Source organism: Streptomyces sp. NPDC057428 (assembly GCF_042803195.1).
GTDB lineage: Bacteria > Actinomycetota > Actinomycetes > Streptomycetales > Streptomycetaceae > Streptomyces.
On record NZ_JBHVCT010000003.1, the window covers coordinates 57672 to 115342 of the forward strand.

Below are 57671 nucleotides of genomic sequence, written 5' to 3' on the forward strand. Positions count from 1 at the left end.
GGCGGATCCGCCCTTCAGCTCGGAGGCGAAGGTGGCCTCGCCACCGGCCTCCAGGCCGGTCACGGCGTCGTCGATGCCGTCGAGGAGCTCGCCGGAACCGATGGTGTACGAGACACCCGCGGCCACGCCGTCCTCGAGGACCTCTCCGTCGACCTTGGCCTCCAGGTCGATCGTCACGACGTCACCCTCGGCGGCGGCGCGCTCGACCGGGTTGGTGGAGGCGAAGCGCTCACGGAGCTGCTCCACGGCCTTGTCGACGTCCTCGTCGGTGACCTCGAGTGCGTCCACGGTGACCTCGATGCCGGAGTAGTCCGGGATCTCGATCTCGGGACGGACGTCCACCTCGGCGGTGAAGGCCAGCAGCTCGCCGTCCTTGAGCTCGGTGATGTCAACCTCGGGCTGGCCCAGAACGTTGAGCTCACCCTCGTTGACAGCCTCGGTGTAGAACATCGGGAGGGCGTCGTTGACGGCCTCCTCGAGCACGGCACCGCGGCCGAACCGCTGGTCGATGACCCGGTTGGGGATCTTGCCCTTACGGAAGCCCTTCACCGTGACCTGCTGGTTGATCTTCTTGTACGCCGCGTCGAGGCTGTCCTTGAGCTCCTCGAAGGGCACCTCGATGCTGAGCCGAACCCGGGTCGGGTTCAGGGTCTCCACGGCGCTCTTCACGGTTCGGTCTCCTTGGTGGCTGACTTCTTGGGGTTCTGCTGGGCCGCCGAGAGGCGGCTTCGCGGACCGAGCCCGGTACATCAGACACACGGGCACGCATTTTGCATAGTAACGGCAAGGGGGACGACTCCCACAATGCGATCTTGCCGGTGGTCGGGGTGGCCGGATTCGAACCGACGACCTTCCGCTCCCAAAGCGGACGCGCTACCAAGCTGCGCCACACCCCGTCGGTGCGACACGAAGGGTACATGCAGATGAGCGATGCGTCGGCCTCTTTGCGCGAACCGCCCCCGGGGATGTCACGAGGGCACGCCGGTACGGGTGTGCGCGCACCTTCCCGGACCCGCTACGATGCTTCCCGTACCGCAGTCCGGACGGACCCGCGGTGCGGCGCTTGCGGGCGTAGCTCAATGGTAGAGCCCTAGTCTTCCAAACTAGCTACGCGGGTTCGATTCCCGTCGCCCGCTCCACACGGAGAACCCGGTCCGGCAGTCACCTGCCGGACCGGGTTCTTTCGTATGCCGTCAAAAACTGATCTGGTTGATCGTGTCGGCTATCGAGTTCATGAATCTGTTGATCGACGGCGCCATGCCCGTCGAGGCGAGGAAGAAGCCGAACAGAACGGCGACGACCGCCGGCCCGCCCTTGATGGACCCTCCGCGGATGAACACCACCAGGACGACTCCCAGCAGAAGCACCACAGACAGTGAAATGGCCACGACTGATCACACCCTTGGTCGGTCCGCCTTGCCGGCCCGGTGGCATGCGGCCCGGCACACCTCCGTCGCGCCCATCGTGCCACCAACTCCCCTGTGACTGCTGCTGGGTGACGGAGTGGACTGACCGGATCGCGCCATCCTCGCGCCCGCGCGCGCCCGGGTGCGCTCCGGCGCGGACCGCACCCCGCAAGGGCTGCGCGGCGCGTGGTCGGCAATCTGTGCATCTGCTGTGCGCAAGGCGGTTCGAATATCGATCGGAGTGATCGTTTCCATATCCCCACACTTCATCCACAGTGATTTGGCAGGCGTTCGCGCGACGTAATTCACTCTCGCCAACCGCGCGCCGATATGCGCCATTTAAGACGGATGAATCAGTACAGATCGGGCAAGATTCGTTGGTTTCGTTTTCGGGCGCCCGGGAACACGCCAATTCTCTTGAGAGTTTTACGCATACCGATCAACGGGTCTAAGGTGCATGAGATGTCCAAAGCTCCGAGCGAAATCCAACGGTCCCCGATCACTCCGGAGAGCCGGGAGCCGGAGCCCAGATACCCGCGGACGCTGACGGCCGCGGGGACCCCCTCCCCCGCCCCCGGAATCTCTCCCGCACGCACTGCCACGCCCGTACCGGCCAAACGGCGCGACGCGTACTTCGACAACGTGAAGTACCTCGCCATCGTGCTCGTCGCCGTGGCCCACGCGTGGGAACCGGTGATGGACGGCAGCCGTACCACTCGGGCGCTGTACATGGTCGTCTACACCTTCCACATGCCCGCGTTCATCCTCGTCTCCGGCTACTTCTCACGCTCGTTCGACATGAGCGCTCCCAAGGTGAAGCGCCTGGTCACCGGGGTCCTCGTGCCGTACGTGCTCTTCGAGACGGCGTACTCGCTCTTCAAGCGCTTCGCCGGCGGCGTGGACGACACCCCGATCACCCTGCTCGACCCGCTGTTCCTCACCTGGTTCCTGATCGCGCTGTTCATCTGGCGGGTCACCACCCCGATGTGGCAGTCCCTGCGCCACCCGCTGCCCGTCGCGCTCGTCATCGCGATGCTCGCCTCGGTGACTCCGGGCATCGGTGACGACCTGGACCTGCAACGCGTCTGCCAGCTCCTGCCGTTCTTCGTGCTCGGTCTGCTGATGAAGCCCGAGCACTTCCAGCTGGTGCGGCGGCGTGAGGTGCGGCTGATGGCCCTCCCGCTGTTCGCCGGAGCCCTGCTCTTCGCCTACTGGGCGGCGCCGCGCATGCAGCTGGGCTGGTTCTACCGCAGCAGCGCCGCGCAGGAACTGGACGCCCCGTGGTGGTCGGGGGCCGTGATGACCCTCGCCATGTTCGGGTGCGCGTTGCTCCTCACCATCGGCTTCCTGGCCTGGGTCCCGCGCCGGCACATGTGGTTCACCGTGCTGGGCGCCGGGACGATCTGCGGCTACCTGCTGCACGGCTTCCTGGTGAAGGGCGCCGGCTACTACGGGCTGTTCGACCGCTACGAGTGGCTCAAGAGCCCTGCCGGACTGACCGTCGTCTCCCTCGTCGCGGCCGTCGCGGTCACCCTGCTGTGCACCCCGCCGGTCCGTCGCGCGCTGCGCTTCGCCACCGAGCCGGACATGAACTGGGCGTTCCGCCGGAGCCCCGCCAAACGCTGAACTGTCCGGATCGACCCCGTCAGGACGGGGCCGATCCGGTCCGTGCGTCAGCCCGCTTCGGGGTTGGCTTGTTCCCACCGTTCGCCGGGCCTTCCGCCTGTCCCGAGCCCCAGCAGCCCACGTACCTGCGCATACTTCTCGGCCAGCCGGGTACGGGTCGCCGGCTCCAGGACTGCGAGCCGGCCCGGATCCGCGTTGTGGGCGAGATCCGACTCCTTGATCATCAGCGCTCCGGGCGTGGCGAGAATCCGCCCGGTGTACGCGTAGAGGTCCTCGTCGTCCCGCTTGGTGACGGCGAGGACCATTTCCTTGACCTCCCGGGGCAGCGCGGCGTCGTCCAGCCACTGCCGGGAGAGTGCCCCGTCCTCCAGCGCGTCGTGCAGCCAGGCGGCCGCGATCTGCTCCTCACTGCCGCCCCGGATCCGCACGCCCTCCGCGACCGCGGCCAGGTGCTCGACGTACGGCCTTCCCGCCTTGTCGGTCTGAAGGCGGTGGGCCTCGCGGGCGACGGACTCCACCTCGGACAGGGTCAGATACGCGGTCGGCATGGGCCGACTGTACGCCGGGCCCCGACGTCCTCCACCGGCTCCGGAGAGCCGAGGTGCGCGGGCTCGGGGTGCGCGTTCCCGGGACAGCCTCACGTTCGGGTGGCGGATCAGGCGCCCCATTGACGCCTGTACCGTTTCAACCGGTTGCGTACGTTTCAGGCACGGCGGGACAGCAGCAGCAGCGCGCGATCGTCGTTGACGTCCTTCGCGCAGGCCTCGATCAGATGCCAGGCCGCGCCCTCGAAGCCCGTAGCCACGTAGCGGTCGGCCTCGCCGGTCAGCCGGTCGATGCCCTCGGAGAGTTCCCGGTCGGAGGCCTCCACCAGTCCGTCCGTGAACAGCATCAGGACGTCACCGGGGGCCAGCGAACCCTTCGCCGCATCGAACTGGGCCCCGTCGTAGACCCCGAGCAGGGGCCCCTCGGCCGCCTTCTCCTCCCACCGGCCGCTCCCCGCGTGCAACTGGAGCGCGGGGGGATGGCCGGCCGAGAGGATCTCGTAGTCGCCGGACTCCAGGTCCAGGACGAGGTGGATGGATGTGGCGAAGCCCTCGTCCCAGTCCTGACGCAGGAGGTAGCCGTTGGCCGCGGGGAGGAAGCCGTGCGGCGGCAGGGAGCCCAGGAGCCCGCCGAACGCCCCGGACAGCAGAAGGGCGCGCGAACCGGCGTCCATGCCCTTGCCGGAGACGTCGGTGAGTACGACCTCCAGGGTGCGCCCGCCGTTCGTGCGGGCGGCGACGACGAAGTCGCCGGAGAAGGACTGCCCGCCCGCCGGGCGGAGTGCCATCTCACGGTGCCAGCCCTGGGGCAGTCCAGGCAGGGCGCTCTGGACCCTGATCCGCTCGCGCAGGTCGAAGAGCATCGTGCCGCCACGCCGCCACGGCACCCCCACCCTGGCCCTGAACTGCGCCAGGACCAGGCCGAAGAAACCGCAGGCCGCGACGACCAGGACCGTGCCCGGCGTGACCCGGGCGGGCCCCTCCGCGTAGGGGCCGAGGCCTATGGACTCCACGATCAGGGCCGCGGCGGCAGTGGCGTAGAGGGTCAGCAGGCTGGCCGGGCGCAGCAGCAGGCCGCCCGCGACGATCGGCAGCGCCAGAGCCGTCGGCGAGCACCAGACCGGGTTGAGCAGGGTGCAGACCGCGATCACCGGAACGATGACCAGGAGGCCGGCCAGGGCTATCCAGTCGCTCCCGTCACCACGGAAGTAGTCGACTCCGGACCTGCGCAGCGTGATGCGCGCCCGGTGCATGGATCTTCGCCACCGGGCGGTGTACGTGTCTGCTCCTCTGCGACGGGCCATTGCCGGGACCTTATCCACCCGGAGGCCTCCGGTGCAGGGGTACCCCCGTGACAATGCGTTCGAAAGTGGGTCGCCAGGAACTTGCGGCCCTGGTAGGCAAGGGCCATGACCACAGAATTGCGTGTGCTGTCCGACTCGGACTGGGATGCCTGGCTCGACTGTCTCGAAGTCGCGTTCGGCGGCGTCCCCATCTCCGTGAAGGGCCGCGAGATGTACGCCGAGCTCGCGGAGCCGGACCGGGCGCTCGGCCACTGGGACGGCCCGGACTGCGTGGGAACGGCCGGGGCGTACAGCTTCCGGGTGACCGTGCCGGGCGGCAGGGCGGTGCCGGCCGCGGGAGTCACGATGGTCAGCGTCGCCTCGACGCACCGCAGGCATGGACTGCTCACGGCATTGATGCGGCGTCAGCTCGACGACGTCCGCTCCTGGGGCGAGCCGCTCGCGGTTCTCACGGCCTCGGAGCCGGGCATCTACGGGCGGTTCGGCTACGGCGCCGCCACGACGGAGACGAGTCTGCGGATCGACAGTTCCCGGGTCCTGCTCTCCGCACCCGCGGGCACGGACGGGGTGCGGCTGCGCCGGACCTCCCCCGCGGCAGGACTCGACGCCTGCGAGGCCGTGTACGCGCGGCTGGCGGCGTCCCGGCCCGGCACCCCCGTGCGGCAGCCGGGCTGGGAGCGGCTGCCGGTCAACGACCCGGAAAGTGACCGGCGAGGCGGCTCGCCCCTGCAATGCGTACTCGCGGAGCGCGACGGCGAGGTGACGGGATACGTCACCTACCACATCCGTCCGGCCTGGGATGATTCCGGGCCGAAGGGCACGGTGGCGGTGCGCGACCTGATGGCGCTGGATCCCGCCTCGTACGCGGCGCTGTGGCGTTTCCTGCTCGGGATCGACCTGACGTCGGTGGTCGAGTGCCGCAACCGGCCCGCGGACGACGCGGTGCTCCGGCTGGTCTCGGACGTACGCCGGTGCGAGGTGCGGCTGCGGGACGGGTTGTACGTCCGGCTGGTCGAGCTGGACGCGGCACTGGAGGCGCGGAGCTACCGCACGCCGGTGGACGTGGTGCTGGAGGTGGAGGACCCCTTCTGCCCCTGGAACGCCGGGCGTTGGCGGCTCACGGCGGACGCGGAGGGCGCCGCCACCTGCCGCCGCACCCAGGAGGAACCCGAACTCGCCCTCTCGGTTACTGAGTTGGGGGCCGCGTATCTGGGCGGGGTGTCACTGACGGCGCTGGCGCGCGCCGGACTCGTCCGGGAACTGCGGGCGGGCGCACTGGCCTCGGCGGCCCTCGCCTTCTCCTCGGACACGCAGCCCTGGTGCCCGCACGGTTTCTGAGCGTCCCGGGGCGAACCGGGCGGAACTACCGTCCGCCCGTGGCCGGCTGGCAGGACGGGCACCAGAAGAGATTACGGGCGGCGAGTTCGGCCGTGCGGATGCCGGTACCGCAGATGTGGCATGCCTGCCGGGCCCGCCGGTAGACGTAGACCTCTCCGCCGTGGTCGTCGACCCGCGGCGGCCGGCCCATCGCCTCGGGCAGGTGCTCGGGCCGGACGGTGTCGATGCGGTTGTTCCGCACGCCTTCGCGCATCAGGACGCGGAGATCCGCCCAGAGCGCGTCCCACTGACCGCGCGTCAGGTCCCTGCCCGGGAGGTAGGGGTCGATGCCGTGCCGGAAGAGGACCTCGGCCCGGTAGACGTTGCCGACACCCGCGACGACCTTCTGGTCCATCAGCAGGGCGGCCACCGTGACGCGGCTGCGAGAGACGCGCTGCCAGGCCCGCTCGCCGTCCTCGTCGGTGCGCAGCGGGTCCGGGCCCAGCCGGTCGTGTATCGCGCGCTTCTCCGGTCCGGTGATCAGGGCGCAGGTGGTGGGGCCGCGCAGGTCCGCGTGGTGGGCGTCGTTGAGCAGACGCAGCCGGACGGTGCCGGCGGGCGGCGGGGCCGGGGCCGCACCGAAGCCGAGCTTGCCGAACAGGCCCAGGTGGATGTGGACCCACACCGATCCCTCGAAGCCCAGGAAGAGGTGCTTGCCGTGGGCGTCGACGCCGGTGAACGTGCGGTCGTCCAGCAGCGCGGCGCTCGACGCGAACGTGCCCTGGGGGCTGCTGACGCGCACCGGCCCGCCGGCGAACCGCTCCTGGTGGTCGGCCGCGAGGCGGTGGATCGTATGCCCCTCGGGCACGGCTGGTCTCCTGGGAACGCGTGTGTGCCGCCGGGCGGGGGCCCGACGGCACACGGGAAGCGGATGCGGGCCGGTCAGCCCTGCTGCGGGTGGTGGGCCGGGACCGGGGGGAGCTCGCCGGTGTTCTCGTACGCCGAGAGCATGTCGATGCGGCGGGTGTGGCGCTCCTCACCCGAGTACGGGGTGGCCAGGAAGATCTCGACGAACTTCGTGGACTCCTCGGCCGTGTGCATGCGGCTGCCGATGGCCACGACGTTGGCGTCGTTGTGCTCACGGCCGAGCGCGGCGGTCTGCTCGTTCCAGGCGAGCGCGGCACGCACGCCCTTGACCTTGTTCGCGGCGATCTGCTCGCCGTTGCCGGAGCCGCCGATGACGATGCCGAGGCTGCCCTCGTCGGCGACCGTCCGCTCGGCGGCACGGAGGCAGAACGGCGGATAGTCGTCCTGGGCGTCGTAGATGTGGGGACCGCAGTCGACGGCCTCGTGGCCGTGGGCCGTGAGCCACTCGACGAGGTGGTTCTTCAGTTCGAAGCCGGCATGGTCGGAGCCGAGGTACACGCGCATGGTGCGAAGTGTGACACGGACCGGGCGGGGTAATCGTCAGCGGGGTCGGGACCCACCGGGCCGTTCCTGGAGTCACTTCCGGACCTGGACCTGTGCGCCATGCCACTCCGGCAGCAGTCAGGTCAAGGAACCGGATGAGCGGCCGGCGTACGGACGGCGAGCCTTCCCGCGACGGCGACCGCATCGCGCTTCCACGGCCCCGGGACGCGAGAGGCTCGCCGGTCTGGTGTCGCGTCACGACCCGGCGAGCCTCTTCGGTGGTGCGTACGGCGTCAGCCGCGACGCCCGATGAGCTTCCACGACGCGGGGAGGGCGCCCATGGCCAGCGCGGCCTTGAGGGCGTCGCCGATCAGGAAGGGCACCAGGCCCGCGGCGACGGCGGCACCGAACGACATGCCGGTGGAGAGCGCCAGGTAGGGCACGCCGACCGCGTAGATGATCAGGGAGCCGACCGCCATGGTGCCCGCGGTGCGCAGGACCGAGCGGTCGCCGCCGCGGCGGGCGAGGCCGCCGACGACCGTGGCGGCGAGGAGCATGCCGAGGACGTAGCCGAAGGACGCGCCGCCGGCCCCGGAGCTGCCCTCGGAGAACCACGGCATGCCGGCCATGCCGACGAGCGTGTACAGGGCGAGCGAGAGGAAGCCGCGGCGGGCACCGAGGGCGGTGCCGATGAGCAGCGCGGCGAAGGTCTGGCCGGTGACGGGGACCGGGGAACCCGGGACGGGCACGGCGATCTGGGCGGCGATGCCGGTGAGCGCGGCGCCGCCGAAGACCAGTGCCGTGTCCACGGCGTAACGGTTCCGGGCCGCGGGCAGCAGGTCGGCGAGGACCGCTCCGGAGCGGACGGGGGCGGCAGCAGTGCTCATCAGGACTCCGCGGGTGAGATCGGCAGGGCAGGACTGATGGTGACGTTAGCCGACTGAATATCGCTCGATCACCATCAGCCGCCCACAAAGCGGTGGTTGAGGGCTTAGTCGGGTTCGCACAAACGGTGTTGTGCAATCTCCCCTCGACGTGATGCTGGTCACGGAGGTGCGGGAGCCCCCGGGTCTCGGCCCGGGAAGGGGTACTCAGCCGTGAGACTGTAGGTTCCCCATAAATGATCCGAGAAGGACCCGCAGCTCAGGCTCTGAGCCCGCAGGAGTACCGCGCCGGCCTCCGTGCGGAAGTAGAGGACGGAGCGGCCGGACCTGCGGCGCCCGACGAGGCCGGCGTTCAGCAGCACTCTCAGGTGTCTGCCCACCGATCCGAGCCCCTGCCCGGTCAGTGCCACCAGTTCCGTGGTGCTCCTCGGCCGGTCGAGGAGCACGAGGACACCGGCCCGCGCGGGTCCGAGCAGATGGCCGAGGCTGTCGGGCACGACGGGCCGGCCGGCGTCGGAGAGCACCCCCGAGCAGGCGTACACGATCGCGTACCGTTGCGCCGCCGCGTCCCAGGAGACCCAGCCCTTGCGGGGCGTGACCGGGATGAACACCAGGGTCACGTCGGCGAGTTCACGTGGCGGGTAGTCGCGCGGGTTGACCTGCAGTCTGCTGCCGCCCAGCCAGCGCATGCCGGGGTTCAGCGTCTGGAGCACCTCGGCCCAGCCGCCCCGGCTCACCTGACCGGCGCGCGCCACGATGTCCGCCTCGACGATCCGGCTGCGACGCGGCCAGTCCGGGCGCACGAGGTGTACCCACACCCATTCCAGCAGGTCGGCGGCGCACCGCGGCAGGTCGGCGTCACGCAGGGCGGCAGGCAACGGCCCCCCTCGCGCGACCTCCAGATCGGCGCGGGCGCCTTCCGGAGACGTCGCCCGCACCCGGTCCAGTTCCTGTGCGAACGTGGTGCGGGCGACGGGCGTGGGGGTGAGGAAGTCCGCGTTCCAGTGGCCCCCGAGGCCGATCCTGACGAGCTGCCCGGCTACCGGATCGCGGGCGATGCGCTCGCGGTAGGCGGGTCCGTGCGTGTCCAGCCATGAGCGCTCGGCGGGGTTCGCCGCCGTCCCGCGCTGCAGGAACTGGAGCGTCGCGGTGACCTCGGCCAGTTCGGACACGACGAATCTGCCTGCGGCCAGCGTGTCCGCGTTGAGCTGCCACCACCCCAAGTTTCGCCTCCCCGCGAAACATTAACGGCCGCGCGGGACGCAACCCGAGACTCCCCGGCATGCTCACCTACCGGGAAGTCTTCCGCGTGCCGCAGTTCGGCGCCCTCTTCACGACCGGCGCACTGCAGGGCGCGGCCTCGACCACAGGCCAACTGGCCCTGGGCGTACTCGTGTTCTCCGCAACGGGGTCCCCGTTGCTCTCGGCCCTCTCCATGTTCGGCTCCTCGCTGGCCCAGTTGGCCGGCGCGACCCTGCTGATGTCGGCGGCCGACCGGCTCCCGCCGCGCGCCGCACTGAGCTGTGCCGCGCTCGCCTTCGGGGTCGGTACGGCCGTCCTGGCCCTGCCCGGGCTGCCTCTCGCACTGGTATTCGCCGTGGTCCTGGGCGAGGGGGTCGTCGCCGCGGTGATCGGCGGGGTGCGGTACGGGCTGCTCGACGAGATCCTCCCCAAGGACGCGTTCCTGCTGGGGCGTTCGGTGCTCAACATGTGCTCCGGCACCACGCAGGTATGCGGTTACGCGGCGGGCGGCGTCCTGGTGGCCGTCCTCTCCCCGCGCGGCACGCTGCTCGTCGCCGCGGCGCTGTACGCCGCCGGCGCCGCCGCGGCCCGGTTCGGCCTCGCCCGACGGCCGGCAAGGGTCGCGGGGAGGCCGTCGGTCCGCGAGACATGGCGGACGAACGCGTTCCTGTGGTCCTCGGCGCCCCGCAGACGCGTCTACCTCCTGCTCTGGCTGCCCAACGGCCTCGTCGTCGGCTGCGAGTCCCTGTTCGTCCCCTACATGCCGGACCGCGCGGGGCTGCTGTTCGCCTGCGCCGCGTTCGGCATGCTGATCGGGGACACGGTCACGGGACGCTTCCTCCCGGCGCGGTGGCGGGGGCGGCTCGGCATCCCGATGCTCCTGCTCCTCGCCGCGCCCTATCTGCTGTTCGCGCTGCGGCCGGGGCTGCCGTGGGCGCTCGCTCTCGCCGCCCTGGCATCGACGGGCTTCTCCGCGAGCCTGCTGTTCCAGGAACGGCTGATGGCCCTGACCCCGGACGCGGCCGCCGGCCAGGCCCTCGGTCTGCACGCGTCCGGGATGCTCGCGCTGCAGGGCGTCGCGGCGACTCTCGCGGGCACCGTCGCCCAGTGGACCTCGCCCGCGACGGCGGTGACGGTGATGGCCGCCGCTTCCGCCGTGGTGACCCTCGCCCTGGCGGCAGGGCCCCGGCGCGACGGCGCGCGGAGCGCCGCCCCGCGCGTACGTAGGTCAGCGTCTCCCCCGCCGCCCGCGCCGTCCCCACGAGGCTGTCCCCGGCCCAGGACCAAGGGCTGATCACTTCCAGCCCTTCCTCCTGCTAGCCTGCAATTACGAAGAGCTTGCAATAACTAACAGGTAGCAGCTGGAGGGTTCGAACCCATGGCCACGTACACGCTTCCGGAACTCCCGTACGACTACGCGGCGCTCGAACCGGTCATCAACCCGCAGATCATCGAGCTCCACCACGACAAGCACCACGCCGCGTACGTCAAGGGCGCCAACGACACCCTCGAGCAGTTGGAGGAGGCCCGCGACAAGGAGGCCTGGGGCGCGATCAACGGCCTGCAGAAGAACCTCGCCTTCCACCTCTCGGGCCACATCCTGCACTCGATCTACTGGCGCAACATGGCCGGCGACGGCGGCGGCGAGCCCCTCGCGGCGGACGGTGTCGGCGACCTGGCGGACGCGATCACGGAGTCCTTCGGTTCGTACGCCGGCTTCAAGTCCCAGCTGACCAAGGCCGCGGCGACCACGCAGGGCTCCGGCTGGGGCGTCCTCGCCTACGAGCCCCTCAGCGGCAGGCTGATCGTCGAGCAGGTCTACGACCACCAGGGCAACGTGGGCCAGGGCTCGGTCCCGGTCCTGGTCTTCGACGCCTGGGAGCACGCCTTCTACCTGCAGTACAAGAACCAGAAGGTGGACTTCATCGAGGCGATGTGGCGCGTCGTCAACTGGCAGGACGTGGCCAGGCGCTACGCCGCCGCCAAGGAGCGCGCGGACGTACTGCTGCCGGCCCCCTGACGCACCCGATGCGTCCTGCCTCGTGATCGTCTTCTCAACCTTCACCTGGCAGGCGGATGAAAGGAGAGCCCCCGCGAGGACATGACTCGCGGGGGCTCTCCCATGCCGTGCACCGGCAGCGTCAGATCCGGAAGACGGAACCGATGAACTCGGCGAGCAGCCGCTCCTTGAGCGCCCGGGGCAGTGCGTCCAGCAGGACCAGTACGGGCGCCATCCGGCCCGGCAGTCCACCGCTGCCGCCGAGGCCGGCGAAGGCGAGGACGGCGGCGATCTCGTCCGGTCCGAGTGTCCGCGGGTCCAGTCCGGCCGCGAACGAGGCGAGACCGGGGTCCACCGCCACCGGGTCCAGGGTGCGGGCCTTCGCCAGCGCGGCGGTCAGGTCGTCGAGGAGCGGGCCGACCTGGCCGACGGTGGCGGGCGTCAGGGTGAGGTGGAGGTTGGGCGGCAGCCCGTCGAAGGAGAGCTGCGGCTGGAGGTACCAGCCCAGCTCGCGCATCTCGTCGGCCAGGTGGAGCAGCAGGCTGAGGTCCGGGGCCCCGCTCTCCTCCCCCGCGACGGTGAACGCGACGAGTCCGGCCGCGGGAGCGCCCAGGACGTGTACGCCGTCGATGGAGCGCAGCCCGGCGAGCAGCCGGTCCGACGACTCCCCGACCCGGTCGGCCAGCGCGGTGTAGCCCTCCTCTCCGACGTGCTGGAGGACCGCCCACGCCTGGGCCAGCAGACCGCCGGACTTGGTGCCCTGCACCGTCGGGTTGACGACGGGGTAGCCGGGCCAGCCCGCGTGCGCGAAGTACTGGTGGCGGCGGAGCCCGGCGTCGCGGTAGAGGACCACGGAGGCGCCCTTGTCCGCGTAGCCGTACTTGTGCAGGTCCACGGAGAGGGAGGTGACGCCCGGCACGGACAGGTCGAAGGGTTCCACCTCGCGGCCCGAGCGCCGCAGGTACGGCAGGATCCAGCCTCCGATGCAGGCGTCCACATGGCAGAGCACCCCGCGTCCGGCGGCCGCCGCCGCTATCTCGGCGACGGGGTCGATCACTCCGTGCGCGTACGAGGGTGCCGAGGCGACCACCAGCACGGTGCGGTCGTCGAGTGCGGCGGCCATGGCGTCGGCGTCTGCGCGGAAGGTGACGGGGTCGACCGGTACGACGACGGGTTCGACACCCAGGTAGGCGGCGGCCTTGTGGAAAGCCGCGTGGGCGGTGGACGGCAGCACCATGCGGGGCTCGGTGATCCCTCGCTCGGAGCGGGCGTGGTCGCGGGCGGCCTTGACCGCGAGCAGGATGCTCTCCGTGCCGCCGCTGGTGAACGTCCCCTGGGCGCCCGGGGCGCCGAGCAGGGCGGCGACGGCCGCCACCAGGTCGTTCTCCAGCCGCGCGACGCTCGGGAAGACCGTGGGGTCGAGCGCGTTGACCGTCGCGAAGGCGGTGTACGCCTCGGCGGCCAGCTCGTCCAGACCCTCCAGTCCGGCGTCGTAGACGTAGGCGAAGGTTCGGCCCCCGCGCGTGGGTGCGTCCGCCTCGCGCAGGGCGCGCAGTTCGGCGAGCACCTCGGAGGCGGGGCGGCCGTCGGGCAGGGCGGGTTCACTCGGCACGGGCTGGCTCTTCCTGGAGAGGGTGGGGCACGGCAGGGGTCACGCGGTAGCGGCTCAGCAGCAGGAGGCTCGCGGCGGCGAGTACGGCGGGCAGCACGCTCATCCCCGTGGTTATCCCGGTGAGCGCCGCGTCCGGCTGCTCCACCTGGTGCGCGGCGTCGGACGAACGGAAGCCGGTCACGGCCAGGACGAGGGCGAACACGCCCGCGCCCAGAGCGAAGGCCAGGGTCTCGGCAGCCGTCCACAGCCCGGTGAAGGTGGCGGCCCTGCGCCTGCCGGTGGCGACGGCGTCGGCGGCCAGGGTCTCGGCGAGCATCGTGAGGGGCAGCAGCTGCAGCCCGGCGTAGGCGATGCCGACGACGGCCACCGCCGCGTACCCGACGGCCGGTCCGACAGCTCCGGTGAGACCGAGGAGCACGGCGCCGGCGGTGTAGAGCAGCGACGCGCACCACTGGGCGTACGTCACGCCCTTGCGCCTGGCCAGCCTGTTCCACAGCGGCATGAAGAGGACCAGCGGGCCGATCAGGCAGACGAACAGCGGGGTGACGGCGGTCGCCGAGCCGAGGGTGTACGTCGCGAAGTACTGGACACCGGCGAGCATCACACCGACGGCGAGGGCCTGGAGCGTCCACATCCCGGCCAGGTGGAGGAACGGCCTGCTGGACCGGGCCGCGGCGAGCTGGGCGCGGAGGGAGGGTTCGGCCTCGCTGCGCGCGACGGCCGGGGCCCGGCGGGTGGCACCCCATGCCCCGAACATTCCGGCGGCCAGGAGCAGTGCGACGACGACGCCCATCGCCCGGTAACTCTGCGGTGTGTCGCCGTCCGCGTGGGCGATCGCGGGGGCGAGCGCGCCGGACAGCAGGATCGCGACGCCGAGGAATCCCACCCGCCAGCCGAGGACGCGGCCGCGTTCGTGCGGGTCCTCGGTCATCTCCGCGGGCATGGTCACGTACGGCACCTGGAAGACGGCGTACGCGGTGGCGGCGAGGAGGAACAGGACGCTGACGTAGCCGGCGGCCGCGGCACCGCGCAGCGGCGGCGCTGCGAAGATCAGCGCGAAGAGCGGTGGCAGGGTGCAGGCGCCGATCAGCAGGAACGGCCTCCGGGGCCCGCCGCGCAGCCGGCTGCGGTCGGAGAGCGCGCCGACCAGCGGGTTGACGAGGACGTCCCAGGCCTTGGGCAGGAAGACGGCGGCGCCCGCGACGGCGGCGGGCACGGCGAGGACGTTGGTGAGGTAATAGAGCAGGATCAGGCCGGGCACGGTCGCGAAGGTGCCCGTGCACAGGGAGCCGAGCCCGTATCCGATCCGCACGGTGCGCGGCAGGGGCGGGGCCGCGGGACGGTCCGGACCGGCAGCTGGCATGGCCAGATCATGAACGACGGTTCATCCCGTCGGCAATACCCGGGGACGCCCGCGACACGTGACCCACATGCCGTGGGCCGGACCGGGCGCACCGGTCCGGCCCACGGCGCGGCATGAGGTCAGTCGAAGACGGGGCCCTGGGTCCGGGTCCTCTTGAGCTCGTAGAAGCCGGGGATGGACGCCACCAGCAGCGTGCCGTCCCAGAGCTTCGCCGCGTCCTCGCCCTTCGGGGCGGGGGTGACGACGGGACCGAAGAAGGCGACCTGCTTGCCGTCCGCGCCGGGGACGGCGATGACCGGGGTACCGACGTCCTGGCCCACCTTGTCGATGCCCTCCTGGTGGGAGGCGCGCAGTTCCTTGTCGTACGCGTCGGAGTCGGCGTAGTCCAGCAGGTCGGCCGGCAGGCCGACGTCCGCCAGGGCGCCCGCGTACGCCTCGCGGGTGAGGCCCTCGCCCTTGTTGTGGATGCGGGTGCCGAGCGCGTTGTAGAGCGGGCCGACGACCTCGTCCCCGTGCTTCTGCTGCGCGGCGACCACGATACGGACGGCCTCCCAGGCCGTCTCGCGCATCATCTCCGAGTATTGCTCGGGCAGCTCGTCCAGCCTGTTCTCGTTGAGTACCGCCAGGCTCATCACGTGCCAGCGGACCTCGACGTCGCGGACCTTCTCCACCTCCAGCATCCAGCGGGAGGTCATCCACGCCCAGGGACAGAGCGGGTCGAACCAGAAGTCGACCGGAACCTTACCGCCGGCCGTGCCGTTCTCGGGCATGTCTCTCCTCATGAGGTTGTCTGCACCTGTTCGCAGAACACCACGGGGCACTCCGGCCATTCCCGTGCGCGGGCGTGCGCGGCCGCATGCGAGGATCAAAGGTGTTCGAATGAGACACGAAGGAGTGTTCCGTGCCCGGTGAAAACCTGTCCCGCGACGAGGCCCGAGAGAGGGCCGAGCTGCTGACCGTCGACGGATACGAGGTCGCCCTCGACCTCCGTTCCGCCGTCGGCGAGCCCGGCGGGGGCGACGGCGAGGCCGGTCCGCGCACCTTCCGCTCGCGGACGACGATCCGCTTCCGCGCCGCCCGTGCCGGGGCCTCGACCTTCGCCGATCTGCTGGCCCCGGCCGTGACCGCCGTGACGCTGAACGGCGAGGACCTGGACCCGGCGGCCGTCTTCGACGGCACCCGGATCGCGCTGGAGGGTCTCGCCGGGGGCGACAACGTCCTGGTGGTCGACGCGCAGTGCGCGTACAGCCGGACCGGCGAGGGCATGCACCGCTTCGTCGACCCGGAGGACGGCGAGGTCTACCTCTACACGCAGTACGAGCCGGCGGACGCCCGGCGCGTCTACGCCAACTTCGAACAGCCCGACCTCAAGGCGCCCTACCGCTTCGAGGTGACCGCGCCCGAGGGCTGGCGGGTGTGGAGCAACGGCGCGGAGGAGTCGCAGGACGGCGAGGTCCACCGGTTCGCGGAGACTCTGCCGATCTCGACGTACATCACGGCGGTCGTCGCGGGCCCGTACCACTACGTGAGCGACACCTACACGCGCACGTCCGACGACGGCGAGAAGCTGGAGATCCCCCTGGGCGCGATGTGCCGCAAGGGGCTCGCGCGGCACTTCGACGCGGACGACATCTTCCTGATCACGAAGCAGGGGCTGGACTTCTTCCACGACCACTTCGACTACCCGTACCCGTTCGGGAAGTACGACCAGGCGTTCGTGCCGGAGTACAACCTCGGCGCGATGGAGAATCCGGGCCTCGTCACCTTCCGCGAGGAGTACATCTACCGCGGCAAGGTCACCTCGGCGTCCTACGAGCGCCGCGCCAACGTCATCCTGCACGAGATGGCGCACATGTGGTTCGGCGACCTGGTCACCATGCAGTGGTGGGACGACCTGTGGCTCAAGGAGTCCTTCGCCGACTTCATGGGGACGTTCTCGATGGTCGAGGCGACGCGTTTCACCAACGGCTGGATCACCTTCGCCAACAACCGCAAGGCCTGGGCCTACCGCGCCGACCAGCTGCCGTCCACCCATCCGGTCACGGCCGACATCCGTGACCTGGAGGACGCCAAGCTGAACTTCGACGGCATCACGTACGCCAAGGGCGCCTCCGTGCTGAAGCAACTGGTGGCCTACGTGGGCCGGGACGCGTTCCTGGAGGGCGCGCGCCGCTACTTCAAGAAGCACGCCTACGGCAACACCCGGCTGGGCGACCTGCTGTCGGTGCTGGCCGAGACGTCCGGGCGCGACATGACGGCCTGGTCGCGCGCGTGGCTGCAGACGGCGGGCGTCAACGTCCTCACGCCGGTCGTGACCTACGACGGCGAGGGCCGGGTCGCGGAGCTCGCCGTGACCCAGGAGGCCGCCGCCTCGCACCCCGAGCTTCGGCCGCACCGGGTCGCGGTGGGCCTGTACCGGCTCACCCCGGAGGGCGCTCTGGAGCGGTACGCCCGCGCCGAGACCGATGTCGCGGGGCAGCGCACCGTGGTCGAGGAGCTGGCCGGGGCCGAGAAGCCCGATCTGGTCCTGGTGAACGACGACGACCTGACCTTCTGCAAGATCCGCTTCGACGAGGGTTCCCTGGCCACCCTGCGCGAGCACCTCGGTGACATCAGCGACCCGCTGGCCCGGGCCCTGTGCTGGTCGGCGCTGTGGAACCTGACACGTGACGCGCTGCTGCCGGCCCGGGACTTCGTGTCCCTCGTGCTGTCGTTCGCCGGCCGAGAGTCGGACATCGGGGTCCTGCAGATGCTGCACACGTGGGCCCTGTCGGCCCTGGACCACTACTCCGCACCGGCCTGGCGCGAGGAGGGCGGCCGGGCACTGGCCGAGGGTGCGCTGCGTGAACTGCGGCGCGCGGAGCCGGGCAGCCAGCACCAGTTGACGTGGGCCCGGTTCTTCGCCTCGGTGGCCACCTCGGACGCGGACCTCCGGCTGCTGGGCGGGCTGCTCGACGGTTCGGCCGTGATCGAGGGCCTGGACGTCGACCAGGAGCTGCGGTGGGCCTTCCTGTCCCCGCTGGTCTCGCACGGCGCGGCGGACGAGGCGGCCGTGGACGCCGAACTCGCCCGCGACGACACCGCGTCCGGCAAGCGTCACCACGTGCGGTGCCTCGCCTCCCGCCCCTCCGCGACGGTCAAGGCCCAGGCGTGGGCGGCGGTCGTCGAGTCGGACAAGCTGTCCAACGCCCTCGTCGGGGCGACGATCGCCGGTTTCGAGCAGGCCTCGCAGCGTGAGCTGCTGGCGCCTTACACGGCCTCGTACTTCGAGGCCATCGAGCGGGTGTGGGCCGAGCGTTCCATCCAGATCGGCATCGACGTGGTCAAGGGTCTGTTCCCGGGTCTGCAGGACGACCCGGCGACCCTCACCGCGACGGACGCCTGGCTGACCTCCCACCCGGACGCGGCACCGGCGCTGCGGCGACTGGTCCTGGAGGCGCGGGACGACCTGGCGCGGACGCTGAGGGGCCAGGAGCGCGACGCGGCGGCGTGAGGAACCCGGCGCGCGCCCCGCACACGTGTGCAGGGCGCGCGCCGTACATTCCCCGTCGCGACCACTCTTTTCGTCAGTCGAACTGCTGTGCTTTAGGACGGCGTTGTCCTGGAATGTCGACGGGCGTGTAACACGGGTCATCGCGACGCGGGCCTGGGGAAACCTGCCGGGCATGACCCAGAACACCCCGCCCTCCCCCCGCACCGTCTACGAAGTGCGCGACCGCGTGCTGTCCGCCGCCCAACTGCGCGCCCGGGGCGTGACCGCCGCGCAGACCGCCGCGCAGTGCCTGCCCGGCGGCCCCTGGCAGCAGTTGCTCCCCGGCGTCTACCTCCTCCACTCGGGCACGCCGACGGACGAGGACCGGGTGCACGGCGCGCTGCTGTACGGCGGCAGGCAACCGGCCGCCGTCCGCCGGACCGTCCCGGCCCAGACCGGACCCGGTTACGGCGACGCGATGGTCACGGGTCTCGCGGCTCTGGCGCTGTACGGCTTCGCGTCCGCCCCGCCCACGATCGCGCTGCACCGCATCGACGTCCTGGTGCCGAGGACCAGGCGACTGCGGTCCACCCGGTTCGTCCAGGTGACCAGGGCTGCCGTGCTGCCCAGGCCGCAGCGGCGGCTCGGGGTGCCGCTGGCGCCGGTGGAGCGGGCCCTCGCCGACACGGTGTCCGCGCTCACGGACGCGCCGACCGTGCGCCGGATCCTTGACGAGGCGGTACGCGGCGGGCACTGCGAACCCGTCTCGGTCGTGCGGGAGCTGAACGAAGCCAAGCTGCTGGGCCGCCCGCACGTGGCGGACGCCGTGGACGCGCTGCTCGTCGAGGGCCGCGCGGTCGCGGAGGGCCGGCTCTATGAGATGGTGCGCACCCACGGGCTGCCGGAGCCGCTGTGGAACGTGGAACTGTCGCTGCCGGGAGGACGCTTGCTGGGCGGGGTGGACGCCTACTGGCCGGAGCAGGCCGTCGCGCTCGAACTGGGCACCCGCTCACCCCGGGAGGACCGCGTCGCCTTCGCAGCGGAGCGGGAACACCTGGAGCGCCTCGGGGTCACGGTGGTACGGGTGACCCCGAGGCAGCTGCGCGAGGTCATGCCGCAGCAGGCGGTGGTGCTGCGCACGGCGATGATGGCGGCCGAGGACCGCGAGCCCGCCACGTACGTGGTGGTTCTGCCGCGCTGACTGGCGCAACCGGACCAGTGGCGGATCTACGCCATGTCCCGTTTCGGTCCCCGTCAACTCTCCACAAACCCCTGTCATCTACGAAAGGCTGAGCGGTCATCGGGTACCGAATTCCGGACTCTCTCTTTCTTTCACAAAACAGGGATGCTCATGACCAAGGAATCCCCCAGCTCCATACCCGGGGCGAGACGCGCGGCGCGCATCGCTGCCGCGGCCGGCCTGGCGGCCGCTCTGGCCGCCTCCGGCGCCGCCCCGGTCTTCGCCGCCGACGACCCGGCCCCCTCCCCGGTGAAGCCCGCCGCCGCGAGCGCCAAGGGCGACAAGCTGGGCAAGGCCGACGCCGATGTACTGGCGAAGGCAGAGGCCGAGGGCGAGAAGACCGTCACGATGATGGTCGCCACCAAGCCGGGTGCCACCGAGCAGGTGCGCGACCAACTGGACGCCGTCAAGGGGTCCGTACTGGGGCGGACGTACGACAAGCTCGGATACGTCCGGGCGACCGTGCCGACCGCGACCGCCGAGGCCACCATCAAGGCGGCGCAGAAGCTCTCCTCCGTCCAGGGCATCGATCTCAAGCAGGAGGTCAAGCTGGACGACCCGACGCCCGCGGGCGACCGGGCAGCCGGGGCGAAGCAGCAGAAGGCGACCGGCAGTTACCCGGCCCCGGGCAAGAACACCCCGGCGAAGAACCCGTACAACCCGTCCTTCGAGACGGGCGCCGTCGACTTCGTGAAGCAGCACCCGAAGGCGGACGGCCGCGGGATCACCATCGGTGTCCTGGACTCCGGTGTCGACCTCGGCCACCCCGCGCTGCAGAGGACCACCACCGGCGAGCGCAAGATCGTCGACTGGGTGACGGCGACCGACCCGGTCAACGACGGCGACAAGACCTGGCTGCCGATGACCGCCTCCGTGGCCGGCCCGACGTTCACCATCGGGGGCCGCACCTACTCGGCGCCGGCGGGGTCCTACAAGATCCAGCTCTTCTCCGAGGCCGCCACCAAGGGTGGCGACATGGCCGGGGACCTGAACCGGGACGGCGACACCACGGACCAGTGGGCCGTGCTCTACGACCCGGTCACCGGCACCGTCCGCGTCGACCTGAACGACGACGCGGACTTCGGCAACGACGCCGTGCTGAGGCCGTACAAGGACAAGCACCAGGTCTCCTACTTCGGTACGGACGACCCGCGGACCGACGTCGTCGAGCGCATCCCGTTCGTCGTCGAGACCCGCAAGAACGTCGTCTACAACCCGGCCGGCGCCAAGGCCGACTTCGTCAACATCGGCGTCATCGAGAGCGAGCACGGCACCCACGTCGCGGGCATCACCGCGGCCAACGGCCTGTTCGGCGGCAAGATGAACGGCGCGGCGCCCGGCGCCAAGGTCGTCTCCTCGCGTGCCTGCACCTGGTCCGGCGGCTGCACCAACATCGCCCTGACCGAAGGCATGATCGACCTCGTCGTCAACCGCGGTGTCGACGTCGTCAACATGTCGATCGGCGGCCTGCCGCCGCTCAACGACGGCAACAACGCGCGCGCCGAGCTCTACAAGCGCCTCATCGACATCTACGGCGTCCAGCTGGTCATCTCGGCCGGCAACGAGGGCCCGGGTGTCAACACCATCGGTGACCCCGGTCTCGCCGACCACGTCATCTCGGTGGGCGCGTCGATCTCCAAGGAGACCTGGGCCGCCAACTACGGCTCGAACGTCACCAAGAAGTACGACATGCTCCCCTTCTCCTCGCGCGGTCCGCGTGAGGACGGCGGCTTCACGCCGACTCTGACGGCACCGGGCGCGTCGATCAACACCACGCAGACCTGGTTCCCCGGCGGTCCGGTCAAGGAGTCGGGCTACACGCTCCCCGCCGGCTACTCCATGCTGCAGGGCACCTCGATGTCCTCGCCGCAGGCCGCCGGCGCCACGGCACTGCTGCTGTCCGCCGCGAGGCAGAAGCACATCGAGCTGCCTCCGGCCGACCTGCGTACCGCGCTGACCAGCACCGCCACCCACATCTCCGGTGTGCCCGCGCACGCCCAGGGTGCCGGCCTGATCAACATCGTCGGCGCCTGGAAGCAGATCGAGAAGCAGGGCGCCCCGGCGCACGAGTACTCGGTGAAGGCCCCGGTCGACACCGCGATCGACTTCGCGCTCAAGGACCCGGGCTTCGGCACCGGCCTGTATGACCGTGAGGGCGGCCTGAAGGCCGGCCAGAAGAAGTCGTACGACGTCACGATCACCCGCACCACGGGTCCGGACCGCAACGTCAAGCACAAGCTGTCCTGGAAGAACGACGACGGCACCTTCTCCCTGACCGGTTCGAGCACGCTCTCGCTGCCGCTCGGCACGCCGGTGACCGTCAAGGTGCAGGCGAAGCCGCGCACGGCGGGCGTCCACAGCGCGATCCTGCAGGTGGACGACAGCAAGACGTCGGGCATCGACCAGCAGATCCTCTCGACGGTGGTCGTCGCCAAGGACCTCGTGAAGCCGGGTTACGCGTTCTCGACGACCGGCTCGGTGCAGCGCAACGGCACCACGTCGTACTTCGTGAACGTGCCCGAGGGCTCGAAGACGCTCGAAGTCGCTCTGAGCGCGCTCCGCTCGGGCAGCCAGACGCGGTTCATCTCCATCCACCCCTACGGGGTCGCGGTGGAGGACAGCTCCACGATCTTCTGCTACCCGAACTACGAGAACCCGGCAAACACCTGCCGTCCGGACACGCGCTCGTACAAGGACCCGCAGCCGGGCGTCTGGGAGATCGAGGTCGAGTCCCGCCGCACGTCGCCGCTGCTGGACAACCCGTACAAGCTGGACGTCTCGCTGCTCGGCGCCACCTTCGACCCGGCGGTGCAGACGATCCCCGAGGCGAAGATCGGCACCCCGGCCGCGGTGGACTGGACGGTCACCAACAACGCCGGTGACCTGAAGGGCTCGCTGAAGGGCGGCTCGCTGGGTTCGGCGGACGTCGAGCGTCCGTCGATCTCCACGGGCGACGAGTACACCAAGACGGTCACCATCGGTGAGGGCGTCGAGAAGCTCGACGTCGCCATCGGCAACACGTCGGACGCCAACGCCGACATCGACCTGTACGTCTACAAGGGCGACACCGAGGTCGGTGCCTCGACGACTGCGGGCTCCGAGGAGTCCGTCAGCCTGGTGAAGCCGGCGGCCGGCACGTACACCGTCGTCATCGACGGCTACTCGGTCCCGGCCGGGACCACCGAGTACGACTACCGGGACGTGTACTACGCCCCGTCGCTCGGCGAGATCAAGGTCGACGAGTCGAAGGCCGTGAACCTGGCCAACGGCGCGTCCGCCCAGGTCGGCGCCGAGGTCGTCGTCGCCGGAGCGGCTCCCGAGGGCCGTCAGTTCTTCGGCGAGGTCCACCTGGTGAACGCACGCGGCACCGCGGCGGGCACCGGCAGCGTCGTGATCGAGAAGGTCACGCCGTAGCCGTCATGGCGGTGTGATCCCTGCGACATGTGAAAACCGTGGGGCGGGTGCTCTCAAGGGCTCCCGCCCCACAGCTGTGTCCGCACCCGGTCCGCCGGACGGACAATGGATTGGACAAGGGGGCGGTGGACATAAGCATCATGGACCGGCAACCGAGCCCGTTCGCACATCCGTGAGGGAGTCCCAGTGAAGGTCGGAATCGTCGGCGCCACCGGTCAGGTCGGCACAGTCATGCTCAGGATTCTGGCCGAGCGGAAGTTCCCCGTCACCGGACTGCGGCTCTTCGCCTCCGCGCGCTCCGCGGGATCCACCCTCGCGTACGAAGGCACGGACATCACCGTGGAGGACGCCTCGACGGCGGACTACTCCGGGCTCGACATCGTGCTGTTCTCCGCGGGCGGCGCCACCTCGAAGGCGCTGGCCGAGAAGGTCGCCTCGCAGGGTGCCGTGGTGATCGACAACTCCTCCGCATGGCGCAAGGACCCCGAGGTACCGCTGGTCGTCTCCGAGGTCAACGCGCACGCGATCGCGAACCGCCCCAAGGGCATCATCGCCAACCCGAACTGCACCACGATGGCCGCCATGCCCGTGCTGCGCCCCCTGCACGACGAGGCACGGCTCGAAGCGCTGACGGTGGCCACCTACCAGGCGGTGTCCGGCTCCGGGCTCGCCGGTGTGGCGGAGCTGCACGGCCAGGCGTCCAAGGTCGTCGCCGACGCGGACAAGCTGACGCACGACGGCGAGGCGGTGGACTTCCCCGAGCCGGCCGTCTACAAGCGCCCGATCGCCTTCAACGTGCTGCCGCTCGCCGGCTCGATCGTCGACGACGGTTCCTTCGAGACGGACGAGGAGCAGAAGCTCCGCAACGAGTCCCGCAAGATCCTGGAGATCCCGGAGCTCAAGGTGTCCGGCACCTGCGTCCGGGTCCCGGTCTTCTCCGGTCACTCCCTCCAGATCAACGCCCGCTTCGCCCGCCCGATCAGCGTCGAGCGCGCCTACGAGCTGCTGAAGGACGCCGAGGGCGTGGAGCTCTCCGAGATCCCGACCCCGCTCCAGGCGGCAGGCAAGGACGCCTCGTACGTGGGCCGCATCCGCGTCGACGAGACCGTCGAGCACGGCCTGGCGCTGTTCGTCTCCAACGACAACCTCCGCAAGGGAGCCGCGCTGAACGCGGTCCAGATCGCGGAGCTGGTGGCGGCGGAGCTCAAGGGCTGACACCCGTACCCAGGAAAAGGGCGGCCCCCGGTATCCGGGGGCCGCCCTTTCTCACGTGTCAGAGGGCGAGGTGCCGGCGCAGAGCGGCGTCGATGTCGGTCATGCGCTGACGGGGGACGGCGCCGACGCGCCGGAGGAACCGCTCGTGCGCCATGGCGCGCACCTGCTCACACTGCACCTTGGAGTCCCTGGGCAGACCGGACTCGTCCGCGTGCAGCAGTACCTGGAAGGGATAGACCCGGGCGGTGTTCGAGGTCAGCGGCACCACGGTCACCACTCCCCGCCCCGTCCGGTCCACCACGGCGTTGGCGCCGTCGTTCGAGATGATCACGGAGGGGCGTGCCTTGTTCGCCTCGCTGCCCCGCACAGGCTCGTAGTCGACCAGGTAAATGTCACCGCGCTTCATCGGTCAACCCGTCCCCCGAGAAGCGGTCCCAGAACACGGCGTCCTCGCTCGCGTCCCACTCCGCGAAGGCCGCCTCGTAGTCGGCCTCCAGGTTGGACGCTCGCAGAGCCTCGATCGCCGCGTGTATCACGGCCGACCGGGAGTCCGCGTCGGTCTTCGCGGCGTACTCGTCGACGAAGGCGACATCCTCCGGCGGCAGGCTCACGCTGATCTTCATACCTTTGATGCTACCGCGAGTAGGAACAAGAAGCCACCCGCAAGCGGAAAAACGCGGTACGGAGGTCCGCCTGAAACGGACATCGCGCTGCGCCCGTTCCACGTGGAAGGATGGCCAAAAACGTCGTATAGCAAGGAGATGACCGCGTGCCTGGCACGAATCTGACCCGCGAAGAGGCACAGGAGCGGGCGCGCCTGCTGACCGTGGACGCGTACGAGGTCGATCTCGACCTCTCCGGAGCGCAGGAGGGCGGCACCTACAGGTCCGTCACCACCGTGCGCTTCGACTCCGCCGAGGCCGGCGCGGAGACCTTCATCGACCTGGTCGCCCCGGCCGTGCACGACGTCGTGCTGAACGGCAAGGCGCTGGACGTGGCCGCGGTCTTCCGCGACTCCCGGATCGCTCTGCCGCACCTGCTCTCCGGTGCCAACGAGCTCAAGGTCGTCGCCGACTGCTCGTACACGAACACCGGCGAGGGCCTGCACCGCTTCGTCGACCCGGTCGACGAACAGGCCTACCTCTACACGCAGTTCGAGGTCCCGGATGCCCGCCGGGTGTTCGCCAGCTTCGAGCAGCCCGACCTGAAGGCGACCTTCCGGTTCACCGTGAAGGCGCCGTCGGGCTGGACCGTGATCTCCAACTCGCCGACGCCGGAGCCCAAGGACGACGTCTGGTCCTTCGAGCCGACGCCGCGTATCTCCACCTACATCACGGCACTGATCGCGGGCCCGTACCACGCGGTGCACAGCAGCTACGAGAAGGACGGCCAGTCCGTCCCGCTCGGCATCTACTGCCGGCCCTCCCTCGCCGAGTACCTCGACGCGGACGAGATCTTCGAGGTCACGCGGCTGGGCTTCGAGTGGTTCCAGGAGAAGTTCGACTACGCGTACCCGTTCGCCAAGTACGACCAGCTCTTCGTCCCGGAGTTCAACGCGGGCGCGATGGAGAACGCGGGCGCGGTCACGATCCGCGACCAGTACGTCTTCCGCTCGAAGGTGACGGACGCCGCGTACGAGACGCGGGCCGAGACCATCCTCCACGAGCTGGCCCACATGTGGTTCGGCGACCTGGTCACCATGGAGTGGTGGAACGACCTCTGGCTCAACGAGTCGTTCGCGACGTACACCTCCATCGCCTGCCTGGCGGACGCACAGGGCTCGAAGTGGCCGCATTCCTGGACCACCTTCGCCAACTCGATGAAGACGTGGGCCTACCGCCAGGACCAGCTGCCCTCGACGCACCCGATCATGGCGGACATCCAGGACCTCGACGACGTCCTGGTGAATTTCGACGGGATCACGTACGCGAAGGGCGCATCGGTCCTCAAGCAGCTCGTGGCGTACGTCGGCAGGGACGAGTTCTTCAAGGGCGTCCAGGCCTACTTCAAGGCGCACGCCTTCGGCAACACGCGCCTGACGGACCTGCTGGGCGCGCTGGAGGAGACCTCCGGCCGTGACCTGAAGACCTGGTCGAAGGCGTGGCTGGAGACAGCCGGGATCAACATCCTGCGCCCGGAGATCGAGACCGACGAGAACAGTCACGTCACCTCCTTCACCGTCCTCCAGGAGGCCCCGGCCCTGCCCGCGGGCGCCAAGGGCGAGCCGACGCTGCGCCCGCACCGGATCGCGATCGGCTGCTACGACCTCGACGAGGCCGGGAAGCTGGTCCGCACGGACCGGATCGAGCTGGACGTCGACGGCGAGCGCACCACCGTGCCGTTCCCCGCGGGCAAGGCCCGTCCGGCGGTCGTCCTGCTCAACGACGACGACCTGTCGTACGCGAAGGTCCGCCTCGACGAGGAGTCCCTGCGGGTCGTCACCGCGCACCTGGGCGACTTCGCCGAGTCCCTCCCCCGCGCCCTGAGCTGGGCCTCGGCCTGGGACATGACGCGCGACGGCGAACTGGCGACACGCGACTACCTGGCGCTGGTCCTCTCCGGCATCTCCAAGGAGTCGGACATCGGCGTCGTGCAGTCGCTGCACCGCCAGGTGAAGATGGCCCTCGACATGTACGCGGCACCCCAGTGGCGCGAGACGGGTCTGAACCAGTGGACCGAGGCGACGCTGGCGCACCTGCGCGCGGCCGAGCCGGGCGGTGACCACCAGCTGGCCTGGGCCCGCGCCTTCGCGGCGACGGCCCGCAGCCCGCTGCACCTGGACGTGCTGCAGTCGCTGCTGGACGGCACACAGGTGATCGAGGGTCTGACCGTCGACACCGAGCTGCGCTGGGCGTTCGTGCAGCGTCTGGCCGCCACCGGCCTCCTGGACGAGGAGGAGATCACGGCGGAGTACGAGCGCGACAGGACCGCCGCGGGTGAGCGCCACGCGGCGTCCGCGCGTGCGGCGCAGCCCTCCGAGGGGGCGAAGGCCGAGGCGTGGGCCTCGGTCGTCGAGTCGGACAAGCTGCCGAACTCCCTCCAGGAGGCCGTCATCGGCGGGTTCGTGCAGAGCGACCAGCGTGATCTGCTGGCTCCTTACACGGAGAAGTTCTTCTCGGCGGTGAAGGGGGTCTGGGACTCGCGGAGCCACGAGATGGCCCAGCAGGTCGCGGTGGGCCTGTACCCGGCCCTCCAGGTCTCACAGGAGACCCTGGACGCCACGGACGCCTGGCTGGAGTCGGCGCAGCCGAGCGCCGCGCTGCGCAGGCTGATGTCGGAGTCCAGGGCGGGCGTGGAGCGTGCGCTGAGGGCCCAGGCGGCGGACGCGGCTGCGGGCGCGGCCTGACGGACGCGATGGGGAACCGCCCGGCGGGCAGGCGCTCGCAGCGCTGCCGTCGCCGGGCGGTTCCCCATGTTCTCCATGCGCCGGCCCGGCGGCGGCTGCCCCGGGCCGGGAGGACCGGCCGTGCGCGTCAGCGGGCGAGGAAGCCGGGGTCCCCCATGACTGCCACCGGGTGCAGTCTGGGGTCAAGGGTGCGCAGAAGCTCTTTCATGTGCCCGCGTTTCAGGGCTACGCAGCCGTGTGTCGGCCCGTCGTGGTCGACGTGCAGCCAGATGCCGCCACCCTTCGCCTGGCCGAGGGGGCGAGTCCAGTCGAGGGGAGACGTTCCGGGTTCGCGGTTGTAGTTGATCGCGACGACGTAGTCGAACGAGCCGGCGACCGACTCGCCCTCCAGGCCCTTGCCCTTGATGGTGAAGCCCTGCGTCGACTGGTCGTACGGAAGCTCGGTGCCGGGATCTGCGAGCAGCCCGCCGGCGTCGGTGAGGGTGAACACGCCGCTGGGCGAGCGGAGGTCACCGGCGTGGTGATCGTCAGTCCAGCCCTTGAGGGCGTTCCGTGCCTGCCAGGTCGCTCCCGGCTCCCAGCCCGCGCTCGTGCGCTGGTAGAGCACTACCTGCGATCTGGAAGAGTCCTTGCCCTGACCGGTGACGAGAACGACCTGCCGGGCGTTCGCGGGTATGTCGGCCAGGGTCCGGGGGCCCAGGCCGGGCAGCTGCGCGGGGGCGGACGCGGCGGACGCTTCGTTGCCCGTGGTCGTCTCCGGGGGCGTGGTCCCCGTCGCGCCGGGGGATGCGGACGCGTTGGCCGACGCGCCGCCCGCGGGGGCGAGGACCGACCCGGCGCCGGGGACCGCATCCGTGCTCCCGCATGCGGCGAGCGTGACGGTCAGAGTCAGGACGGCGGCGGAGAACCCCAGGCGTGTCGGGGCCGGAGCTGTGAGGGGGGTCGCTTGACGGTTTCCGGGCGGGGTGCCGAAGGGCCGCCGGAACGAACGACTGATCGATGAAGCCATGACCTGATCCTGGACGAGACTTGTAAGGAACCGGTCAGCACGCTCGCGCGAAAGTCGCACGACGGGGCCGTACGACGTCACACCGGAGGCTGCGCGGGGCCACCCCGGTGCGGCTCGCAGGCGGGCGCCGGGAGCGGAAGGGGCTTCCGGCGGCACTCCCGGGGACACCCGGAGCCCGGTCCACCCTCGGGTGGCTCAGCCTGCTCGGCGGGCTCAGCGTGCGGATCCCGCCTTCCACTCCTTCCACGGCATGTTCCAGCCGTTGAGGCCGTTGTCGGGGGCGATCGTCGCGTCGCCGGAGTTCCGCACCACGACCACGTCGCCGACGAGGGACTGGTCGTAGAACCAGGCGGCGTCCTGACCAGCGTCCCCACCGCCCTGGGCGTCGTTCAGCCCGACGCAGCCGTGGCTGATGTTGGACTGGCCGAACACCGAGTCCTCGCCCCAGTAGTTGCCGTGGATGAACGTCCCCGAGGTGGACAGCCGCATGGCGTGGGGCACGTCGGGGATGTCGTACTGCCCGGCGAAGCCCACGGTGGCACCGTCCATCCGCGTAGTGATCAACTTCTCCGATATGACCATCTGACCGTTCCAGGTGGGCGAGCGCTTGGCGCCCGCCGTGACGGGCAGGGTCTTCAGTGCCTCGCCGTCCCGTTCGACCTTCATCTGGTGCGCGGCGGCATCGACGGTGGAGACCTGGCTGCGGCCGATGGCGAACCGGACGGTCCTGTCCTGCTCGCCGTAGGCACCCTCCGCCCCCTTGACTCCGTCGAGGCGAATTCTGGCGGTGACGGTGGAGTGCGCCCTCCAGTACTGCTCCGGCCGGAAGTCGAGGCGCCGCGCGCCGAACCAGTGCCCGACGACGGGCTGTCCGCTGCTGGAGCTGATCTCGATGGCGGACTCGACAGCCCTCCTGTCAGTGATCGCTTTGTCGAACGTGAACGAGACCGGCATGCCCACACCGACCGTGGACCCGCTGTCCGGAGTCACCGTGCTGGTGAACCGGTCGGTCCTGGCGAGGGTCGTGAAGGCCACCGTTTTCGTCGTCTCCTGTCCGTCGCCGTTGGCAGCCACCGCGCTCAGCCGGTACGCGGTGCCGTGGTCGAGGGGCGATTCGGGTGTCCAGGTCCGCTTGTCCGGGGAGGCGACGCCGCGCACGGCCTGGCCGTTCGCAATCACGAGGGTCACCTTGGTGATCGTGCCCGATCTGACCGTGACGCGGCCACCGCGTCCGACGGACACGTGCTTCTGCCCATCGACCACGTTCAGGTCGATGCGGGGCACGACGGCGGCCCGGACGGCTGCGGGTGATCCCTTCTCGGGGTGCTCCACGTCTCCTGGCCCTGTGCCGCAGCCGGCCAGGAGACATACCGAAGCCGACAGGACGGCGAGGGCCGGGGTGGAGCGGTTGCGGTGCATGAGGGTCTCCGTTGTGCGCGTCGGGTGGTGGCTTGCCGTGCGAAAGGGGCCCGCGTCGAAGAGGCACGCGGCGTCGGCGCTCTCACGTGGCGCCGAGCCGGGCAGCGGACGTCCTTGTGCCAAATGACCGGGGCCCAGAGTGATGGCGGCGCGGAGCGCGACCATGGGCGGCGCCCAGCCTGGCGCACGGATATCAGGAAGTTGTCAGGGCGTGGGACAGCTCACGCAGCGGTTCGGGCGGGGGACCGCGCTTGTAGGGTCAGCGGAGTGTGCGCACATATTCTGGTGGCGGAAGACGACGAAATGCAGGCCGAGCTCATACGCCGGCTCCTGCTGCGGGAGGGCCACACCGCGGTAGTGGTACACGACGGCCCGGCGGCACTCCGTGAGGCCAGGAGCCGAACACCCGACCTGGTCGTCCTCGACCTGATGCTTCCGGAGGTCGACGGCTACGCGGTGTGCCGCGCGCTGCACCAGGACGGGGACGTACCCGTCCTCATGCTCACCGCCCGCTCCACCGAGGACGACGTGCTGCTCGGCCTGGAGCTGGGCGCCGACGACTACATGACCAAGCCGTACAGCCCACGGGAGCTGACGGCTCGCATCCGTACGGTACTGCGCCGCGTCGCCCGCCCTGGCGGGCCCTCCCCCCTGCTCCGCGCGGGACCCATCACCGTCGACCCCGTCCGGCACGTGGTGACCTGTGACGGCGTCCCCGTGCCCTGCACCCCCGGCGAGTTCGCCATTCTGCAGGCCATGGCATCGGAGCCCGAGCGGGTCTTCTCCCGCCGTCAACTGCTGCAGCACACCCGGGGCCACGACCGGGCCTCCACCGAACGTGCCGTCGACGTGCACATCATGAACCTGCGCAAGAAGATCGAGCCGGACGCCCGCAGGCCCGGCCGCCTGCTGACGGTCTTCGGTGTCGGCTACAAGCTCACCGGAGCCCGGTATGACGCGTCCTAGGCCTGCTGGACCAGGTATCCCCTGGCGCAAGAGCCTGCTGGTCCGGCTTCTGCTGACGTCCGTGGCCATCGCGGTCCTCTCCGTGGGCGCCACGGCCTGGCTGGCGGTTCAGATCACCACCCGAGCCGTACAGGAGGAACGGGGGCAGGTGCTCTCCGACGACTCCGCGATCCTCCGGAAGCTCAGCGGCTTCGCCGCGACCCACGCCGACTGGACAGGCGTGCAGAGCACGGTGCGCACACTGTCACGCACCATGGACCGGCGGATCACCCTGACGACCGCGGCCGGCCGTCCGATCGCGGACTCCGCGGCCCCGGACACCGCTCTGCCTGCCCGGGCTTCGGCCGTCGTCGACCCGCTGAGCACCGACACCTACACCGAACCGGGTGCCCAACTCGTCGGCATCGACCCGCGGGTGGTAGGCCCTTACCTGCTCCCCGCCGCGGAAAGGAAACAGGTGGAGAAGCTCGCCGGGATTCGTCTGGCGTGTATACGGAAGTACGGGGGCGACGGCACCATCAGCCAGGACTTCACCGGTCGCGCGGTGCTCACCCCGGACGGCGGAGAGGACTCCGTACCGGCGGAGTGCGCCGACGGGAAACTCAACACGCCCACGGCCACCGAACAAATGGCGACGAACGCATTCGTCGCCCTGGCCCGGTCCTGCCTCGACCGCGAGCCGAAGCAGAAGGATCCGCAGCGCAGAGCCAACCTCACCGATACTCGTGGTCCGGCGCACGCCAAGCTCTGGGCCGGCGACGACGAGCAGAATCAGCGCTGCCTCCACAGCGCTGCCCGGGAACAACTCGACCCGTACGTCGCCCCGAGAGCCAATCTCTATCTGGGCAATCTGAGCCGGCGACCGGCGGGACTCGATCTCTCGCCCGCCAACCAGACCAAGATCGTCGGCGTCACTGGGCTCGTGCTGGCCGTCACGGTCGCCGTGACCGCGGTCGTCGCCGTCCGCCTCGTCCGTCCTCTGCGGGCGCTTACGGCCGCGGCCCGGCAACCACCGCAGCGGCACGCGCGCGTCGCCGTCACCACCAAGGACGAGACGGGCTGTCTGGCGGCAGCCTTCAACGACCTCACCGCTCGCCGCGAGCAGCCCGAATCGCAGCGCAAGGCCTTGATCAGCGATATCGCCCACGAGCTCCGGACCCCGCTGACCAATATCCGTGGCTGGCTCGAAGTCACCCGCGACGGGCTGCTCGAACCGGATCCAGGGCTCATCGCCTCCCTGCACGACGAAGCGCTCCTGCTGCAGCACATCATCGACGATCTGCAGGACCTCGCCGCCGCTGACGCCGGCACCCTGAGGCTGCGTCGCGAGCCGGTCGGCGTGGAGGAACTCCTCGCCCAGGTGGTAGCGGCCCACAGCACTCTCGCCGAGGCCTCGGGCATCCGACTGCGCACCAGCACCGATCCCGGCCTGTGGCTGGAGGCCGACCCGGCGAGGATGCGCCAGGCCCTGGGCAATCTCGTCGCCAACGCGCTCCGGCACACGCCCACGGACGGTACCGTCGGCGTCATCGCCCGGCGGGACGGCGACGACGCCGTCCTCACGGTCGAGGACACGGGTGACGGCCTCGCCCCCGAGGACCTGCCGCACGTCTTCGAGCGTTTCTGGCGGGCCGAGAAGTCCCGCAGCAGACGCACCGGAGGAAGCGGACTGGGCCTGTCCATCGTCCGCAAGTTCGTCGAGGCGCACGGTGGAACCGTCACCGCCGGCGGCGGGCCCGGCGGCGGGGCCGTCTTCACCGTCCGGCTCCCCCGCGCGGCTGATCCGGAGGAGGTGGAGCCTCAGCCGCACCGGTGACCGGGCTTCCGACATGCCGAAGCGCCGCGCGGTACGTCGTACCGGCGGCGCTCGGGAAGACGAGCCGGCTAGGCCTGCTTCCTGGACTTGTCGAGGACCATGACGAGACCCACGATCACCAGGAACAGGAGGATCGGCAGCCCGACGTACAGACCCAGGGTCTCCAGCACGCTCAGTCCCGTACCCGGGTCGTCACCGGCGTCACGGGTGAGCGCGAGCGCGGGGGACGACATGAGCAGCATCATCAGCGTCGTACCGGCCGCGACGGCGCCGGCGCGCATAGCGTTCTTCTTGTCCACGGTGCAAACGTAGCGAACGCCTACGACGGGCGCGCGTCCGGGGGTGCCGTACGGGCACCCGGGGCGGCCCGACGCTTCGGCGCACTCCGGCCGTTCGGCCTGTCTGGCCCCCCCTCGGGCGGGGCGAGTACGGCCATCAGCGTGTGCAGGCGGGGCGACGCGGCGATCTCCTCCAGCGTGACGGGGTGCCCCTCCGCGTCCGCGACGGGCAGGCGCCAGTTGGGGTACTGGTCCCAGGTCCCGGGGAGGTTCTGCGGGCGCCGGTCGCCCACGGTGTCCGGGAGCCACACACCTGTCATCCGGGCCGGGGTGCGCCTCAGGAAGCGGTGCACCGCGCGGACGGCGCCCTCCTCGTCGCCCTCGCCCTCGGGCAGGAGGCGCAGCCGGGCCAGGCAGGCGAGCCACTCCGCCGTGTCGGCCGCGTCCTCGGCCAGTTCCTGCTCCAGGCCCCGGGTCAGCAGCCCGAGGCGGTGGCGGAGCGTCACATGGTCGCCCGTCAGCCGGGCGGCCGTGGACGGCAGGTCGTGGGTGGTCGCCGTGGCGACGCAGTCCTCGCGCCACTGCTCGGGGGCGAGCGGCCGTCCGGTGCCGTCCCAGTCCCGCTCGAACCAGAGCACGGAGGTGCCGAGCACCCCGCGCCGGGCGAGCGCCTCGCGGACACCCGGTTCGACGGTGCCGAGGTCCTCCCCCACGACGACGGCACCGGCCAGGTGCGCCTCCAGGACGAGGACCGCGAGCATGGCCTCCGCGTCGTGGCCGACGTAGGTGCCCTCGGTCGGCGGACGGCCCTCGGGTACCCACCAGAGCCGGAAGAGGCCCATGACGTGGTCGATGCGCAGGGCTCCGGCGTGCGCGAGCAGGCCGCGCAGCAGGTCGCGGTACGGGGCGTATCCGGACGCCGCGAGGGCGTTCGGGCGCCAGGGCGGCAGGCCCCAGTCCTGACCGTGGGCGTTGAAGGCGTCGGGGGGAGCGCCGACGGACATGCCGTGCGCGAAGGCGTCCTGCTGGGACCACGCGTCGGCGCCGTCGGGGTGGACGCCCACGGCTAGGTCGTGGATGATCCCGACCGCCATGCCGGACTCCCGGGCCGCGCTCTGGGCGGTGGCGAGCTGGGTGTCGGTGAGCCAGGCGAGCCTGCAGTGGAAGTCGACCCGGTCCATGAGGCCGGAACGGGCGCGGGCGCTCTGCGGGGAGCGCGGGTCGCGCAGCCCCTCGGGCCACTCGCGCCACCGGGAGCCGTGCACCTCGGCCAGTGCGCACCACAGGGCGTGGTCCTCCAGGGCGCGCCCCTGCTCGGCGAGGAAGTCGCAGTAGGCGGCGCGGCGGCCGGGCGTCAGGGGAACCTGGTGGATCAGCTCGAGCGCCTGCTTCTTGAGCTCCCAGACGGCGTCACGGTCGATCAGCGCGCCCTTGTTGAGCACGGCCTCGCGCAGCGCGGCGGCCTGCTGGCGCAGGTCGTCGAGGGCGGCCCTGCCGGGCTCGGGGACGTGGCCGTATTCCGGGAGCGACTCGATGTGCAGATGGACCGGGTCGGGGAAGCGCCGCGAGGAGGGCCGGTACGGGGACGGGTCGGTCGGCTTGCCGGGCACCGCGGCGTGCAGAGGGTTGACCTGGACGAACGCGCTGCCCAGGGTGCGGCCCGACCATGCGGCGAGGTCGGCCAGGTCGCCGAGGTCGCCCATGCCCCAGGAACGCGCGGAGAGCAGGGAGTAGAGCTGGACCAGGAAGCCGTGCGTCCGCCCGGGGGGCTGCGGCACGCGGTCCGGGGCGACGACGAGCGTGGCGGTGGCGTGGTGGTGGTCGGGCGTGCGGACGGTCAGCCGGTGGACGCCCAGGGGCGGTCCGGCCCACCAGGAGGGCACGGCCGCCGCGTCCCGGGCCGGGGCCGGCGTCACCCGCATGGTCAGCGGCGAGGACGCTCCGGCGGCCTCCGGCTCGGGGTCGACGGTTACGGCCGATCCGGGCGGCAGTGCGGTAAGCACGGCCGGAAGCGGCTCTCCCGACCAGACCACCACCGTCGGCGGGAGCAGGCGGGAGGCCACTGCGGACTCGGCCGCGGCGAGTGATCTCCCCACCTCGGCGGGGGTGGCGGCGTCGACGCCCAGCGCGGCGAGCACGGCTGTGACCGTGTCGTCGGGGACTGACACCGTGACGTCCGCGGAAGGGGAGTAGGAGGTGGCGACGCCGTGTAGTTCGGCGAGCCGGGACAAGCCCATTCAGACTCCTGGGGACTCCATGCCCCCTGCGGTGCCGGGTGCTGTCGGCTCGCTGGTCAGAGGGGCGACGGCGGCGAGCGGTGGCTCGCTCGTGAGAGGTGTGGCGTCGGCGAGCGGAGGCTCGCTGGTGAGCGGCGCGTCGGCGAAGGCGGCTTCGCCGGTCAGGTCGGAGACGTAGGCGAGCGGCAGTTCGCTGATCATCGGAGGGACGGTGGCGGTGGAGGACTGCTTGGCTGCCGGCGGATCGGAATCCATAGGGCTCGGTACCTGTTTGGAGAGGGCGGAGAGCAGGAGCTGTGCGGAAGCGGGCACGTCGGCCTCCTGGCCGTGGACGACAGGACAGGGCAGACCTACCCAGCCGACGCGGCCGCAGACATGAACGTGACATACGCGTTATATCAACGAGTCAAACGTGCTGTGGGTCACATTCGGTTCCCCACATGCCGGGTCTGGGCGGTTTTCGGCCACTCGGCAGCACCAGCGGCTGACCCCGCCAGTAATCACACGCCACCTCCGGCACACCGGCCACGCGCATTGACACCCTCACGCCCGGATGGTGGGCTCGGAGGTCACTGGCGGGGCGGAGTCAGGACGAGGGAGACGGTGTGCGGATCGGGCGCAGGAGATACGCGACGGCGGTCGCGGTGATCGGCGGACTGCTCGCCCCCTTGGCCCCCGCGGCGGTCGCGGACCCGGCCACCCCCGGCGGCCCGGCCGCTACGGCAGCCGCCCGCCCCGGGGCCGCCCGGCTCCCCGCGGTCTGGCCACGCCCCCAGTCCATCGAGGCCACCGGCCGCCCCGTGCCGCTGGGCGCCGAGGTCACGCTCCTCGCCGACGCGCAGGCCGACCCGTACGCCGTGGACGCGCTCCGGGACCTCCTGCGCGACGCCGGTGTGCGCACGGTGCACGAGGCACTGCCCGGCTGCGGCCCGGTGATCCGGCTCGGCGGTACGGACGCGGGCCTGGCGCTGCGGGACCTGGGCGCTCCCGAGCGGGCCGATCTGCCGTCCGGGGGCTACCGCCTCGCCTCGGGAAGAACCGCGGGACGGCCCACCGTGGCGATGGACGGTGTCGGCGAGGACGGCCTGTTCCACGCCGTCCAGACCCTGCGCCGGCTCGTCACGGACGGCACCGTCGCCGGAGCCGTGGTCCGCGACTGGCCCGGCACCGCCGCGCGGGGGACGACCGAGGGCTTCTACGGACAGCCCTGGACCCAGGAGGAACGCCTCTCCCAGCTCGAGTTCATGGGCCGTACGAAGCAGAACCGCTACCTGTACGCGGCGGGGGACGACCCCTACCGGCAGGCCCGGTGGCGCGAGCCCTATCCCGTGGACCGGCGTGCCGACTTCCGTGCCCTGGCCGGGAAGGCGCGGACACAGCACGTGACCCTCGGCTGGGCCGTCTCCCCCGGGCAGGCGATGTGCATGGCGTCCCAGGGGGACGTCAGGGCGCTGGCGCGGAAGATCGACGCGATGTGGGATCTCGGGGTGCGGGCGTTCCAGCTGCAGTTCCAGGACGTGAGCTACAGCGAATGGCACTGCGACGAGGACGCCGAGACGTTCGGCAGCGGACCGCGGGCCGCGGCGAGGGCGCAGGCCCGGGTCGCGAGCGCGATCGCCCGGCATCTCGCGGACCGGCACCCGGACGGTGAACCGCTGGTGGTGCTCCCGACGGAGTTCTACCAGGACGGTGCCACCGACTACCGCACCGCGCTGGCCGCCGGGCTGGACCACCGGGTGCAGGTCGCCTGGACCGGTGTCGGCGTCGTACCGAGGACGATCACCGGGCGGGAGCTGGCGGGGGCGCGGGCCGCCTTCCGGCGCCCCCTGGTCACCATGGACAACTACCCGGTCAACGACTACGCGCAGGACCGGATCTTCCTCGGCCCCTACACCGGCAGGGACCCGGCGGTGGCGAGCGGTTCCGCTGCGCTGCTGGCCCAGGCCATGAAGCAGCCGTCGGTGTCCCGCATCCCCTTGTTCACGGCCGCGGACTTCGCCTGGAATCCCAAGCACTACCGGCCGCAGGAGTCCTGGCAGGCCGCCCTGGACGACCTCGCGGGCGGCGACGCCTCCGCACGGGCGTCCCTGGGCGCGCTGGCGGGCAACAGCGCCACGTCGGTGCTGGGCGGCGACGAGTCCGCGTACCTGCTTCCACTGCTGACCGCTTTCCGGGAGTCGCGCGGGGCCGAGGGTACGGCGGGCACGGCTGCGCGCGACAAGGCGGCGGACGAGCTCAGGGCCGCGTTCGGCGTGATGCGGCAGACACCTGAGCGCCTCAGGGACACCGCGGACGGGCGCCTCGGGGACGAGGTGCTGCCCTGGACCGAACAGCTGGCCCGGTACGGCCGGGCGGGCGAACTGGCCGTCGACCTGCTGCGGGCGCAGGAGCGCGCTGACGGGGCTGCCGCCTACCGGGCCCTGCTGGCGCTGGAGCAGCTGCGCGAGGAGATCGACGCCAGCCCGGCCACGGTGGGCAAGGGCGTCCTGGACCCGTTCCTGGACCGGGTCACCCAGGAGGCCGACGCCTGGAACGGCACCGACCGCGACGCGGGCACGGTGACCCGGAGCGCGTACGGCTACACGGTCCGGCTCGACCGGGCCCGCCCGCTGGAGGCCGTCACCACGATGACCCGGCCGGGCGGCGGCGCGGCGGGCGCGGTCCTCCAGGCCCATGTGCCGGGTGAGGGCTGGCGCGGCATCGGCTCCCTGTCCGGGGCCGGCTGGACCCAGACGGCGGGCGGGGGCGTGCGGGCGGACGCCCTGCGGGTCGCCTTCCCCTCGGCCCGCCCGGTACTCGTGGACCCTGTGGCCCCGGGTGTCACAGGGGCACCGGCGGCGGGGCAGGCGCCTGACGTGCGTGCGGTGATCCCGTGGTTCGGCGACGAGCCGGCGGCCCGGCTGGCGCTCGCACGGAGCAGGACGGACGCCGTCATCGGCGGTGGCACGCACCGGGTCGAGGCACGGCTGGCCGGCGGCCGCCCCGCCGAGGTGAAGGGCAGGCTGACGGCCAAGGCGCCCAAGGGCATCGAGGTGAAGGTGCCGAAGCGGACGACGGTGCCGCGCGGCGCACCCACCCACGTCCCGGTGGACATCACCGTGCCGCCGGACACCCCGACCGGCGAGTACGAGGTACCGCTGAGCTTCGGCGGCGAGGAGAGCACCCTGACCGTCCGGGCCTTCCCCCGCACGGCGGGCCCCGACCTGGCACGCACGGCGACGGCCTCCTCCTCGGGGGACGAGACCCCGGACTTCCCCGCATCGGCGGCCTCGGACGGCGATCCCGGGACCCGCTGGTCCTCACCCGTCGAGGACGGCGCGTGGTGGCAGGCCGAACTCCCCCGGCCGGTGCGCCTGGGCCAGGTCGTGCTGCGCTGGCAGGACGCCTACGCCTCCCGGTACCGCGTCCAGGTCTCGGCCGACGGCCGCACCTGGCGCACCGCGGCGACCGTGCGGGAGAGCGGCGGCGGGCGCGAATCCGTCCGCATGGACGCGAAGGACACGCGTTTCATCCGGATCCAGGGCGACGGCCGTGCCACCCGGTACGGCTATTCGCTGTGGTCGGTGGAGGCCTACGCCGTCGCCGGAAAGCCCTGACAGCGGCGGGACCGCCAGGACCCCGGCCGGCCGGGCTTCAGGCGGAGACGCCGTCGATCCGGGCCATCACGTCGTCCGCGCCGAACGGCTGCAGATAGGGCAGCCAGCGCGGATCCCGGTGTCCGGTCCCGATGATCCGCCAGGCGAGCCCGCTGGGTGGAGCCGGCTGATGGCGCAGCCGCCATCCCAGCTCGGGCAGATGACGGTCGGCCTTGACGTGGTTGCAGCGGCGGCAGGCGGCCACCACGTTGTCCCAGGCGTGCTGTCCGCCGCGGCTGCGCGGAACGACGTGGTCGACGCTGGTGGCGGCGGCCCCGCAGTACATGCAGCGGCCTCCGTCCCTCGCGAAGAGGGCCCGGCGTGTGAGGGGGACGGGCCCTCGGTAGGGGACCCGCACGAACCGCTTGAGCCGGACGACGCTGGGCGCCGGCACGGCTCGGGTGGCACTGTGCATGAAGGCGCCGGACTCCTCCAGGCAGATGGCCTTGTTCTCGAGGACGAGGACGAGTGCGCGGCGCAGGGGTACGACGCCGAGCGGCTCGTACGAAGCGTTGAGAACCAGGACGTGCGGCACGTGGATGCCTCCTTGTACGCCGGCGACGCGTGGCTCGCGCCGGGACGATCCGCTCTCAGTCTCTCCTCATGCCTGGTCCGAGCGCCACCACGTGCGAGTAACGGGCCGGAGGGATTTTCCTCACCGCCGGCCCGCACACGGCCCCGGACGCCTCGGAACCGGTGCCTCAGCAGGGCGGCGGACCCCGCATGAGATCGGCCACACTCCGTGTATCCCCGCGTGAGCCCCGTCTCTCCCCCCGCCGGAGCAACGAACCACTCCACCGGCTTCGTTAGTGTTGACGGTCTGCCGTCTCCCCACCTGGAGGTCCCCGTCGTGCCCTTCTCCGCCCTCCTGGCCGTCGCCCCGTCACCCGGGACCCCCGGCTCGCTGGACGAAGCCGCCGAGCGGGCCGGCAACGCCGCGGGCTGGGTCGAGGAGAACTGGTCCACCTGGCTGAACACCGGTCTGCGCATCCTCCTCATCGCCGCCATCGCGATCGTGCTGCGCTACCTGATCCGGCGAGCCCTCACCAACCTCATCGACCGGATGAACCGCAGTGCCCAGGCTGTGCAGGGCACCGCCCTCGGCGGCCTGCTGGTCAACGCGGAGCGACGCCGCCAGCGGTCGGAGGCCATCGGTTCCGTCCTCCGCTCGGTCACGTCGTTCCTGATCCTCGGCACCGCCGGCCTGATGATCCTGGGCGCCTTCAAGATCGATCTCGCCCCGCTGCTGGCCTCCGCGGGCGTCGCCGGTGTGGCGCTGGGCTTCGGCGCCCGCAACCTCGTCACCGACTTCCTCTCCGGGGTCTTCATGATCCTCGAGGACCAGTACGGCGTCGGCGACCAGATCGACGCGGGCGTCGCCTCGGGCGAGGTCATAGAGGTCGGACTGCGGGTCACCAAGCTGCGCGGCGACAACGGCGAGATCTGGTACGTCCGCAACGGCGAGGTGAAGCGGATCGGCAACCTCAGCCAGGGCTGGTCCACGGCCGGCGTCGACGTCACGGTCCGCCCCTCCGAGGACCTGGACGTGGTCCGCAACGCGATCAGCGGCGCGGCCGAGGCCATGACCAAGGAGGAGCCCTGGTCGGAGCGGCTGTGGGGCCCGGTGGAGGTGCTCGGCCTGGACGCGGTGCTGCTCGACTCGATGACCGTACGGGTCACCGCGAAGACGATGCCGGGCAAGTCGCTGGGCGTGGAGCGCGAGCTGCGCTGGCGGATCAAGCAGGCACTGGACTCCGCCGGCATCCGGATGGTCGGCGTCCTGCCGCTCGCGGCGGAGGGCGAGTCCGCCGTCGACCCGACGGCGGGCATGGCGGCCCCCTCGGCATACGCCTCGACGACCTCGCCGCAGTCGCTTGCGGCGACCCCGATTCCGCCGCAGAACCTGACGAAGTAACGCGCGGCCGGACGCCGCGGCGGAGATCGCCGCACCGGTAACCGCCCCCGCAGGTAACGCTTCGGTTGCCTCGGGGGCGCTATCCATTGACGGCCGCATGACGTCACGCCTACGTTCCTCAACGAACAGGAAACTTTCCTAACAGAGGGCAGGTGTCATCCATGGCCGGAACCACCCCGGGCACCCCCCGCGTGCTGCGCGCCATGAACGACCGGGCCGCCCTCGACCTGCTGCTGGAGCACGGCCCGCTGACCCGCACGAGGATCGGGAAGCTGACCGGGCTGTCCAAGCCCACGGCGTCGCAGCTCCTGGCCAGGCTGGAGGCGGCGGGGCTCGTCGTCGCCACCGGTACGAGCGAGGGGCGACCCGGGCCCAGCGCCCAGCTGTACGCGGTCAACGCCCGGGCCGCCCACGTGGCGGGGCTCGACGTGACCGCCGGACGGATCGTCGCAGCCGTCGCGGACGTGACCGGCGCGACCGTCGGCGCGTACGAACTGCCCACCGCCGGACGGCGCGCCGGCGGCGTGGTGCGCCAGGTGACGGACGCCCTGGACGGCGCCGTCAAGGACGCCGGCATCACCCGGGGCGATGTGCACCGGGTCGTCATCGGCACCCCCGGAGCGTTCGATCCCGGCACGGGCCGGCTGCGCTACGCCTCGCACCTGCCCGGCTGGCACTCCCCCACCCTGCTGGACGAGCTGGCCGCCATCCTGCCGATGCCCGTGGAGTACGAGAACGACGTGAACCTGGTCGCGGTGGCCGAGCAGCGGCTCGGTGCGGCCCGTGGCCACGAGGACTTCGTCCTGCTGTGGAACGAGGAGGGCCTCGGCGCCGCCCTCGTCATCAACGGCAGGCTGCACCGCGGCTTCACCGGCGGCGCGGGCGAGGTCGGCTTCCTTCCGGTGCCCGGCACCCCGCTGGTACGCCAGGTGCTGAAGGCGAACGCCGGCGGATTCCAGGAACTGGCGGGCGCCCAGGCCGTACCGAGGCTCGCCACCGCGCTGGGCATCGAGACCCCGCACCAGCCGTACACGGAGGTCGCCGCGGGGCTCCTCGCCCGTGCCGCGGCTGAATACGAGCGGGAGCCCGCACTCACCGAGCTCCTGCGGCAGTACGCGCAGCGCCTCGCCACCGGGCTCGCGTCCGTCACCGCCGTGCTCGACCCGGGGCTGATCGTCCTCTCGGGCGGGCTGGTCTCCGCCGGCGGCGAGCGGCTTCTGTCCCTGGTCCAGTCCGAGCTCGCCGAACTGGCCGCCTCCCGGCCGCGTCTCGCCCTCGGAGCGATCGAACGGCACCCGGTTCTGCGTGGCGCCCTGGAACGCGCCCTGGCGGACACCCGCGACGAAGTGTTCGACACCTCTCGCTGACCACGCGGCACTCCCCCGAACTTCCCCCCTCATCTCCTGCCCCTCTCCTGCCTCTCCTTCTTCCCCTGTCCCTGGGAGCTTTGTCATGCGCAGAAGCCGCACGATGACCACCGCAGCCGTCGCCGTCGCCGCGATCTCGGTACTCGCCACCGCCTGTACGGGCCAGACCGAGTCCGGCGCGAACGACGATCCGAACGCGAAGACCACGATCAACTTCTGGCACGGCTGGAGCGCGCCTTCGGAGGTGAAGGCCGTCCAGGACAACGTGGACCGGTTCGAGAAGACCCACCCCAACATCACCGTCAAGGTCGTCGGCAACATCAATGACGACAAGCTCAACCAGGCGCTGCGCGCGGGAGGTTCGAACGGGCCGGACGTGGTGTCCTCCTTCACCACCTCCAACGTGGGCAAGTTCTGCTCGTCCGGAGCCTTCGCCGATCTCGGGCCGTTCATCGAGAAGTCGAAGCTGGACCTGGAGAAGACCTTCCCCAAGGTCCTGCTGGACTACACGCAGTTCGAGGGCAAGCGCTGCGCGCTGCCGCTGCTCGCCGACGCTTACGGGCTCTACTACAACAAGGACGCCTTCGAGAAGGCCGGCATCACCGCACCGCCGAAGACGATGTCCGAACTGGCCTCGGACGCGAAGAAGCTGACGGTGAGCAAGGGCGACAGCTACGAACAGCTGGGCTTCATGCCGACGTTCCACGGCTACGAGACGGTGGCCGACCACTACCTGTCCTCGTGGGACCACGCCTACTTCGACGCCGACGGCAAGTCGAACATCGCCGAGGACCCGGCGTTCGCCGAGATGTTCACCTACCAGAAGAAGCTGGTCGAGGACCTGGGCGGATACGAGAAGCTGGAGAAGTACCGGGGTACGTTCGGTGACGAGTGGGGGGCCAAGCACCCCTTCCACACCGGCCAGGTCGCGATGCAGCTGGACGGCGAGTGGCGGCTCGGCATGGCGACGGACGCCAAGGTGCCGTTCGAGATCGGCGTGGCGCCCATGCCGGTCGCCGACGACGAGGCCGACAGCTACGGCAAGGGCTTCCTGTCCGGCACGATCATGGGGATAGCCCCGGCCAGCAAGAAGCAGAACGCGGCCTGGGAGCTCATGAAGTTCATGACGAGCGACACGCAGGCCGTGGTCGACTTCGCGAACGGCATCCGTAACGTGCCCTCCACCTTCGAGGCACTGAAGTCGCCCGATCTGAAGTTCGACCCGCGCTTCAAGACGTTCCTCGAGATCGCGCAGCACCCGAAGTCCAGCACCCCGGACGGCGCGGTCAACGGCTCGACGTACCAGCAGACCATCCAGGACTTCGGCTTCCAGTACGAGAAGGGCGCGGTGAAGGACCTGAAGGCCGGCCTGGCGAAGACCGCCGCGCAGATCGACACCGACATCGCCAAGGCGGAGTAGTCCCCGATGACGACGCACACACTCCGCTCCAAGCGCCGCAGGTCGGCGCTGCGGACGGCGGCCTTCATGTCGCCGTGGCTGATCGGGTTCGCCGTCTTCTTCGCGTACCCGATGATCTCGACCGTGTACTTCTCGTTCATGAAGTACGACGGCTTCGGGGCGCCGTCCTTCAACGGGCTGACGAACTGGACGTACGTCCTCGGCGACTACCCGATGTTCTGGCCGTCGCTGCGCAACACCCTGTGGCTGGTGCTCGTCATGGTCAGCTGCCGGGTGGTGTTCGGCCTCGGCATCGGCATGCTGATCACGAAGATCAGGACGGGCACGGGACTCTTCCGCACCTTCTTCTACCTGCCCTACCTCGCCCCGCCGGTGGCAGCGACGCTCGCCTTCGTCTTCCTGCTGAACCCGGGCACCGGCCCGGTCAACGCGATCCTGGGCGACCTGGGGCTGCCGGCACCGGGCTGGTTCAACGACGCCTCCTGGTCGAAGCCGGCCCTCACGACGCTCGCGGTGTGGGGCATCGGAGACCTCATGGTGATCTTCATGGCGGCGCTCCTCGACGTACCCCGCGAGCAGTACGAGGCCGCCGAGCTGGACGGCACTTCGGCCTGGCAGCGGTTCCGCTTCGTCACGCTGCCGAACATCTCGCCGATCGTCCTGTTCGCCGTGGTCACGGGCGTGATCCAGGCGATGCAGTACTACACCCAGCCCCTCGTGGCCGGGAAGGTCGCCTCGGGGGTGATCGGCGGCTCGGGTCAGCAGTTCGAGCCGGGCTATCCCGACAAGTCGACACTCACGCTGCCCCAGCTGGTCTACAACCTGGGCTTCCAGCGCTTCGACTACGGCTCCGCCTGCGTCGTCGCCCTCGTCCTGTTCGCCCTGGCCATGGCCTTCACCGCACTGCTGATGCGGGGCCGCAACAACCTGATCCAGGCCGGTGACTGAGCCATGACCCAACTCCTCGACCCGCCCCGGCCCGTCACGGCCGACGAGGCATCCACGCCCGCCGGACGCACCGCCCGCCGCAAGGCACTGCTGCACTGGATCGCGTTGCACTCCCTGGGCGTCGCCGCCGCGCTGTTCTTCGTCCTGCCGTTCGTCTTCGTCCTGCTGACGTCCCTGATGAGCGACCAGCAGGCACTGACCAGGGACCTCACACCCGACACCTGGGAGTGGGAGAACTACCGTCGGGTCCTCGACACCCCGGGCTTCCTGACCTGGTGGCGCAACACCCTCCTGTACGCGGGGGTGGGCACCGTCCTGACGGTGGTCTCGTCGGTGCCCGTCGCCTACGCGCTGGCGAAGTTCCGCTTCCGGGGGCGCCGGCTCTCGCTGATGCTGGTCATCTCGATGATGATGCTGCCGCCGCAGGTCGTCATCATCCCGATGTACCTGTTCTGGGCGAAGCAGCTGGATCTGTCCGGGACGCTCTGGCCGCTCATCATCCCGATGGCGTTCGGCGACGCGTTCTCCATCTTCCTGCTGCGGCAGTTCCTCCTCACCATCCCCGACGAGTACCTCGACGCCGCGAAGGTCGACGGGTGCGGCGAGTTCCGCACCCTGGTCAAGGTCGTCCTGCCGATGGCCAGGCCCGGCATAGCCGCGATCGCCCTGTTCCAGTTCTTCGCCGCGTGGAACGACTACTTCGGACCGCAGATCTACGCCTCGGAGAACCCGGCCGCCTGGACGCTGAGTTACGGCCTGGAATCCTTCAAGGGCGCACACCACACCGACTGGAACCTGACCATGGCCGCGACCGTCCTGGTCATGGCCCCCGTGATCGCCGTCTTCTTCTTCGCCCAGAAGGCATTCGTCGAGGGCGTCACACTGACCGGAGTAAAAGGCTGACATGAAGCTCGCAGTAGTGGGTGGCGGGTCCACCTACACACCCGAACTGATCGACGGTTTCGCACGTCTGCGGGACACCCTGCCCATCGAGGAGCTGGTGCTCGTCGACCCGGCGGCCGACCGGCTGGAGCTCGTCGGCGGTCTGGCGCGGCGGATCTTCGCCAAGCAGGGCCACCCGGGGCGGATCACCACCACGGCCGACCTGGACGCGGGGGTGGAGGGCGCCGACGCGGTGCTGCTCCAGCTGCGCGTCGGCGGGCAGGCCGCGCGCAAGCAGGACGAGACCTGGCCCCTGGAGTGCGGCTGCGTAGGCCAGGAGACCACCGGGGCCGGCGGCCTCGCCAAGGCGATGCGCACGGTGCCGGTCGTCCTGGACATCGCCGAGCGCGTCCGGCGCACCAACCCGGACGCCTGGATCATCGACTTCACCAACCCGGTGGGCATCGTGACCCGGGCCCTGCTCCAGGCCGGCCACAAGGCCGTGGGGCTGTGCAACGTCGCGATCGGCTTCCAGCGGAAGTTCGCGCGGCTCCTGGACGTCGCGCCCCGCGAGGTGCACCTGGACCACGTCGGGCTCAACCACCTCTCGTGGGAGCTCGGGGTGCGCCTCGGCGGCCCGGACGGCGAGGACGTCCTGCCGAAGCTGATGGCGGAGCACGGCGAGACGATCGCCGGCGACCTGCGGATGCCCAGGCAGTTCGTGGGCCGGCTCGGTGTCGTCCCCTCGTACTACCTGCGGTACTTCTACGCGCATGACGAGGTCGTCCGGGAGCTCGGCACGAAGCCTTCCCGCGCGGCGGAGGTCGCCGCGATGGAGAAGGAACTGCTCGCCATGTACGGCGATCCGGCACTGGACGAGAAGCCCGCGCTGCTCGCCAAGCGCGGCGGCGCCTACTACTCGGAGGCTGCCGTGGACCTGGCGGCCTCCCTGCTCGTCGGGGGCGGCTCCGCGGTGCAGGTGGTCAACACGTACAACAACGGCACGCTGCCGTTCCTCCCGGACGACGCGGTGATCGAGGTCCAGGCCCGCGTGGACGGCACGGGCGCCGTGCCGCTCGCGGTCCCGGCGCTCGACCCGCTGTACGCGGGGCTGATCGGACAGGTCACCGCGTACGAGGATCTGGCGCTGGACGCGGCACTGCGCGGCGGCCGGGACCGGGTGTTCAAGGCGCTGCTCTCGCATCCGCTCATCGGCCAGTTCGAGTACGCCGAGGCGCTCACGGACCGGCTGATCGCGCACAACCGGGAGCACCTGGCGTGGGCGTGAACGCCTCGGTCCTCGCCATCGACGCGGGGAACAGCAAGACAGATGTGGCACTCATCGGCGAGAACGGCTCGGTCCTGTCCACGGCCCGGGGCGGTGGCTTCCAGCCGCCGGTCGTGGGAGTGGAGCGGTCCGTCGACATCCTGGCCGCGGTGGTCGGGCAGGCGCTCGCGCTGTGCGAGGAGGACGTCACGGGCGTGACCCACGTGTCGGCGTGCCTGGCGAACGCCGATCTCCCCGTCGAGGAGGCCGAGCTGACCCAGGCTCTGCTGCGGCGCGGATGGGGTGGCACGGTGGAGGTGCGCAACGACACCTTCGCGATCCTGCGCGCCGGGGTCGACGAGCCGCGCGGAGTGGCCGTCGTGTGCGGCGCCGGGATCAACTGCGTGGGCATGGTGCCCGACGGCCGCACCGCGCGCTTCCCCGCGATCGGGCGCATATCCGGTGACTGGGGCGGCGGTTCGGGGCTCGCGGACGAGGCGCTGTGGTTCGCCGCGCGGGCCGAGGACGGCCGCGGGGAGCCCACGGAGCTGGTCCGCACACTGCCGGGGCACTTCGGGCTCGGTTCGATGTACGAGCTGATCGAGGCGCTGCACAGAGGGCTGATCCCCGACGGGCGCCGGCACGAGCTGACGCCGGTGCTGTTCACGACGAGCGCCGCCGGGGACCCGGTGGCGGGTGCGCTGGTGGACCGGCTGGCGGACGAGGTCGTCGCCATGGCGTCGGTCGCGCTGGGCCGGCTCGGCCTGCTGGCCCAGGAGGTTCCGGTGGTGCTGGGGGGCAGCGTGCTCGCGGCACGGCACCCCCGGCTGGACGGCAGGATCGCGAAGCTGCTCTCGGAGCGCGCCCCGAAGGCGGTGGTGCGGGTGGTCGCACAGCCCCCGGTGCTGGGGGCTGCGCTCCTCGGCCTGGACCGTGTGGGGGCTGCTCCGCAGGCCCACGGGAGGCTGCGCTCGCACTACGCCTGACACAATGACACCGAAGGTGGGGCGTCACGCGGCTTCGCTGCCGCGCGACGCCCCTTCCGCACGGGAACCGATCCGGCGCCCCATACGTGTTCATGGTGGGGGGACCGATCCGGTGCGGCATCCAGTTGTTCCTGGTGGATACCGGTTCGTGCGGCCATACTTCTGGCCGGGCACCCGTCCTCCTTCGGCAGGGGGCCGGGGGCCGTCGTCAGTGACCCAGGGGGAGGTCAAGTGACATACCCGCCGAGCGGGGCCGCACCACGGGAGACCGCGCCCGATCCGCGGGCAGCGCCCGTGACCGTACCCGCCCCGCGCCGTGGCGCCCGGGCCGTCGCCGTCGAGCGGCTGCGCTCCGCCGCGACCACCGAGCCGGGCAGGCTGCAGCTCTACGGCGCCGTACTCGCCCTGCTGGTCGTGGTGTTCGGCGCGGTCACCTTCCTGGAGATCGACGCCCGGGCCGAGGCCGCGCACGACGTGGTGACCCGGAGTCAGCCGCTCAGCGCGGACGCGGCGAGCATCTACCGTTCGCTCGCGGACGCGGACACGATGGCCGCGAGCGGCTTCCTGGCGGGGGCGCAGGAACCGAAGGACGTGCACGAGCAGTACGAGAGGGACGTCAAGGAGGCCTCGAGGCTCCTGGTGAAGGCGGCGGCGAGCACCGACGCCTCGACCTCCTCGCACCGGGAGATCACCACCCTGGGCGAGCTGCTCCCCGAGTACACCGGGCTCGTCGAGCGGGCTCGGGCCAACAACCGGCAGGGGCTTCCGCTCGGCGGCGCCTATCTCCGTTACGCCAACCAGAAGATGACGAACGAACTCCTCCCCGCGGCCGAGCGGTTGTACGCCGCGGAGACGGGCAGGCTCGGCACCGACTCGGCCGACGCCCGCAGGTGGCCGTTCCTCTCGCTGGCCGCGGGGATCGTGACGCTGGCCGCCCTGGTGTGGATGCAGCGGCGCAACTACCGCAGGACGAACCGCGTCCTCAACCACGGTCTGCTCGCCGCGACGGCTGCGGCGACGGTGGTGCTGCTGTGGCTGGCCGTGGGGCAGACGGTGGCCAGGGCCGAGATGCGTGACGCGATGGTCCACGGGCAGGAGTCCCTGGATGTCCTCAGCAAGGCCAGGATCAACTCCCTGAAGGCCCGGGCAAACGAGAACCTCACGCTGGTCGCCCGCGGTGCGGTGCTCACCCCGGACGGCACGCGGGACAAGTACGAGACCGACTACGGCACGGGTATGAAGGCCCTCGGCGCGCAGTTGGTGAGCGCGCGGGAGCTGGCCGACGACTCCAGTGGGAGCAAGCCGGTGGCGAGTGCCATCAGCAGTGTGTCCGAGTGGCAGGACCGCCACACAGAGGCCCGGACGACGGACGACCGAGGCGACTACGACGGTGCGCTGAAACAGGTCATCGGTCCGAAGAACTCCACGGGTGAGTGCTTCGAGCAGGTCGACGGCGCACTGCGGCAGGCGCTCGCCCATGAGCAGGGCGAGTTCGACGCCGCGGCCAGGAGCGGGCGCGGGGCTCTGGGCGGGCTGCCGACAGGGGCCGCCGTCCTCGCCGTGCTGGGTGCGGTCGCCGCGATCGTCGGGGTCAACCGCAGGCTCTCGGAGTACCGGTGAGGGGACGAGCGATGACCGGGGCGAAAGGCTGGGCCGCACGCGGCAGGCTGCGCGGCTGGGGCGGCGTGACGGGCATGGCGGTCGCCTGCGCCGTCACGGCCTGCCTCACCCTGCTGCCGCTCGCGCACGGCGACGGGACGTTCGGCCAGGACGGTGCCGGGCACGGCGCCACGACGGCGGTGCCGGTGAAGGCCGACACCTGTGAGAACCCGGAGGCGAGCCTTCCTCCCTCGGGCGCCGACGGCCCGAACATCGCGAAGATCCGCGAGCGCGGGAAGCTGATAGCCGGTGTCGACCAGAACAGCTACCGGTGGGGTTACCGCGATCCGGAGAGCGGCACGCTCGAAGGGTTCGACATCGATCTGGTGCGGGCCATCGCGAAGGACGTCCTCGGCGATCCCGACGCGGTGATCTTCCGGGCCATACCGACCAACCAGCGCATCGCGGCACTGGAGCACGACAGGGTCGACGTCGTCGTGCGGACGATGACGATCAACTGCGAGCGTCTCGAGAAGGTCGCGTTCTCCACTGCGTACTTCCAGGCCGGCCAGCAGGTGCTGGCGCCGAAGGACTCCGACGTCAGCGGGTACGACGAATCGCTGAAGGGGAAGCGGGTCTGCACGGCGGAGGGCTCCACGGCGAACGACGCGCTGAACGAGAAGTCCTACGGCGCGGTGTTCGAGGACGAGCACGAAGGCACCGCGCAGGACCCCGACCGCCTGACCGTGCCCAACCAGCTGGACTGCCTGGTCCGGCTGCAGCTCGGCGAGGTCGACGCGGTGGTGACGGACAACGCGCTGGCGGCCGGCCAGGCGGCGCAGGACCCGGCGGTCGAGCTCAAGGGTGACAAGCCGTTCACCACCGAGTACTACGGCGTCGCCGCCAAGCTCGGGGCCGACGATCTGGTGGCACGGGTCAACAAGGTGCTGGTCGACTACCGCCAGGGCGGGGCCGGCAGTCCCTGGATGGTGTCGTACCGCAAGTGGCTGGCGACGGGTCTGCCCGGGATCACGGGGCCCCCGGCCCCGAAGTACCGGAGCAACTGACAGTCCGGGCCCCGGCCCGGAATCGAGCGGAGAGGTGATCGATGGGCGTGGCGGGATCCTTCCCCAGCTTCGCGGGGAGGCCCCCCGGCCCGGTCATGGGCCGGGACGAGGCGGACCGTACGCTGGCCCGGCTCGGTGCTGAGCACGAGGCCATCGAGACCTCGCTCTTCGCCTTGGAGGAACATGCCGGCCGCCGTCTCCTGGAGGGCGCCGGCCTGACCGGTGTCACCAAGGAACGCTGGGCCGTCACCGAGCGGTCGATCACGCTGCTCTGGACGTACTTCGAGGCCTACGCCGGGGCGCTGGCCTCGGCCCGTGAGATCCGGGCCAGGCGCCGCTACCCCGGCAGGAGCGACCTGATGGCCCTGACCGACCTTCTGCGCGGCGACGGTGTGACCGTGGCGAACCAGGGACAGGCCGGGCCGGGCGCCTCGCTCACCGGTCCGGCCCGGCTCTCGGAGCGGTTCACGCTGGAGGAGCTGGTCGCCCGGATGAACGACCTGTACGCCCACGCACTGGACATGGTCCTCTCGTCGGACTCCGTATGGTCCGCGCTGCCCGCCCGGATCGACCTGCTGGCGGCCGAACTCCGCCGCACCGGGTCGCTGGCCCACTCCGTCGGCGTACGGCCCGGGGAGCATCCGGCCGGTGACGACCTGGTGTCGATCGCCGAGGAGCTGACCACCTTGCGGGCGCAGGTGATCTCCGATCCGCTGGCGTTCTGGATGCCGGGTACGGGCAGTGCCGCGCCCGGCGGAGGGCGGCCCGACACCACGCGCTACGACCGGGCGGCCCGCGCTCTGGAGGATGTGCGCCGCGAGATCGAGGCGGTGCTCGCGGTCCGGCAGGACGCCGAGCAGCGCCTGGTCCAGGTGCGTGACCTGCTGTCGCGCGCGAACCGTACGCTCACCGAGGCGCGTTCGGCGCGCGGTGAGGTGCTGGCGAAGATCGCCGCCTCGGAGGTGCCCGCCGTCAGCGGCCCGCCCACCGTGCTGCACGAGCGGCTGGCGGCAGCGTCGGAGTACCGCAGGCACGCCCAGTGGAGCCGGCTGTCACCGCTGCTCGACTCGCTGGAGCGCGAGGCGGAGGACGAACTGATGCGCGCCCGGGAATCGCTGACGTCCGTCACGGCGCCTCTGGCGGTCCGCGCTGAGCTGCGCGGCAGGCTGGACGCCTATCGGGCGAAGGTGGCCCGGCACGGCCTGGCGGAGGATCCGCTCCTGATCGAGCGGTACGACGCGGCCCGCCGGATGCTGTGGAGCGCCCCGTGCGATCTGCGCGTGGCCGGACAGGCGGTGCTGCGCTATCAGCAGGCCGCGACCGATCTGCTGACACCGCGCCACCGGGGCGAGCACGACGGACAGGGGGAGACATCATGAGTGCGCAGTGCCAGCGCCCCGGGTGCGAGGGCGGTTACGAGGACATGGGCGGCGGCGAACTCTACTGCGACACCTGCGGTCTCGCACCGGTCGTGTCACCCACGGGCATGGTGAGTTCGCCGCCCACCGGTATCGCGGGCGGCGGCAGGGCCGCCGGCAGCGGCAGCACCTCGCAGCGGACCGGCTCACGGGCGTCGTCGCGGGCGTCTTCCCGCTCGTCCACCTCCCGGCGTTCGGTATCCGGGCGGCTCTCCCGCTCCCTGTCCGGTTCCTCCACCTCGCGATCGGTGTCGGTGCGCTCCTCGGGTTCCTCGACGGCCTCCACCTCCGGGCGCGGCCGGCTGGGCGTGGGCCTGGTGCTCGTCCCCGACGTGCCGAGGCCCGATCCCCGGACCGCGGTGATGGAGAATCCGGAGGTCCCCGAGAGGAAGCGGTTCTGCTCGCGGTCCGACTGCGGCGCCCCGGTGGGCCGCTCGCGCGGCGAACGGGCGGGCCGCACGGAAGGGTTCTGCACCAAGTGCGGACATCCGTACTCCTTCGTCCCCAAGCTGCGCGGCGGCGACGTCGTGCACGGGCAGTACGAGGTGGCGGGCTGTCTGGCGCACGGCGGGCTGGGCTGGGTCTATCTCGCGGTGGACCGCGCGGTCTCCGACCGCTGGGTCGTGCTCAAGGGCCTGCTGGACACCGGGGACCAGGACGCCATGGCGGCGGCCATCTCCGAGCGGCGCTTCCTCGCGGAGATCGAGCACTCCAACATCGTGCGCATCTACAACTTCGTGGAGCACCTGGACCAGCGCACCGGTTCGCTGGACGGTTACATCGTCATGGAGTACGTCGGCGGCAAGGCGCTCAAGGAGATCGCCAACGAGCGCCGCACCCCGGCCGGGAAGCGGGATCCGCTGCCGGTGGAGCAGGCCTGCGCGTACGGGATCGAGGCGCTGGAGGCACTCGGTCACCTGCACAGCCGCAACCTGCTGTACTGCGACTTCAAGGTCGACAACGCCATCCAGACCGAGGACCAGCTCAAGCTCATCGACATGGGCGCGGTGCGCAGGATGGACGACGACGAGTCGGCCATCTACGGGACGGTCGGCTACCAGGCACCCGAGGTCGCCGAGACCGGTCCGTCGGTGGCCTCCGACCTGTACACGGTCGCGCGGACGCTCGCGGTACTCACCTTCGACTTCCAGGGCTACACGAACGTCTTCGTGGACTCGCTGCCCGACCCGGACAACATCGACGTGTTCCGGAGGTACGAGTCGTTCTACCGGCTCCTCGTGCGGGCCACCGACCCGGACCCGGCCCGCCGGTTCTCCTCCGCCGCGGAGATGGCCGAGCAGTTGACGGGGGTCCTGCGTGAGGTCGTCGCGCTCCAGACGGGAAGGCCGCGCCCGGCGCTCTCGACGCTCTTCGGAACGGAAGTGCGGGTGACGGACACCGAGTTGTTCGCCGAGCCCGCGCGCGACGCATCGGCGCTCGGCGCCCGGCGGGCTCCGGCTGCCGGGCGGGGCCGCTCCGGACGCCGCCGTACACCGGTCCCGATGCCTGCCGTCCCCGCCCCGGCCCCGGCCTTTCCCCCACCGCTCGCTCCCGCGGCCCCTCACGGTGCTTCTGCGGGCGCGGCTCCGGTGTACGCCCCGGACACTCACGTCCGGGGGAGCGCGGGAGGCGGCACGGCGGGCGCCGCACCGCCGCGGGCCGCGGTGCCGGCACCGCGCGCGCCGGTCCCGGACCCCGTGCCGCCCGCCGTCGCGTACCCGGGCGCCGGTCCCCGGCTCGCCGCGTTCGACGCGCGGACGACCTCACTGGCCCTCCCGGTCCCCCGGGTCGACCCGAACGACCCCAACGCGGGCTTCCTGGCCGGTGTGATGGCGTCCGCGCCGGCCGAGCTGGTCACGGCACTGCACTCCGTGCCGGCCGCCTCGCTGGAGACCCGGCTCCGGGAGCTCCGCGCGCGTCTGGAGATGAGCGAACTCGACTCCGCCGTAAGGGTACTGACCGTGGTGGAGGGGCAGCACCCGGACGACTGGCGGGTCGTGTGGTACTGCGGGATCACCTCCTTGGTGACCGGGGACCGGGAGAACGCGGCCCTGTCCTTCGACGCGGTCTACGACGCCTTCCCCGGCGAACCGGCCCCGAAGCTGGCCCTGGGGATCTGCGCGGAGGTACTGGGCCAGCTCGACAACGCCGCGGAGTACTACCGCCTGGTGTGGGCGACCGATCCGAGCTTCGTCAGCGCCGCGTTCGGCCTGGCCCGGGTCCAGATCGCCGCCGGGGACCGTACGGGCGCGGTGCGCACCCTGGAGTCCGTGCCGGAGTCGTCGATCCACTACACGGCGGCCCGGGTGGCCGCGGTGCGCGCGCGGCTGCGCGAACGCGCCCCGCACGAGCCGCTGCTGGACGACCTGTCGGCGGCAGCGGACCAGGTGACGGCGCTGCAGGGGTACGGTCTGGACGCGGTGCGCCGCGAGCAGTTGTCGACCGAGGTACTGGGCACGGCACTGGACTGGGTACTCTCCGGTAGTCCCACGGCTCGGCCGGCCGCTGCGCCCTCTCCCGCAGCCGCGGGCCCGAGGACGGTGCTGGGCAGTGAACTGGACGAGCGGGGCCTCAGGTTCGGTCTCGAACGCTCGTACCGGAGACTCGCCCGGCTCGCTCAGCGGGGCGACGAGAGGATCGAACTGGTGGAGCGGGCCAACCGTTTCCGCCCCCGGACCTGGGTGTGAAGATGTCACAGATCCACCAGCGGGCCTCCTTGCCGGGATGCCCCAGCTGCGAGGAACCGCTGGAGTCGGGCGACCTGTTCTGCGGGGCGTGCGGATACGACCTCTCGGCCGTGCCCGCTCCCCCCGGCGACCGCCCCACCGTTGCCATCACGGTGCCGGCGCAGGGTGTGGCGGCGCCGGCGGCCGCTCCCGTGGAGTGGCCGGCCGCCTCCGAGACCGACAGCTCCGACCTGGCGGCGCCCACGCACCGCCCGGCCGACCTGCCGGGGGTGGACTCCGGTGGGCGGCCCCTGTCCGCCCCGTCGCCGGCGGCGGTGCGCCACGACGTTCCGGACGGCGCGGCGGGGGAACGCGGCGGTGCCGCAGGTGACTTCGAGCTGGCCGCGCCCGACCCCCGCACGGTCGAGCACGCGACCGCGGGGGGCGCGGCCTCCGCGAAGCTCTGCGTGGCCTGCCGCTCGGGCCGTGTGGACCCCGACGGCTACTGCGAGAACTGCGGCCACGCCCAGCCCCGCGAGCGCGACCACATGGAGCAGGAGCTCGGATCCGTGGCCGCGGTGAGCGACCGCGGGCTGCGGCACCACCGGAACGAGGACGCGTTCGCGGTGTCCTGCACCGGCCTGCCGGACGGATCGCCGGCTGTGGTGGCCGTCGTCTGCGACGGTGTCTCGTCGGCGAGCCGTCCGGACGAGGCGTCGGCCGCGGCAGCGAGCGCCGCCAACGAGGCGCTGCTCGAGTCGCTGCCGCGCGGAACGCATCCCCAGCAGGCGATGCACGAGGCGATCCTGGCGGCCTCCGAGGCCGTCAACGCTCTCGCGCAGGACTCCGGCCAGGCGCTGGAGCACGATCAGCACCGCCACGAGAACGCCCCCGCCTGCACTCTGGTCGGCGCGATCGCTGCGGGTGGTCTGCTGGTCGTCGGCTGGGTGGGCGACAGCCGTGTCTACTGGGTGCCCGAGGACCGCACGAACCCGCCCGCCCGGCTCACGGAGGACGACTCCTGGGCCGCGCAGATGGTGGCGACCGGCCTGATGAACGAGGCGGAGGCGTACGCCGACGAGCGCGCCCACGCCATCACGGGCTGGCTCGGCGCCGACGCGTACGAACTGGAGCCGCACACCGCGTCCTTCAAGCCGGACCGGCCCGGAATGGTGGTGGTGTGCACCGACGGCCTGTGGAACTACGCGGAGGCTGCGGCCGAGATGGCCGCCGCCCTGCCGCACGACGCGTACGAACGGCCGCTGCACGGCGCCCAGGTGCTGGTCGGTCACGCGCTCGACGGCGGGGGCCACGACAACGTAACAGTGGCGCTCCTGCCGTTCGCCGTGGTGCCCGCGGGGGCAGGATCGGCCTGAGCCACGCTCGGTCCGCCCGGCACGTCCGATGTTCCGCCCTGTTCGTACGCCCTTACCGTCCCACGCCCTGAACCCTGCCCGCACGACTGTCCTCGACCGACATACGTGGAGCCTCAAGGAGCCGATCAGATGGCCAACTTCTCCAAGTCCGACGTGCCGCAGTTCTCCGTCGAGGTGTACCAGAACGCCTACCTGCCCCAGGGCGGGCGAGAGGTCAACGCGATCGTGACCGTCACGTCCACCGGCGGGGGGACCACCGGCCGTGTACCGCTGGGCAACGCGGTGCCCGCTCCCAGGGACTCCGCCGGACCGGGGCCCGGGGCCGCCGTGGTGCTCATGGTGGACTGCTCGGGGTCGATGGACTACCCGCCGACGAAGATGCGCAACGCCCGCGACGCGACCGCGGCGGCGATCGACACCCTGCGCGACGGCACCCGGTTCGCCGTCGTCGCCGGCACCCATGTCGCCAAGGACGTGTACCCGGGCGCCGGACAGCTGGCGACCGCCGATCCTCGGACGAAGGCCCAGGCCAAGGAGGCCCTCCGCCGCCTGAGCCCGGGGGGCGGCACGGCCGTCGGGACCTGGCTGCGGCTCACGGACCGGCTTCTCGGGTCGGCCGACGTCGGCATCCGGCACGGCATCCTCCTCACCGACGGCCGTAACGAGCACGAGTCGCCGGAGGACCTGCGGGCCGCCCTGGAGTCCTGTGCGGGCCGTTTCACCTGTGACGCGAGGGGTGTGGGCACCGACTGGGAGGTGAAAGAGGTCACAGCGATCGCCTCCGCCCTGCTCGGCACGGCGGACATCGTCGCCGACCCGGCGGGCCTCGCGGGGGACTTCACACGGATGATGGAGAACGTGATGGGCAAGGAGGTCGCGGATGTGGCTCTGCGCCTCTGGACGCCCGTCGGCGTGGAGATCGCGTTCGTCAAGCAGGTCGCACCCACGGTCGCGGATCTGACCGGCCGCCGGACCGAGTCGGGTCCGCGTGCCGGGGACTACCCCACCGGTTCCTGGGGCGACGAGTCCCGGGATTACCACGTGTGCGTCAGGGTTCCGGAGGCCGGGATCGGCCAGGAGATGCTGGCCGCGAGGGTCTCGCTGATCCTGCCGCCCACGGCGGACGGAGGTGCGCCGCAGACCCTTTCGCAGGGACTGGTCCGCGCCGTCTGGACGGACGACATGACCGCGTCCACCTCCATCAACCCGCAGGTGGCGCACTACACGGGACAGGCCGAACTGGCACAAGTCATCCAGCAGGGACTGGATGCACGCAAGTCGGGTGATTTCGATGGCGCTACGGCGAAACTGGGCCGCGCGGTTCAGCTCGCCTCGGCGTCCGGGAACGCCGATACCGCGAAGCTGCTTTCGAAGGTGGTCGATGTCGTCGACGCGGCGACGGGTACTGTGCGACTGAAGGCGAGGGTCGCAGAAGCGGACGAGATGACACTCGAAACGCGCTCGACCAAGACCGTTCGTGTCAAGAAATAGCTACACGAACGACAACGACAGAACCGTACGGAAGGCCCCACCGGCTGTACGGCGCACCGACGAGCATGGCGGCCTCCGGGCCGTACGAGGAGAGGGGGAAGCGCCGACATGCCGACCTGCCCGAACGGACACCAGTCGGGTTCCGAGGACTGGTGCGAGGTCTGCGGACACCGCATGGCCGGGACGGGCGCGCCCTCGGGCGCGGTCCCGCCGCCTCCCCCGCCGCCCGCGCCCGGCTACGGCTATCCGCAGGGGTCCGGAACCGGAGAGCCGACCGTCCAGGCCGAGCTCTGCCCGCAGTGCCGCACCCCTCGTGAGGCGATGGCTCCGTTCTGCGAGGAGTGCCGCTGGAACTTCCTCACGAACAAGGCGACGTCCTACACCCCGCTCGCTCCCCAGGGCGGTGCCGGCGGACCTGTGCCCGGGCTGAACCTGCCGCCCGGCTTCCAGGCCCAGCAGGGTCCGCCGCCCCAGCAGCAGCGTGACCCCTTCGAGTACCAGGGCTCGCGGCCCT

General features: G+C 71.2%; 45 protein-coding genes and 2 tRNA genes (2 of these 47 cut by a window edge). 27 read left to right on the forward strand and 20 right to left on the reverse strand.

Annotated elements, in window-relative coordinates; translation table 11 throughout:
• Together tig and ACFU5K_RS02000 are read right to left on the reverse strand one after the other, a co-directional pair.
• Positions 1-669 carry the 5' portion of a trigger factor gene (gene tig, locus ACFU5K_RS01995; RefSeq protein ID WP_384055443.1) on the reverse strand. It extends 738 nt beyond the left edge of the window, so only the first 669 of its 1407 coding nucleotides appear in the window; the start codon lies at positions 667-669; the stop codon falls past the left edge of the window.
• A gap of 150 nt (positions 670-819) precedes the next feature.
• A tRNA-Pro gene (locus ACFU5K_RS02000) sits at positions 820-896 on the reverse strand.
• A gap of 169 nt (positions 897-1065) precedes the next feature.
• Here ACFU5K_RS02000 and ACFU5K_RS02005 point away from each other — a divergent pair.
• Positions 1066-1139 (forward strand) — tRNA-Gly (locus ACFU5K_RS02005).
• A 54-nt stretch (positions 1140-1193) separates the two neighbouring features.
• Here the strand turns inward: ACFU5K_RS02005 and ACFU5K_RS02010 are convergent.
• Complete coding sequence (locus tag ACFU5K_RS02010) at positions 1194-1388, reverse strand: hypothetical protein (protein WP_384055446.1); 195 nt, start codon at positions 1386-1388, stop codon at positions 1194-1196.
• 480 nt (positions 1389-1868) lie between these two features.
• Between ACFU5K_RS02010 and ACFU5K_RS02015 the strand changes: the two genes are divergently transcribed.
• Entirely contained in the window at positions 1869-3032 is a 1164-nt protein-coding gene (locus ACFU5K_RS02015) for an acyltransferase family protein (protein ID WP_384055448.1), read from the forward strand.
• A 47-nt stretch (positions 3033-3079) separates the two neighbouring features.
• Here ACFU5K_RS02015 and ACFU5K_RS02020 read toward each other — a convergent pair whose 3' ends face one another.
• Positions 3080-3580, reverse strand: a complete 501-nt coding sequence (locus ACFU5K_RS02020; RefSeq protein WP_384055450.1) for an HD domain-containing protein — start codon at positions 3578-3580, stop codon at positions 3080-3082.
• 155 nt (positions 3581-3735) lie between these two features.
• Positions 3736-4881 (reverse strand): PP2C family protein-serine/threonine phosphatase, encoded by a 1146-nt coding sequence (locus ACFU5K_RS02025; RefSeq protein ID WP_384055453.1) that lies wholly within the window; start codon positions 4879-4881, stop codon positions 3736-3738.
• A gap of 105 nt (positions 4882-4986) precedes the next feature.
• Here ACFU5K_RS02025 and ACFU5K_RS02030 point away from each other — a divergent pair, with 105 nt between their 5' ends.
• Complete coding sequence (locus ACFU5K_RS02030) at positions 4987-6219, forward strand: GNAT family N-acetyltransferase (RefSeq protein ID WP_384055456.1); 1233 nt, start codon at positions 4987-4989, stop codon at positions 6217-6219.
• 25 nt (positions 6220-6244) lie between these two features.
• Here the strand turns inward: ACFU5K_RS02030 and ACFU5K_RS02035 are convergent, their stop codons facing one another.
• From ACFU5K_RS02035 to ACFU5K_RS02050, 4 genes are all read right to left on the reverse strand, one after another.
• The gene (locus ACFU5K_RS02035) at positions 6245-7066 is read right to left on the reverse strand and encodes an Fpg/Nei family DNA glycosylase (RefSeq protein WP_384055459.1); all 822 of its coding nucleotides are present in this window, start codon (positions 7064-7066) and stop codon (positions 6245-6247) included.
• Positions 7067-7140: 74 nt separating this feature from the next.
• Positions 7141-7629 carry a ribose-5-phosphate isomerase gene (locus ACFU5K_RS02040; RefSeq protein WP_384055462.1) on the reverse strand — a complete coding sequence of 163 codons (489 nt, stop codon included), beginning with the start codon at positions 7627-7629 and terminating at the stop codon, positions 7141-7143.
• Between the two features lie 272 nt (positions 7630-7901).
• Entirely contained in the window at positions 7902-8495 is a 594-nt protein-coding gene (locus ACFU5K_RS02045) for a biotin transporter BioY (protein ID WP_384055465.1), read from the reverse strand.
• Between the two features lie 158 nt (positions 8496-8653).
• On the reverse strand, positions 8654-9715 hold the full coding sequence (locus tag ACFU5K_RS02050) for an ArsR/SmtB family transcription factor (RefSeq protein ID WP_384055468.1): 1062 nt from the start codon (positions 9713-9715) through the stop codon (positions 8654-8656).
• Between the two features lie 59 nt (positions 9716-9774).
• Between ACFU5K_RS02050 and ACFU5K_RS02055 the strand changes: the two genes are divergently transcribed.
• Together ACFU5K_RS02055 and ACFU5K_RS02060 are read left to right on the forward strand one after the other, a co-directional pair.
• Positions 9775-11028: an MFS transporter gene (locus ACFU5K_RS02055; RefSeq protein ID WP_384055471.1), complete on the forward strand. Its 1254-nt coding sequence runs from the start codon at positions 9775-9777 to the stop codon at positions 11026-11028.
• Between the two features lie 84 nt (positions 11029-11112).
• Positions 11113-11754: a superoxide dismutase gene (locus ACFU5K_RS02060; protein ID WP_384055474.1), complete on the forward strand. Its 642-nt coding sequence runs from the start codon at positions 11113-11115 to the stop codon at positions 11752-11754.
• Positions 11755-11875: 121 nt separating this feature from the next.
• Here the strand turns inward: ACFU5K_RS02060 and ACFU5K_RS02065 are convergent, their stop codons facing one another.
• From ACFU5K_RS02065 to ACFU5K_RS02075, 3 genes are all read right to left on the reverse strand, one after another.
• Entirely contained in the window at positions 11876-13345 is a 1470-nt protein-coding gene (locus tag ACFU5K_RS02065) for a pyridoxal phosphate-dependent decarboxylase family protein (protein ID WP_384055477.1), read from the reverse strand.
• Positions 13335-14708 (reverse strand): MFS transporter, encoded by a 1374-nt coding sequence (locus ACFU5K_RS02070; protein ID WP_384055480.1) that lies wholly within the window; start codon positions 14706-14708, stop codon positions 13335-13337. Before ACFU5K_RS02070 ends, ACFU5K_RS02065 begins: the two co-directional genes overlap by 11 nt.
• 119 nt (positions 14709-14827) lie before the next feature.
• A complete protein-coding gene (locus ACFU5K_RS02075) occupies positions 14828-15478 on the reverse strand; it encodes a DsbA family protein (RefSeq protein ID WP_384055483.1) in 651 nt (216 codons plus the stop codon).
• 131 nt (positions 15479-15609) lie between these two features.
• Between ACFU5K_RS02075 and pepN (ACFU5K_RS02080) the strand changes: the two genes are divergently transcribed.
• The 4 genes from pepN (ACFU5K_RS02080) to ACFU5K_RS02095 all read left to right on the forward strand — a co-directional run bounded on the left by pepN (ACFU5K_RS02080) (position 15610) and on the right by ACFU5K_RS02095 (position 24049).
• A complete protein-coding gene (gene pepN, locus ACFU5K_RS02080) occupies positions 15610-18201 on the forward strand; it encodes an aminopeptidase N (protein ID WP_384055486.1) in 2592 nt (863 codons plus the stop codon).
• 172 nt (positions 18202-18373) lie between these two features.
• On the forward strand, positions 18374-19381 hold the full coding sequence (locus ACFU5K_RS02085; protein ID WP_384055489.1) for a hypothetical protein: 1008 nt from the start codon (positions 18374-18376) through the stop codon (positions 19379-19381).
• Between the two features lie 144 nt (positions 19382-19525).
• Positions 19526-22834, forward strand: a complete 3309-nt coding sequence (locus ACFU5K_RS02090) for a S8 family serine peptidase (RefSeq protein ID WP_384055492.1) — start codon at positions 19526-19528, stop codon at positions 22832-22834.
• Between the two features lie 186 nt (positions 22835-23020).
• The gene (locus ACFU5K_RS02095; RefSeq protein ID WP_384055495.1) at positions 23021-24049 is read left to right on the forward strand and encodes an aspartate-semialdehyde dehydrogenase; all 1029 of its coding nucleotides are present in this window, start codon (positions 23021-23023) and stop codon (positions 24047-24049) included.
• A gap of 58 nt (positions 24050-24107) precedes the next feature.
• On the opposite strand, the gene ACFU5K_RS02100 is transcribed toward ACFU5K_RS02095, so the two are convergent.
• Both ACFU5K_RS02100 and ACFU5K_RS02105 read right to left on the reverse strand, forming a co-directional pair.
• Complete coding sequence (locus tag ACFU5K_RS02100) at positions 24108-24455, reverse strand: type II toxin-antitoxin system PemK/MazF family toxin (RefSeq protein WP_384055499.1); 348 nt, start codon at positions 24453-24455, stop codon at positions 24108-24110.
• Positions 24442-24672, reverse strand: coding sequence for a type II toxin-antitoxin system ParD family antitoxin (locus tag ACFU5K_RS02105; RefSeq protein WP_384055502.1), 231 nt, complete (start codon positions 24670-24672; stop codon positions 24442-24444). The genes ACFU5K_RS02100 and ACFU5K_RS02105 overlap by 14 nt, the downstream gene beginning before the upstream one ends.
• Positions 24673-24818: 146 nt before the next feature.
• Between ACFU5K_RS02105 and pepN (ACFU5K_RS02110) the strand changes: the two genes are divergently transcribed.
• Positions 24819-27395, forward strand: a complete 2577-nt coding sequence (pepN, locus tag ACFU5K_RS02110) for an aminopeptidase N (RefSeq protein ID WP_384055504.1) — start codon at positions 24819-24821, stop codon at positions 27393-27395.
• Positions 27396-27522: 127 nt separating this feature from the next.
• On the opposite strand, the gene ACFU5K_RS02115 is transcribed toward pepN (ACFU5K_RS02110), so the two are convergent.
• Both ACFU5K_RS02115 and ACFU5K_RS02120 read right to left on the reverse strand, forming a co-directional pair.
• On the reverse strand, positions 27523-28404 hold the full coding sequence (locus ACFU5K_RS02115; protein ID WP_384055507.1) for a L,D-transpeptidase family protein: 882 nt from the start codon (positions 28402-28404) through the stop codon (positions 27523-27525).
• A gap of 213 nt (positions 28405-28617) precedes the next feature.
• The gene (locus ACFU5K_RS02120; protein WP_384055509.1) at positions 28618-29823 is read right to left on the reverse strand and encodes an Ig-like domain-containing protein; all 1206 of its coding nucleotides are present in this window, start codon (positions 29821-29823) and stop codon (positions 28618-28620) included.
• A gap of 267 nt (positions 29824-30090) precedes the next feature.
• Here ACFU5K_RS02120 and ACFU5K_RS02125 point away from each other — a divergent pair, with 267 nt between their 5' ends.
• Positions 30091-30789 carry a response regulator transcription factor gene (locus ACFU5K_RS02125; RefSeq protein ID WP_384055512.1) on the forward strand — a complete coding sequence of 233 codons (699 nt, stop codon included), beginning with the start codon at positions 30091-30093 and terminating at the stop codon, positions 30787-30789.
• Positions 30776-32605: a sensor histidine kinase gene (locus tag ACFU5K_RS02130; RefSeq protein ID WP_384055515.1), complete on the forward strand. Its 1830-nt coding sequence runs from the start codon at positions 30776-30778 to the stop codon at positions 32603-32605. The genes ACFU5K_RS02125 and ACFU5K_RS02130 overlap by 14 nt, the downstream gene beginning before the upstream one ends.
• 68 nt (positions 32606-32673) lie before the next feature.
• On the opposite strand, the gene ACFU5K_RS02135 is transcribed toward ACFU5K_RS02130, so the two are convergent.
• The 3 genes from ACFU5K_RS02135 to ACFU5K_RS02145 are packed head-to-tail and all read right to left on the reverse strand — an operon-like array spanning position 32674 to position 35432.
• Positions 32674-32904 (reverse strand): hypothetical protein, encoded by a 231-nt coding sequence (locus tag ACFU5K_RS02135; RefSeq protein WP_384055517.1) that lies wholly within the window; start codon positions 32902-32904, stop codon positions 32674-32676.
• Between the two features lie 20 nt (positions 32905-32924).
• Complete coding sequence (malQ, locus tag ACFU5K_RS02140) at positions 32925-35120, reverse strand: 4-alpha-glucanotransferase (RefSeq protein ID WP_384055520.1); 2196 nt, start codon at positions 35118-35120, stop codon at positions 32925-32927.
• Positions 35121-35432 carry a hypothetical protein gene (locus tag ACFU5K_RS02145; RefSeq protein ID WP_384055522.1) on the reverse strand — a complete coding sequence of 104 codons (312 nt, stop codon included), beginning with the start codon at positions 35430-35432 and terminating at the stop codon, positions 35121-35123. It lies immediately after the preceding gene.
• Between the two features lie 293 nt (positions 35433-35725).
• Here ACFU5K_RS02145 and ACFU5K_RS02150 point away from each other — a divergent pair, with 293 nt between their 5' ends.
• Complete coding sequence (locus tag ACFU5K_RS02150) at positions 35726-38716, forward strand: beta-N-acetylglucosaminidase domain-containing protein (protein WP_384055525.1); 2991 nt, start codon at positions 35726-35728, stop codon at positions 38714-38716.
• Between the two features lie 37 nt (positions 38717-38753).
• On the opposite strand, the gene ACFU5K_RS02155 is transcribed toward ACFU5K_RS02150, so the two are convergent.
• Entirely contained in the window at positions 38754-39290 is a 537-nt protein-coding gene (locus ACFU5K_RS02155; protein ID WP_384055527.1) for an HNH endonuclease, read from the reverse strand.
• Positions 39291-39605: 315 nt separating this feature from the next.
• Between ACFU5K_RS02155 and ACFU5K_RS02160 the strand changes: the two genes are divergently transcribed.
• The 14 genes from ACFU5K_RS02160 to ACFU5K_RS02225 all read left to right on the forward strand — a co-directional run.
• Entirely contained in the window at positions 39606-40670 is a 1065-nt protein-coding gene (locus ACFU5K_RS02160) for a mechanosensitive ion channel family protein (RefSeq protein ID WP_384055530.1), read from the forward strand.
• Positions 40671-40831: 161 nt separating this feature from the next.
• Positions 40832-42037 (forward strand): ROK family protein, encoded by a 1206-nt coding sequence (locus ACFU5K_RS02165; RefSeq protein WP_384055533.1) that lies wholly within the window; start codon positions 40832-40834, stop codon positions 42035-42037.
• Between the two features lie 85 nt (positions 42038-42122).
• Entirely contained in the window at positions 42123-43457 is a 1335-nt protein-coding gene (locus tag ACFU5K_RS02170; protein WP_384055535.1) for an ABC transporter substrate-binding protein, read from the forward strand.
• A gap of 6 nt (positions 43458-43463) precedes the next feature.
• Positions 43464-44405: a carbohydrate ABC transporter permease gene (locus ACFU5K_RS02175; RefSeq protein ID WP_384055538.1), complete on the forward strand. Its 942-nt coding sequence runs from the start codon at positions 43464-43466 to the stop codon at positions 44403-44405.
• Positions 44406-44408: 3 nt separating this feature from the next.
• Positions 44409-45308 (forward strand): carbohydrate ABC transporter permease, encoded by a 900-nt coding sequence (locus tag ACFU5K_RS02180; RefSeq protein ID WP_384055541.1) that lies wholly within the window; start codon positions 44409-44411, stop codon positions 45306-45308.
• Between the two features lies 1 nt (position 45309).
• Positions 45310-46575: a 6-phospho-beta-glucosidase gene (locus ACFU5K_RS02185; protein ID WP_384055545.1), complete on the forward strand. Its 1266-nt coding sequence runs from the start codon at positions 45310-45312 to the stop codon at positions 46573-46575.
• Positions 46566-47540 carry an N-acetylglucosamine kinase gene (locus tag ACFU5K_RS02190; RefSeq protein WP_384055548.1) on the forward strand — a complete coding sequence of 325 codons (975 nt, stop codon included), beginning with the start codon at positions 46566-46568 and terminating at the stop codon, positions 47538-47540. The genes ACFU5K_RS02185 and ACFU5K_RS02190 overlap by 10 nt, the downstream gene beginning before the upstream one ends.
• A 231-nt stretch (positions 47541-47771) precedes the next feature.
• The gene (locus ACFU5K_RS02195; RefSeq protein WP_384055551.1) at positions 47772-49160 is read left to right on the forward strand and encodes a hypothetical protein; all 1389 of its coding nucleotides are present in this window, start codon (positions 47772-47774) and stop codon (positions 49158-49160) included.
• Between the two features lie 11 nt (positions 49161-49171).
• Positions 49172-50206 (forward strand): glutamate ABC transporter substrate-binding protein, encoded by a 1035-nt coding sequence (locus ACFU5K_RS02200; protein WP_384055553.1) that lies wholly within the window; start codon positions 49172-49174, stop codon positions 50204-50206.
• A gap of 41 nt (positions 50207-50247) precedes the next feature.
• The gene (locus ACFU5K_RS02205; RefSeq protein ID WP_384055556.1) at positions 50248-51585 is read left to right on the forward strand and encodes a hypothetical protein; all 1338 of its coding nucleotides are present in this window, start codon (positions 50248-50250) and stop codon (positions 51583-51585) included.
• A complete protein-coding gene (locus ACFU5K_RS02210; RefSeq protein WP_384055558.1) occupies positions 51582-54311 on the forward strand; it encodes a tetratricopeptide repeat protein in 2730 nt (909 codons plus the stop codon). The genes ACFU5K_RS02205 and ACFU5K_RS02210 overlap by 4 nt, the downstream gene beginning before the upstream one ends.
• Before the next feature lie 2 nt (positions 54312-54313).
• On the forward strand, positions 54314-55666 hold the full coding sequence (locus ACFU5K_RS02215; RefSeq protein ID WP_384055561.1) for a PP2C family serine/threonine-protein phosphatase: 1353 nt from the start codon (positions 54314-54316) through the stop codon (positions 55664-55666).
• Between the two features lie 129 nt (positions 55667-55795).
• Positions 55796-57157, forward strand: coding sequence for a VWA domain-containing protein (locus tag ACFU5K_RS02220; protein ID WP_384055563.1), 1362 nt, complete (start codon positions 55796-55798; stop codon positions 57155-57157).
• Between the two features lie 108 nt (positions 57158-57265).
• Positions 57266-57671, forward strand: partial view of an FHA domain-containing protein gene (locus ACFU5K_RS02225; protein ID WP_384055566.1) — the beginning only. Its footprint extends 878 nt past the window's final position; the window shows 406 of its 1284 coding nt (coding positions 1-406); it begins with the start codon at positions 57266-57268; its stop codon lies off the right edge, out of view.

Excerpts from the sequence above, each read along its gene's own strand:
- ACFU5K_RS02015 (WP_384055448.1), top strand. The coding sequence starts at position 1,869 with ATGTCCAAAGCTCCGAGCGAAATCCAACGGTCCCCGATCACTCCGGAG.
- ACFU5K_RS02020 (WP_384055450.1), bottom strand. The coding sequence starts at position 3,580 with ATGCCGACCGCGTATCTGACCCTGTCCGAGGTGGAGTCCGTCGCCCGC.
- ACFU5K_RS02025 (WP_384055453.1), bottom strand. The coding sequence starts at position 4,881 with ATGGCCCGTCGCAGAGGAGCAGACACGTACACCGCCCGGTGGCGAAGA.
- ACFU5K_RS02030 (WP_384055456.1), top strand. The coding sequence starts at position 4,987 with ATGACCACAGAATTGCGTGTGCTGTCCGACTCGGACTGGGATGCCTGG.
- ACFU5K_RS02040 (WP_384055462.1), bottom strand. The coding sequence starts at position 7,629 with ATGCGCGTGTACCTCGGCTCCGACCATGCCGGCTTCGAACTGAAGAAC.
- ACFU5K_RS02045 (WP_384055465.1), bottom strand. The coding sequence starts at position 8,495 with ATGAGCACTGCTGCCGCCCCCGTCCGCTCCGGAGCGGTCCTCGCCGAC.
- ACFU5K_RS02055 (WP_384055471.1), top strand. The coding sequence starts at position 9,775 with ATGCTCACCTACCGGGAAGTCTTCCGCGTGCCGCAGTTCGGCGCCCTC.
- ACFU5K_RS02060 (WP_384055474.1), top strand. The coding sequence starts at position 11,113 with ATGGCCACGTACACGCTTCCGGAACTCCCGTACGACTACGCGGCGCTC.
- ACFU5K_RS02070 (WP_384055480.1), bottom strand. The coding sequence starts at position 14,708 with ATGCCAGCTGCCGGTCCGGACCGTCCCGCGGCCCCGCCCCTGCCGCGC.
- ACFU5K_RS02075 (WP_384055483.1), bottom strand. The coding sequence starts at position 15,478 with ATGCCCGAGAACGGCACGGCCGGCGGTAAGGTTCCGGTCGACTTCTGG.
- ACFU5K_RS02085 (WP_384055489.1), top strand. The coding sequence starts at position 18,374 with ATGACCCAGAACACCCCGCCCTCCCCCCGCACCGTCTACGAAGTGCGC.
- ACFU5K_RS02090 (WP_384055492.1), top strand. The coding sequence starts at position 19,526 with ATGCTCATGACCAAGGAATCCCCCAGCTCCATACCCGGGGCGAGACGC.
- ACFU5K_RS02100 (WP_384055499.1), bottom strand. The coding sequence starts at position 24,455 with ATGAAGCGCGGTGACATTTACCTGGTCGACTACGAGCCTGTGCGGGGC.
- ACFU5K_RS02105 (WP_384055502.1), bottom strand. The coding sequence starts at position 24,672 with ATGAAGATCAGCGTGAGCCTGCCGCCGGAGGATGTCGCCTTCGTCGAC.
- ACFU5K_RS02115 (WP_384055507.1), bottom strand. The coding sequence starts at position 28,404 with ATGGCTTCATCGATCAGTCGTTCGTTCCGGCGGCCCTTCGGCACCCCG.
- ACFU5K_RS02120 (WP_384055509.1), bottom strand. The coding sequence starts at position 29,823 with ATGCACCGCAACCGCTCCACCCCGGCCCTCGCCGTCCTGTCGGCTTCG.
- ACFU5K_RS02130 (WP_384055515.1), top strand. The coding sequence starts at position 30,776 with ATGACGCGTCCTAGGCCTGCTGGACCAGGTATCCCCTGGCGCAAGAGC.
- malQ (WP_384055520.1), bottom strand. The coding sequence starts at position 35,120 with ATGGGCTTGTCCCGGCTCGCCGAACTACACGGCGTCGCCACCTCCTAC.
- ACFU5K_RS02165 (WP_384055533.1), top strand. The coding sequence starts at position 40,832 with ATGGCCGGAACCACCCCGGGCACCCCCCGCGTGCTGCGCGCCATGAAC.
- ACFU5K_RS02170 (WP_384055535.1), top strand. The coding sequence starts at position 42,123 with ATGCGCAGAAGCCGCACGATGACCACCGCAGCCGTCGCCGTCGCCGCG.
- ACFU5K_RS02175 (WP_384055538.1), top strand. The coding sequence starts at position 43,464 with ATGACGACGCACACACTCCGCTCCAAGCGCCGCAGGTCGGCGCTGCGG.
- ACFU5K_RS02180 (WP_384055541.1), top strand. The coding sequence starts at position 44,409 with ATGACCCAACTCCTCGACCCGCCCCGGCCCGTCACGGCCGACGAGGCA.
- ACFU5K_RS02185 (WP_384055545.1), top strand. The coding sequence starts at position 45,310 with ATGAAGCTCGCAGTAGTGGGTGGCGGGTCCACCTACACACCCGAACTG.
- ACFU5K_RS02200 (WP_384055553.1), top strand. The coding sequence starts at position 49,172 with ATGACCGGGGCGAAAGGCTGGGCCGCACGCGGCAGGCTGCGCGGCTGG.
- ACFU5K_RS02205 (WP_384055556.1), top strand. The coding sequence starts at position 50,248 with ATGGGCGTGGCGGGATCCTTCCCCAGCTTCGCGGGGAGGCCCCCCGGC.
- ACFU5K_RS02210 (WP_384055558.1), top strand. The coding sequence starts at position 51,582 with ATGAGTGCGCAGTGCCAGCGCCCCGGGTGCGAGGGCGGTTACGAGGAC.
- ACFU5K_RS02215 (WP_384055561.1), top strand. The coding sequence starts at position 54,314 with ATGTCACAGATCCACCAGCGGGCCTCCTTGCCGGGATGCCCCAGCTGC.
- ACFU5K_RS02220 (WP_384055563.1), top strand. The coding sequence starts at position 55,796 with ATGGCCAACTTCTCCAAGTCCGACGTGCCGCAGTTCTCCGTCGAGGTG.